This is a genomic window from Streptomyces sp. NPDC102437, assembly GCF_044765565.1.
Lineage (GTDB): Bacteria > Actinomycetota > Actinomycetes > Streptomycetales > Streptomycetaceae > Streptomyces.
In genome coordinates, this window is the sequence record NZ_JBIWKI010000009.1 from 1 (window position 1) to 55610 (window position 55610).

The window sequence follows — 55610 nt, forward strand, 5'->3', positions numbered from 1 at the left end:
GCAAGTCCTTCGCGATCACCGAGGTCTTCTCACCCGCAGCGAACCGCTGCCCGGCCTGAAGCCGGATCTCCTCACGAAACGCCCGACGCTCAGCGGTCAGGCCCCCACCCTCCGGATACCTCATCCCACCGGCATACCGCAGGGATCATGAACCGTCACTCCCCGACGACAACACGAAAACCTCAGTAGCTGCGCGGCCGACCTGTCGGGGATGGCGCCGTCGACCCCCAAGTCATACAGGTCGAGCGCTTCCCGGATGGGGCGCACGAGTTCGGCGAGGCGGTCCTGCTGCAGTTCGGTCACGTAGGGCTGTCCCGTCAGCACGGTGACGTCGATCCGCAGGGCCTGGGCAACCGCCGCGACGAAGTCGAGGTTGGCGGGCTTGGCGCCGCACTCGACTTGGTTGAGGAGGCTGTACGAGTACGGGAGCCGGTCGGCCAGCTGTCGCTGAGTTAGCCTGGCGAGTTTCCGCTGCTCTTTGATCCGGGCGCCTGTGTGGTCGTCGTCCAGTCTGGGCATACTGGTCTCCGTTCCTGACTCGTCATCCGGAACGGTACCCGCGCGTCCGTGCGCTGGATCCCGCATCGCCCCCGATTCCACCCGGTTCGGGGGCGGTTGCATGTGTGGTCGGATGACGGCATGACGACTCTGTACCTGTTCGGCTCGGCCGCCCCGCCCGTCTTCGAGCTTGCCGAGGTCATTGAAGACGCCCAGGCTCGCGGGTGGGATGTCTGTCTCGGGCTTACGCCGACTGCGGCCCGGTGGCTGGGAGAGCAGCTCTCAGAGCTGGAGCGGCTGACCGGTCATCCTGTGCGCTCCGAGTACAAGCGGCCCAGGGAGCCGGATGTGTGGCCGCCGGCAGATGCGATTCTCTTCGCGCCGGCCACGTTCAACACAGTCAACGCCTGGGCCCTTGGTCTGACGTCGTCATTCGTCGTCGGCGTGGTTGCCGAGGGGATCGGGAAGCGGATCCCAACCGTGACGATGCCCTGTGTGAATGCCGCCTACGTCCAGCATCCGGCGTTCGACCGATCGGTGGAGACGCTCCGCGGCGCCGGGGTGACGGTGTTGTACGGGCCCGGCGGCTTCGTACCGAACCAGCCCGGCCAGCGCCGCCCCGAGGGCTTCCCGTGGCACCTGGCCCTGGACGCAGTCGGCGACAGCTGACGCACGTCCGCCCCACCCGGGCGCTGTTCCGGGCGGGGCGGTCTCGTAGCTGCGCCCAGCCATAGGCGCGAATGGGATGGGTCCACGGTACTGGGCCGGTATGACAGTCGGGGCGGCCCGCCGCGACGGGGGTGACACGGCGGGCCATGGCCAGTGTGGCAGGCCTGCTGTCCTGCGCACCGAAGCTTGAGCTTGTGCCGACGAACCTTCCCGGCACCACCCGACGGCTTCCCCTGAGAGTTGGACGTTGCAATGATCCCGTCATGACTGACACGCCTCCGCCGGTCTATCAGGCGCGCTACGGCTGGGATCGCCGGACCACCGGAATAGTGGCGCTCTCCTCCCTCTTCACTGCGGTCCTACTCCTTCCGGGCGTACCGCCGCTCGGGCGGATATTGGGCTTGCCGCTATTTGGTGCGGGCGGGCTGTTCATGGCGTACAGGGCAATGAGCCGCAAGGTCGCATTCAGGGTGGACGAGACGGGCGTGCTCCTCGGCGGTAGCCCTGCCAGATACCAGGCAACCACCATGCATGTGCCCTGGGAGGACGTCACCGGCTTGATTCTTTGGCGCCAGGCCGTAAGCGGTACGTCCTTGCCCTATGTCGGGGTCACGCGGCGGAAGGGCGCTCCTCCTCTACCCGGGGACGGTCCCATGGCTCGTGCTGTCCTGGGTGCTCTCGTTCCCGTTCCCGCCGACGTTGCAGTGTCCTCTCGGGCAGTGAACGGGTGGCGCCTCGACAAGGGCCAGCTGGCCGCCGCCCTCGCCCACTTCGCACCCGGCATCTCGGTAAGCGACCACTCCTCATAGGCACAAGACGCCTGCCGCCGAATACCCCGCAGACCGACCCCAGACCTTCCGCCTGACCTGCCACGCCTCCGCACCCTGCGGACCTGGTACGCCATGTGACTGGGTCGGATCGATGAGGCCATCGCCGCTGGTCGAGCAGCGAGAGGTCAAACGGCGGAAGGGCGAGGAGCGGCGGCCACCCACCCCGGGCTGGGGCGTCGAGCTCAGCATCGGAGTGGGCCGCGCTACGGGCACTCGCCGACGGGGTATGGGCCTGCGGGCACTGTCGGCCGGACACTGAGCTGGGGGTGCTGTGAGCAGCAGTGCGATGCACCCTGGAGCCATGGTCAGTGCACCTATCGTCGTCCACCGCCCGTCTCCGTCAGGCGGCCGGCGCGTCACCGCGTATGGCCACATCCTCGGCTTGGCCCACGACGATCACGACCTGATCGAGTTCCTGCGCCGTGCGGGGCTCCCGGATGCGGACACGGTGATCGACGACCCGCAGATGGCCGAGTGGCGCGGCGGCCGGGCACACCACTACGAGGCGGCGTAGCAGGGACGGGTTCTCAGCGCTGGAACTCGTCGGCGGCCTCGTGACCCGTTTGCGCAATGGTCAGTAGCTGGGCACGTTGCTCTTCGCTGATCACGTCAAATGCCTGCGCACCGTCGAGGAGCAGCTCAACCACCTGCATGGCGACGCGTAGGGAGGCGGCGGTCTTGACGTCGGTGAGCGTCTGGTCGTGCTGCAGATACATGGCTTCCCACGTCTCGATCATCTGCTGCCGCTTCTCGGCCTGAGCGTCCTTGGAGAAGAGCGGGATCACGTTGTCAGGAAGGTCGTCAGAGTTCATGCGGCAGTCTCTCCCGTAGCGGCCCCAGGGCGGAACCGGTCGGTCACGCCTTCGAAGAGGCGAGACCGCCGCATCAGCCATAACCCCTGCGAGGGCGTCAAACTCCCCAGGGCTCAGGCGAAGCACCCCGATGATCTGATGCCGCCGACCTACGATCAGTTGGCGCAGATCCGGGCTCACATGCCGGACCACTTCCACGCAATGCTGGTCTTCGCTGAGGAGACTGGGCTCCGGTGGGGTGAACTGGTCGGCTTGCGCCGGTGCTTCGTGGACTTCGAGGCGGCCAGCATTCAGATCCGCGAGACGATTATCCAGGTTCACGGCAAGCCGAAGCGGAAGGCCTACCCGAAGTCGACGGCCGGCAGCCGGACGGTTCCGATGTCAGCCCGCGCGGCTCACGCCCTGAAGGGGCACCTGGAGAGTCATCCCGCCGAGCCTTCCCGCACGGCCCCGTCCAGTGGCATGCATGCCCAGGAGCTGGTTTTCCGCGGGCGTCGCGGAGGCGTGCTAGGCAGAAGCAACTTCTGGCGACTGTGGGCGTCTGCGAGCGAAGCCGCGGGCGTCGCCAGGCAGGTGGAGAACCCGGTGACGGGTCGCATCGAGAGGTGGCCGCATGTGCACGACGTGCGGCACGCTTTCGCATCGCGCCTGCATGCGGCGGGTGTACCGGAGGCTGACGCTCAGAAGATCTTGGGCCACGAGCGCGGCGCGAAGATCACTTGGCTGTACACGCACGCCAGTGCGGGATCGGTCGACGCAGTGCGTGCCGCCCTGGATGGGGGTGGACTGAGGGTCGTCTCGTAGCGGAGTCCCCTCAAAGTCCACAACGCGTCCACGCGTCCACATCCGGCGAGATCACCCCACATCCGAACCCTGAGAGGGTCGGATGTGGGGTGACCTGCGGTTTTACGGGACGCGAGCCTTTCACCTGTGTGGATATCGCTTCCACATCAGGCATCCTTTTCCCTGTTCAGGTAGTTGTAGACGGTGAAGCGGCTGACCCCCAGCGCGCCTGCCACCGTCTCCACGCCATGCCGCACCGAGAAGGCACCACGTGCCTCCAGGGTCCGCACCACCGACTGTTTGGTCCTGCGGTCCAGGTCGGCGAGCGGCATGCCGTGCCGGCGCTCCATGGCGGCCAGGATGTGATCGAGAGAATCCGAGAGCTGGGGCAGCCGGACGGCTATGACGTCCTCGCCCTCCCAGGCCAGTACGACATCGTCGGGCTGGGCCTGGCCGGGTCCGAGCAGCTCGGCACCCATGGCGTCGACGAGCGGCTTGACGGCGGCGACGAGCGGGTGATCGGCCGGTTCCGTCACTTGGACTCCTCTGCGACCACGTTCACCTGGAGGGACACCCGGGTGGCACCCGATGCCAGGGCGCGGCGCAGCAGCGAGTCCACCGCGGTGAGCACTTCGTCCGCCCCGCCCTCCGCCGTATTGCCGAAGGGGCCGACGTCCACGGCGTCCAGGTCGGCCGACTGGATGACCTCGCGGGCCACGACCGCGTGGGCGGGCGCCTCGTCGAGATCGAAGGGCTCGGTGGTGAACTCCACTCTCAAGCGCACTGTGCCTCCCTCATGCGTTCGCCGCGTCGCTGTGAAGCCCGCGGCTCGGGCCCGACCCTAACGGACCCGCGTCGAGCCGTGGGAGATCGGACGGGCCTCAGCGCCCGGCCGGGCGCGGGTCCGGGCAGGCAGTACGCAGACGGCGACCGGGGCGGTGAACGCCTCACCCGTGCGGGTCAGGGCGCCGTCGCGGGCGTCGACCCGGAAGACCGTCACCGTGTTGGACCTCTGGTTGGCCGCGAAGAGCAGCTTCCCGTCGGGCGAGAAGGCGGTGTGCCGGGGGAAGTCGCCGTCGACGGGCACGGTGCCGAGCAGCCGGAGCGCGGCCCCGCCGCTCGACGGCGTAGCGCGCGATGCTGTTGTGCCCCCGGTTGGCGAGGTAGGCGAACCGGCCGTCGGCGGTGACCAGGAACTGCGCCGGGCAGCTGGTGCCGGCGTCACCCCGGTCCGTGGCCGGCGTGGGCCGGGGGCGTGGGTGGTTGCCGTCCGCGGAGGGTTTCCACAGAGCGCCCGCACCGGTCCCGGTGGACTGCGGGGTGCCCGGGGAGAGGGTGCCGGTCGCGGGGTCGTAGCCGCAGACGACGGCGGTGTTGTCGACCTCGCAGGCCAGGTAGGCGTGGCGGCCGCCGGGGTGGAACGTGAGGTGCCGCGGTCCGGCGCCGGGGCGCAGCGTCGCGCGGGAGACCTCGTCGAGCGTGCCGCGCCGTTCGTCCAGCCGGTACGTGTACACGGTGTCGTTGCCGAGGTCCACGGCGAGGACGTGGCCACCGTCGGGGCTGGTGACGACCTGATGGGCGTGCGGTCCGTCCTGGCCGGGTCCGGGCGGCGGGCCGGTGTGAGCGGCCAGGTCGGTACGCTCCTCCAGCGATCCGTCACCCCCGATGGGGTGCACCGCGACGCTGCCCGAGGTGTAGTTCGCGGTGAGCAGCCACCTTCCGGTGGGGTGGACGGACAGATGGGTGGGACCGGCCCCGCCCGAACCGCGCGTCCCGAGCACCCGGTGGCCGCCGTCGGGCGACAGGGCGATGGCGCTCACGCCTCCCCGGTCCTGTTCGTCGACCGCGTAGACGGTGGCGCCCGAGGGATGGATGGCCAGGTACGAGGGGTTGGCCACGCCCGTGATCACGGGACCGGCGGTGATGACCCCGGTGACGGCGTCGTAGCCGGCCGTCCCGATTCCGCTGCCGCCGCCCTCGGCCGAGGTGTACGTGCCGATGAGCAGCCGCGGGGTGGCGCCCGGGCGCGGGCCGACGGCTGCCGCGGGATCCGGCGCGGCCCCCGGGGAGCGGGGCGGCGCGGGAGCCACCGACAGGGCCGCGCCCGCGACGAGCACTCCGAGGACGGTGCGCCGACTGGTGGCGTGGTTCATGCGAGGCACCTCGGGTGGGGTCGGGCTGCATGGGTGGCACCAGCAACCCTGGCGCGCCCCGGACCTCATCGGCAACCGGCGCAATTGAGGTCCCACCTTGCGCAACCGGCGCGAAAGACCCGGGACCGAATTCCGGGCACCCCCTTGACAGCTTCCACAGCTCCGGGCAATCTTCCGTTACGTAGAAACTAACTTCCGCAATACGGAAGGAGCGCCGAACCCTCATGGGCTACCCGGACCAGCGCTTCGATGTGAACCTTTCGATCCTCTTCACGGAACTCCCGCTCCTGGAGCGCCCCGCGGCCGCCGCCGCGGCCGGCTTCACGGCGGTCGAGCTGTGGTGGCCCTGGATCGAGACCCCCACCCCTCCGCAGGCCGAGCTCGACGCCCTCAAGAAGGCGCTCGACGACGCGGGCACGCAGTTGGTGGGACTGAACTTCTACGCCGGACAGCTGCCCGGCCCCGACCGTGGCGCGCTCTCCGTGCCGGGCACGGAGTCGGACCGCTTCCGCGCCAATGTCGACGTGGCGGCCGACTTCGCCGCCTCGGTCGGCTGCAAGGCGCTCAACGCGCTCTACGGCAACCGCGTCGACGGCGTGGACCCGGCCGTGCAGGACGAACTCGCCCTGGAGAACCTGGTGGTCGCCGCCCGTGCGGCCGACCGGATCGGGGCGGTACTCCTGATCGAGACCCTCAACAAGCCGGAGTCGCCGCGCTACCCCCTGGTGAGCGCACCGGCCGGGATCGAGATCGTCGACAAGGTCAACGCGGCGACCGGTCTCCAGAACGCCAAGTTCCTGCTGGACCTGTATCACCTGTCGATGAACGGCGAGGACCTCAGCCAGGTCATCGCGGACCACGCCGCGAAGACCGGCCACGTCCAGATCGCCGACAACCCGGGGCGCGGCGCGCCCGGCACCGGCTCGCTTCCGCTGGAGCAGTTCCTCGACGAGCTGACGAAGGCCGGTTACGACGGCTGGGTCGGACTGGAGTACAAGCCGGGCGACCGGCCGAGCGCCGAGGCCTTCGAGTGGCTCCCGGCCACCGCGCGGGCAGCCCGCTGAGGGCAGCGAACTCCCCCTCGTACAAACGCTTATCGGAAGGCACCATCATGAGCAACAACCTCCCCAAGGTTGCGTGGATCGGACTCGGCATCATGGGCTCCCCCATGTCCGAGAACCTGATCAAGGCCGGGTACCACGTCACCGGTTACACCCTGGAGCAGGACAAGATCGACCGGCTGGTCGCGGCCGGCGGCTCCGGCGCGGGCTCGATCGCCGAGGCGGTCCGGGACGCCGATGTCGTCATCACGATGGTGCCCGCCTCCCCGCAGGTCGAGGCCATCGCCTACGGCGCCGACGGCATCCTGGAGAACGCGAAGTCCGGCGCGCTGCTGATCGACATGTCCTCGATCACCCCGCAGACCTCCGTGGACCTCGCGAAGAACGCGAAGGACAAGGGCATCCGGGTGATCGACGCCCCGGTCTCCGGCGGCGAGGCCGGTGCCATCGAGGCGGTGCTGTCGATCATGGTCGGCGGCGAGCAGGCCGACTTCGACGCGGCCCAGCCCATCCTCCAGGCGCTCGGCAAGACCATCGTGCTGTGCGGTCCGCACGGCTCCGGCCAGACGGTGAAGGCCGCCAACCAGCTGATCGTCGCCGTCAACATCCAGGCGTGCGCCGAGGCCGTCGTCTTCCTGGAGAAGTCCGGCGTCGACCTCTCCGCCGCGCTGGACGTGCTCAACGGCGGCCTGGCCGGCTCGACCGTCCTGACCCGCAAGAAGGACAACTTCCTCAAGCGGGACTTCGCGCCGGGCTTCCGGATCGACCTGCACCACAAGGACATGGGCATCGTCACGGACGCCGCCCGCAATGTCGGTGCCGCGCTGCCCGTCGGCGCCGTGGTCGCCCAGCTCGTCGCCTCGCTGCGCGCGCAGGGCGACGGCGGCCTGGACCACTCGGCACTGCTGCGCTCGGTCGAGCGCCTGTCGGGGCAGCCCGTCTAGGGCCTGTCCGGCGGATCAGGGTCGGACCCCGGCCGTGATCCGCCGGTGAGGCCCTGGGCCTGACCGGCCCGGCACACCCCAGAGACTTCCGGACGGCGTCGGCGCTGACACCTGTCCTGTCGCGCCCAGGCGTCGGCGCCGTCCGGAACACCACTCGTCAAATTCAACAAACTGTTGACGCCGGGTTCGGGGCGTACTTACGCTCCTGGAGCCCCCGAGACCGTCGCAGTTCAGCAGCTCCCGTACGGAAGGTCGCCCCGACACCATGACGCAGCGTGTGCTTACGACCGAGTCAGGCGCCCCGGTCGCCGACAACCAGAACTCCGCCACCGCCGGTGTCGGTGGCCCGATCCTCCTCCAGGACCAGCATCTGCTGGAGAAGCTGGCCCGCTTCAACCGGGAGCGCATCCCGGAGCGCGTGGTCCACGCCCGTGGCTCCGGCGCGTACGGCTACTTCGAGGTGACCGACGACGTCACCGGCTTCACCCGCGCCGACTTCCTCTCCGCCGTCGGCAAGCGCACCGAGACGTTCATCCGCTTCTCCACCGTCGCCGACTCGCTGGGCGGCGCGGACGCGGTGCGCGACCCGCGCGGCTTCGCCCTCAAGTTCTACACGGGCGAGGGCAATTACGACCTGGTCGGCAACAACACCCCGGTGTTCTTCATCAAGGACCCGATCAAGTTCCCCGACTTCATCCACTCGCAGAAGCGCGACCCGTTCACGGGCCGTCAGGAGCCGGACAACGTCTGGGACTTCTGGGCCCACGCGCCCGAGGCCACGCACCAGGTCACCTGGCTGATGGGCGACCGCGGCATCCCCGCCTCGTACCGTCACATGAACGGCTACGGCTCGCACACGTACCAGTGGACGAACGCCGCGGGCGAGGCCTTCTTCGTCAAGTACCACTTCAAGACGAACCAGGGTGTGCGGTCCCTCTCCAGCGAGCAGGCCGCCGAGCTCGCGGGCAAGGACAACAGCTCGCACCAGACGGACCTGCTCCAGGCCATCGAGCGCGGCACCAACCCGTCCTGGACGCTGTACGTGCAGGTCATGCCGGCGGCCGAGGCAGCGGACTACCGTTTCAACCCGTTCGACCTGACCAAGGTGTGGCCGCACAGCGACTACCCGCTCCAGCGGGTGGGCCGGCTGGTGCTGGACCGCAATCCGGACAACGTCTTCGCCGAGGTCGAGCAGGCCGCGTTCTCGCCGAACAACTTCGTGCCCGGCATCGGTCCCTCGCCGGACAAGATGCTCCAGGGCCGGCTGTTCGCCTACGCGGACGCGCACCGCTACCGGCTGGGCGTCAACCACACCCAGCTGCCGGTGAACGCGCCGCGCACCGCGGTCGTCGACAACTACGGCCGCGACGGGCTGCACGCCACCCGCAACGGCGCCCGCCACGACAAGAACTACGAGCCCAACTCGTACGCGGGCCCGGCCCAGACCGACGCGGCGCTCTCCGCCCCGCTCGCCATCCACGGCTGGACCGGCACCCACGCGGCGCCCGCCCACACCAAGGACGACGACTTCTTCCAGGCGGGTGAGCTGTACAGGCTCATGTCCGAGGACGAGAAGGGCCGTCTGGTCGCGAACATCGCCGGGGGCCTTTCCCAGGTGACCCGCGACGACGTGATCGAGAAGAACCTCGCCCACTTCCACGCCGCCGACGCCGACTACGGCAAGCGCGTGGAGGAGGCGGTCCGCGCCCTGCGCGAGGACTGACTCCCACCGAGCCCTGCTCGCGCCGCGTACCCGGATGAGGGGTGTCACGCGGCGCGGGCAGGACGAGGCCGCGGCGGTCGTGCGATGCCAGTGCGGTGGTGAGGGCCCGGATGCCTCCTCGTTCTCTGACCTGAAGAGGACGAACCCTCCCGGCCCGATCGCCGCCGCCGCGGCCCCTGTTGTGTTGTGTTTCCCGTGCCAGGGCGCGGAGTACGGATACGGTCCCGTACTCCGCGCCCCTCTTCGTGCGCACGCGGGCAGTGTGCCGGTCCCCTGCTCCGCTCCCGCGCCGGTCCCAGGCCCCGCCCCCGAACCCCTGCCCCGCGGCCCCCGGCCGCAGGTCCCCACCACGGCCCCGGCTCCCGGTCCCCGCACGCCCCGCGTTCCGGGGAACGTGCCGTGGCCCCCGCCACCGGAGTCGGGGACGGGGGCCACGGGCCGTCGGCGGGTCGTCAGGACGCCGCGAGCGGGCGGACCGCGGTCGGTGCGTGGGACGGGTCCGTCGCGATGTCCTCGAACTCGTTGACGGAGGCGATGTCCGTACCGCTCATCGCGATGTTCGTGACGCGCTCCAGGATCGCCTCGACGACCACCGGCACCCGGAACTCAGCGGCCAGCTTCTTGGCCTCCTCGAAGGCCGGCAGCAGCTGGTCCGGCTCGGTGACCCGGATGGCCTTGCAGCCCAGGCCCTCGACGACCTTGACGTGGTCGACGCCGTACACCCCGAGCTCCGGCGAGTTGAGGTTCTCGAACTCCAGGTTGACCTGGAAGTCGATGTCGAAGTTGCGCTGCGCCTGGCGGATCAGCCCCAGGTAGGAGTTGTTCACCAGGACGTGGACGTACGGGATGCGGTGCTGCGCTCCGACGGCCAGCTCCTCCAGCATGAACTGGAAGTCGTAGTCGCCGGAGAGCGCCACGACGGAGCCGTCCGGGTCGGCCGTGGCGACGCCCAGCGCGGCCGGGATGGTCCAGCCGAGCGGGCCCGCCTGGCCGCAGTTGATCCAGTGGCGCGGCCGGTAGACGTGCAGCATCTGCGCGCCGGCGATCTGGGAGAGGCCGATCGTCGTGACGTACCGGGTCTCGGGGCCGAACGCCCGGTTCATCTCCTCGTACACCCGCTGCGGCTTCAGCGGCACGTTGTCGAAGTGCGTGCGGCGCTGGAGGGTCGCCTTGCGCTCCTGGGTGGAGGCGGCCCACTGCGAGCGGTCCTTGAGCTTTCCGGCCGCCTTCAGTTCGCGCGCCACCTCGACGAACAGCTCCAGCGCCGCCTTGGCGTCGGAGGCGATGCCGAGGTCGGGGGCGAAGATCTTGCCGAGCTGGGTGGGCTCGATGTCGACGTGGACGAACTTCCGGCCCTTGGTGTAGACGTCCAGCTTGCCGGTGTGGCGGTTGGCCCAGCGGTTGCCGATGCCGAGGACGAAGTCGGACTCCAGGAAGTTCGCGTTGCCGTAGCGGTGCGAGGTCTGCAGGCCGACCATGCCCGCGTTCAGCTCGTGGTCGTCGGCGATGATGCCCCAGCCCATCAGGGTCGGGACGACCGGGACGCCGGTCAGCTCGACGAATTCGACGAGGAGCTCGCAGGCGTCGGCGTTGATGATGCCGCCGCCCGCGACGAGCAGCGGACGCTCGGAGGCGTTCAGCAGCGCCAGGGCGCGCTCGATCTGCTTGCGGGTCGCGGCGGGCTTGTGCACCGGCAGCGGCTCGTACAGATCGGGGTCGAACTCGATCTCGGTGAGCTGGACGTCGATGGGCAGGTCGATGAGGACCGGACCGGGACGGCCGCTGCGCATCAGGTGAAAGGCCCGCTGGAAGACGCCGGGGACCTGCGCGGCCTCCAGGACGGTCGTCGCGGCCTTGGTGACGGGCGCCGCGATCGAGGCGATGTCGACCGCCTGGAAGTCCTCCTTGTGGAGCACGGCGGTCGGGGCCTGGCCGGTGATGCAGAGGATCGGGATCGAGTCGGCGATGGCGGAGTAGAGGCCGGTGATCATGTCGGTGCCGGCCGGCCCCGACGTGCCGATGCACACGCCGATGTTGCCTTGACGCGCCCGGGTGTAACCCTCCGCCATGTGGGAGGCGCCCTCGACGTGACGGGCCAGCGTGTGATGAACCCCGCCGGAGGCCTTGAGGGCCGCGTAGAAGGGGTTGATCGCCGCGCCCGGCACACCGAACGCGTTGCTGACGCCTTCGCGCTTGAGGATCTCAACTGCCGCTCGGGCAGCGGTCATTCGAGGCATTGAGTGCTCCTGCTCGGACCTGGTGGAGTCGGGCTCCGTCGCGCCACCTGAGAGCACCAATTCCGCATTACGGAAAACTGATTCTGTGATACGGAAGTAAATCTAGGGCGCGCCCCGTCGACCGTCAAGAGACGCTGCACACGGCAGGAGAGGGCACACACGGCGAGGGAGGGCGCGCACGGCCGCCGATGCTCCCGCCTGTCCGCGAAGTACGCCAAGTCCCTGCCCAGGGCGTCGCTCTTGGTGGACGATGGGGTCCGGAGCGGAGACGGCCGTCACGGCCGGCGCGGGCGCGTTCCGGTGCGCCGGGGAGGCGCCCGTCGGCCGAGGAGGCCGGGAAGCGCCCGGGGCCGGTGGGAGAACGCCGGAGGGAGTTCATGGTGGAGTCGGTGCCGGTACGCTGTCCGGCCTGCCGCCGCGACCATGCGTACAGTCCGCCCGCCTACCCCTGCCCGTGCGGCACACCGACCGCCCCGCCCTTACTGCCCGGGGCCCAGGTCGTGCCGATCACCCACCGCACCTGGAACGACGACTGGGTGACGGTGCGCTGTCCCGCCTGCGGGCGCCGGGACCAGTGGCCGCAGCCCGAGCTGTGCTGCCCGTGCGGGACGGTGCTGCGCGTCCCGGTCCGGCCGGTGGCGGCATCCGGCGACGAACCCGGGGACGGCCCCCGGCCGGCCGGCCCCTCGCACATCCCGCTGCCGCGCACGGCCCCGGCGCCCCGGCCCGCGTTCCGCGCCGTCGCCATCCACAGCGAGGGCGACGCGCTGGCGACCGCGGCCCGGTATCTGAGGTGGCTGGGCTACCGAGAAGTGGTGCGGCCCCCGAAGCCCTCCCCCGCACGGATCGATCTGCGGGCCACCGGGCTGATGGCCCAGGTCGACACGGCCGGCCGGCCGACCACCCTGCGCGATGTCGAGTGCCTCTGGCTGCACGCGCTCGGCGCGTCGGTCACCGGGGTCTTCTTCTCGCTCGCGGGGTACGCGCCGGACGCCGCGGCGCGCGCGGAGGGCCTTGGCATGCCGCTCTTCGTGATGGACCCGGCGGGAACACCGCAGCCGGTCAACAGCCCCGCCGACGAACTGCTCAGCACCGGGGCCTGAGCGGATCACCGGGCGATATGTCACTCGGCATGCCGGGCGACATACTGGCGGCATGCGCATCCGTACCGCCCGCCGCACAGACCTCCCGCTGATCCAGGACATCGAACGTGCCGCCGGCGAACCGTTCCGCACACTCGGCATGTCCGCCGTCGCGGACGACGACCCTCCGGCGCTCGGGCTGCTGGACGACTACCGCAGGGCCGGCCGGGCCTGGGTCGCCACGGACCCGGACGACCGCCCGGTCGGCTATCTGATCGCAGACCCGGTCGACGGAGCCGCCCACATCGAGCAGGTCTCCGTGCACCCGTCCGCCGCGCGGCGCGGCCTGGGCAGCGCGCTCATCGACCATCTCGCCGGCTGGGCCGGCGAGCACGGCCTGGGCGCGCTCACGCTCACGACCTTCTCCCACGTCCCCTGGAACGCGCCGTATTACGCCCGCCTCGGCTTTCGCACCCTTGACGGAGCCGAACTCACCGACGGGCTGCGGAAGATCAGGGCGCAGGAGGCCGAACACGGCCTGGATCACTGGCCGAGGGTCTGCATGCGGCGCGAGATCCCGCACTCCGGTCACCCCCGGCAGCTCACCGGAGCCGACCGGCAACAGTGAGTGCGATCGGTCACGTTCAGGCCAGGGGGCCACAAATGTTCGGCTCGCTGTCAGTGTGGGGCCTTAAGGTGGTGCACATGGCTTTAACTCCACGGAACACACCTGACGACCGGCCGCGCACGACCCGGCCGACGCCCCCGTCCGCCGCGCGGGCGAACGAGGCGATACGGGCGTTCGTGGACGCTCGCGCCGGCCAGGACTGGTCCTCGGTGGAGTCCGCCGCCTACGAGGTGCTGCTGATCGAATGGGCGGCCGCGACCCGGGGCGGCACCGGCGACATCATCGAGGCCGCCTGACCGCGCCCGGGGCGATCCGGTCCTACTGCCCGTAGCCCTCCCGCAGTTCGATCTTCCGGACCTTCCCGCTGACCGTCATCGGGAAGGTCTCCAGGATCCGCAGCAGCCGCGGGATCTTGTAGTGCGCCAACTGCTCGCGGCAGTAGTCGGTCATCTCGACCAGGGTCGGCGGGTCCCCCGGGTCCCTCGGGATCACACAGGCCAGGATCTCCTCGCCGTAGGTCTCGTCGGGTACGCCCACCACCTGCACATCCGCGATCTTCGGGTGGCCGTAGAGGAATTCCTCGATCTCCCGCGGATACACGTTCTCGCCACCGCGGATGATCATGTCCTTGATCCGGCCGACGATCTGTACGTAGCCGTCCTCCCGCATCACCGCGAGGTCACCGGTGTGCATCCACCGGCCCGCGTCGATGACTTCAGCGGTCCGGTCGGGCTGCTCCCAGTACCCCAGCATCACGCTGTAGCCGCGGGTGCACAGTTCGCCCGCCGTGCCGCGCTCCAGCGTCACCCCGCTCATCGGGTCGACGACCTTGATCTCGATGTGCGGCATCACGCGGCCGACGGTTCCGGTGCGGCGCTCCAGGTCGTCGTCGCGGCGGGTCTGGGTGGAGACCGGCGAGGTCTCCGTCATGCCGTAGCAGATGGACACCTCGTCCATGTGCATCTCGGCGACGACCCGCTTCATCACCTCGACCGGGCAGGGCGATCCGGCCATGATGCCGGTGCGCAGCGAGGAGAGGTCGTACGAGGCGAAGTCCGGCAGGTTCAGCTCCGCGATGAACATGGTGGGGACGCCGTAGAGCGAGGTGCAGCGCTCCTGCTGCACGGCGGCGAGCACGGCGGCGGCCTCGAAGGCGGGGGCCGGGATCACGATGCAGGCGCCGTGCGAGGTGATGCCGAGGTTCCCCATGACCATGCCGAAGCAGTGGTAGAAGGGGACCGGCAGGCAGACCCGGTCCGCTTCCGTGTAGGCGACCAGCTCACCCACGAAGTAGCCGTTGTTGAGGATGTTGTGGTGGGAGAGGGTGGCGCCCTTGGGAAAACCGGTGGTGCCGGAGGTGTACTGGATGTTGATCGGGTCGTCGCAGGACAGCTCCGCCTCGCGGTCGGCGAGTTGTTCCGGCGTCACGGAATCCGCGGCGGCCAGCAGTTCGTCCCAGGACGGGTCGCCTATGAAGTGCACGGCGCGCAGCGCGGGGCAGTCGGCGCGGACCTGGCCGACCAGGGCGCGGTAGTCGCTGGTGCGGTGCGAGAGCGAGGAGACCAGGAGCGAGATCCCGGCCTGTTTCAGCACGTACGCCAGCTCGTGCGCGCGGTACGCCGGGTTGATGTTGACCATGATGGCGCCGATGCGGGCGGTGGCGTACTGCACCAGCACCCACTCCGGGCAGTTGATCGCCCAGATCCCGACCCGGTCCCCCTTGGCCACCTCCGACGCCATCAGGGCACGGGCCAGTTCGTCGACCGCAGCACCGAATTCGGTGTAGGTCCAGCGCCGCCCGGAGGCGACGTCCACGAGTGCCTCGCGGTCGCCGAACGCCTCCATGGCGCGGTCGAGATTGCGTCCTATGGTGTCGCCGAGCAGCGCCGTGGTGCCGGTGCCGTGCGCGTAGGAGAGCTCGCTCACCTCAGTTCCCCCTCGTTGTACTCGGTGCCGGTGCCCTGGGCCGTGCGCTCGCGGAGTTCGATGCGGCGGATCTTGCCGGAGACGGTCTTGGGCAGCTCCGCGAACTCCAGTTTGCGGACCCGCTTGTACGGGGCGAGGACCGCCCGGGAGTGCTCGAACAGCACCTTCGCGGTCTCTTCGCCGGGCTCCCAGCCCTCCGCGAGCACGACGTACGCCTTGGGGACGGAGAGCCGGACCGGGTCGGGAGCGGGGACGACCGCCGCCTCGGCGACCGCCTCGTGTTCCAGCAGGGCGCTCTCCAGCTCGAACGGCGAGATCTTGTAGTCGGAGGCCTTGAACACGTCGTCGGCGCGGCCGACATAGGTTATGTAGCCGTCCGCGTCCCGCGAGCCGATGTCGCCGGTGCGGTAGTAGCCGCCCGCCATGGCCTCGGCCGTGCGGTCCGGGTCGCCGTGGTAGCCGGTCATCAGGCCCACCGGGCGGCCGGACATGTCGAGGGAGATCTCTCCCTCGGCCGCGCCGGGCTCACCGGTGACCGGGTCCAGGAGCTCGACCTTGAAGCCGGGGCTGGGCCGCCCCATCGAACCGGCCTTCAGCAGCTGGCCCGGGGTGTTGGCGACCTGGACGGCGGTCTCGGTCTGGCCGAAGCCGTCGCGGATGGTGACGCCCCAGGTGCGCCGCACCGTCTCGATGACTTCCGGGTTCAGCGGCTCACCGGCCGCGACGACCTCGCGCGGCGGGGTCTTCAGCTGGGAGAGGTCGGCCTGGATCAGCATCCGCCAGACGGTGGGCGGGGCGCAGAAGCTGGTGACGCCCGAGCGGTCCATCTCGGCCATCAGCCGGCCCGCGTCGAAGCGGGTGTAGTTGAAGATGAAGACGGTCGCCTCGGCGCTCCACGGCGCGAAGAGGTTCGACCAGGCGTGCTTGGCCCAGCCGGGCGAGGAGATGTTGAGGTGGACGTCCCCGGGCTTGAGGCCGATCCAGTACATCGTCGACAAGTGGCCCACGGGGTAGGACACATGGGTGTGCTCGACGAGCTTGGGGCTCGCGGTGGTGCCGGAGGTGAAGTAGAGCATCAGCGGTTCATCGGCGTCGGTCTCCCGGTCCGGTTCGTAGGTGTCCGGCTGCTCGTCGGCCCCGGTGTACGACAGCCAGCCGGGGACCTCGGCGCCGACCGCGATCCGGGTGTAGTCGCCGGGCACCTCGTCGAACTTCGCGGCGTCGGTGTCCCGGGCCAGGACGTGACGGACCCGGCCGCGCTCCACCCGGTCGCGCAGGTCGACCGGGCCGAGGAGCGGGGTGGCGGGGATGACCACGGCGCGCAGCTTCATCGCGGCGAGGGCGGTCTCCCACAGCTCGACCTGGTTGCCGAGCATGACGAGGATCCGGTCCCCGGCGCGCACGCCCTGGGCGCGCAGCCAGTTCGCGGCCCGGTTGGAGCGGGCGGACATCCGGGCGAAGGACACCTCGGTGCGGCTGCCGTCCTCCTCCACGATGTGCAGGGCGGTGCGGTCGTTGTTCTCAGCGATGGCGTCGAACCAGTCGAGTGCCCAGTTGAAATGGTCGGTCCTGGGCCAGCTGAAGCCCTCGTACGCCGCTTGGTAGTCCTCGCGGTGCTTCAGCAGAAAGTCCCGGGCGGCCCGGAACGTCTCCGTCGCACTGGTTGCCGACATGTGCCCTCCTCATTGCGGACCGGACCGGTCACTTAACATCATGTAAACAGTGACCCAGGTCTCACCACCCCCGAACGGGGGTGCAGCGAGGGGGTGGCCGAACCCCCGGAGCCGGGCAGGAAGGCGTCAGCGTGCCGGAATCCGTCGATGCGGTCGAGATGCAGGCGGCGTTGCTGCGGCTGCGCCGGACCAGTGGGCTGCCGGTGGCCTTCGGCGGGCTGCTCGCCGATGCCCGTCATGCCCGGATCGCCGAGCTGAACGGGGCACAGACCAGCGTGCTGCGCGGGCTCGTCATCTCGGCGGGCAGCGGGCTCGGCGGCAAGGCGATCGCGCTGTCCCGCCCGTGCGCGGTGACCGACTACCACTCCTCGCGCCACATCAGCCACGAGTACGACCTGGCGGTCGCGGAGGAGGGTCTGCGCTCGGTGGTCGCGGTCCCGGTCGTGGTGCGGCGCAGGGTGCGCGGGGTGCTGTACGGGGCGCTGCGTGAGCCGATCACGCTCGGGGACCGTACGTTCGACGCGGCGGTCGCCGCCGCCCGCGACGTGGAGCAGGCCCTGGTTGTACGGGACGAGGTGCAGCAGCTGCTGGCCGTGACCCGGGAGCAGGTCACGGACCCGAGGGCGGCCCCGGAGGCGTGGGAGGACGTCCGCGAGGCCCATCGCGAGCTCCGGGCCCTTGTCCCCAAGGTCGTCGACCCGGCACTGCGCGACGAGCTGCTCGCGGTGTGCGGGCTACTGGCCTCGGCGGCCGGGGCCCGGACGCCGAAGCCCTCCTCCGGGGTGCAGCTGGCGCCGCGCGAGCTGGACGTGCTGGCCTGCGTGGCCGCGGGGGCGACCAACGCGGTGGCGGCGGAGCGGCTGGGGCTGCGGCCGGAGACGGTGAAGGGCTATCTGCGTTCGGCGATGCGCAAGCTGGGGGCGCACACCCGGCTGCAGGCGGTGGTGGCGGCCCGGCGCGCGGGACTGCTGCCGTAGTACTCGTTGCTCACTCCCCGAAGTCGATGAACGTCGCGAACCGGATGTCGTACCCGTCGGTGCCGTCCGCCGACGGCGCCATGGCGGACAGCATCCGTACGGCCTCCTCCGTGACCGCGTCACGATCCGCCCGGCTCAACGTGCCGAAGGGCTGCACGGTGAGCGTCCCCGCCCCGGAGCCCGGCCGTCCACCGTCGCCCAGCCGCCAGACCGCCGCGAGGAACCCGTCGACGAGCACCGTGCCGTACGCCTGGTTGCCGTTGCCGTTGCGCCCGTGGAACCGCGGCGGGATCACGCGGGCACGGTCCGCGTGGCCGAGCAGCACATTGTCGAATTCGGGCAGGAAGCGCGGCGGGGCCGGGGCGTCCTCGTCCGGGCGCGGGGCGTCCGGCAGGTCGAAGAGCTCGCCCCCGTTCTCGTCCCGGAAGGTCATGAGCTGCGGTCGCAGCCGCTCGAACACCTCCCGCAGCCGGGTCAGCCCGGCCCATGACTGCATGTCCTTCACCGAGGCCGGCCCGAAGCCACCGAGGTAGCGCAGCACCGCGGCATCGGGTGCGGGGGCCGGCTGCGACGCGGCGCCGAGCCAGTGCTCGACGGTGGTCAGCGCGACCTGGCCGCTCCTCCCCCAGACCCCGCGCGGGGTGACCTGGACCAGCGGCAGCAGGCAGCGTGCGGCCACGCCCAGGGACTGCGGGTCCGCGTCGGGCCACTCGGCGTGCAACGCCTCGCGGATCTCCCTGGGCGTACGGGGCCGCTCCTCGACGAACTTCCTGGCGACCGACCGGAGCCGGTCCCGGTCCACCCCGGCGAGCCCCTTGCGGAAGATGTTGAGTTCCCGGTCGCGGGCCGGCTGGACCAGCGGGCGCAGGGTGAGCGCGTCGGCGGCGGTGTGCAGGTGGATGGTGGAGCGCAGGGTGACGATGCGGACCACCTCGCGGGACTCCATCAGCCCGGCGAGCTCGCCCGGGTCGAAGCCGTCGAGGCGGGCGTGGAGCTGGTAGTAGGGCGGTTTGGTGTTCTGTGCCTGAAGTCCGACCAGGTGCTCCACGGCGTCCTTCGCGGACATCGCGGTGCGGCGCAGCAGCAACTGGCGCTCCAGCGTGGCGCGGTTCAGCGCGCGGGGGGAGAGCACGGCGGGTGCGGCGGGGTTCTTCCTGACGGCCATGGGGTGCACGCTACGCGGGCTTGCGGACAGCTTCGGTCCTCTTCGGGAAACGCGTCCCGCATCCGTACGCCCCGCCATGCCACCTGGTCGCAGGACCGGGGATCGGGAGACGGCCGCCCGCATCATGGGTCGGTGATCAGTGTCCTGTTCGCCGTTCTCACCGCGCTCAGCAATGGCACCGCCTCCGTGCTCCAGCGCCGTGCGGCCCGTACCGTCCCCGACAGCGAGGCGATGCGCCTGTCGCTGATCGGGCATCTGGTGCGCCAGCGGCTGTGGCTCGCGGGGATCGGCCTGGTGATCGTCGCGGCCGTCTGCCAGGCGGTGGCGCTGGCCACCGGGCCGATCGCCGTGGTCCAGCCGATCTTCGTGATCGAGCTGCCCGCCACGCTGCTGATGGCCGCGTTCGTCATGCGCGTCCGGCTGCCACGGCGGGTCTGGTACGGGGTGGCTGCCGTGACGTCCGGGCTGGCCCTGGGCATGGCGTCCGCGGCCCCCGGCGGCGGCAGTACGAGCGTGCACGGGGTGGCCTGGATCCCCGCACTGATCCTGACCGGGCTCTTCGAGGCAGCGCTGATCGGCGCGGCCCTGGGCAGCCGCGGCAACACCCGGGGCGCGCTGCTCGGCCTCGCCGCCGCGTGCGGGTACGCCCTGACAGCCGCCCTGATGAAGGACGCCATGGCACGGCTCGGAGGGGGCGGCGGGGCGGCGGCGCTCTTGACGTCCTGGCAGCTGTACGCCACCGCGGCGGCCGGGGTGGGCGCGCTGTTCCTCCTCCAGAACGCCCTTCAGGCGGGCACGCTGGTCGCCGTCCAGCCGATGCTGACCCTCGGGGACGCGCTGATCAGCGTGGCGTACGGGGTGACGCTGTTCGGCGAGGAGCTGCGCACCGGATGGTGGGTGTTGCCCGAACTGGTCGCGCTCGCCCTGATCACGGCGGGCTGTGTCGAGTTGGCCCGCTCCCCGCTGGCCTCCGGCAGGCCGGCCCCGCCCTCGGGGAGGGTGAGATGAGCCGGCGCGGGGGTGTCCTCCCCGGCCCGGGGTGATTGCTCCCGATCGGGTCGCGCGGTCGACCGCTCAGGGCTATTCTCCGGTCTAGCCAGGTGTGGCGTACGGGCAAGGGGCCCGTTTCTTTTCTGGGGGTCGGTGTGGTTTCTGGTCGCGTTGTGCGGTTCGACGGAGCTCGGGGATACGGCTTCATCTCGCCCGATCACGGGGGCGAGGATGTCTTCCTCCATGTGAACGACATGCTGATCCCCGAGTCCTACGTACACACGGGCACGGCGGTCGAGTTCGAGATCGAGGACGGTGACCGCGGCCTGAAGGCGTCGTCCGTCCGGCTCGCCGAGGGACCCGACGGGAAGCCGCTTACTCCGCCGAGGACGGTGGGCGTGGCCGCTTCCGGAGGGCCCGACGACGACACCCTGTGCGATGTGCTCAGCGCGGCCGAGTACACCAGGGACGTGACCGACGTACTGCTGGAGTCCGCACCGTCGCTGACGGGTGCCCAGATCCTGCAGATCCGGCGCGGGCTGCTGCAGTTCGCCAAGAACCACGGCTGGACCGAGGGCTGACACCCCGGGGCGTACCCGGCCGTTCAGCCGCTCGGCTCCCGCACCACCAGCGGGGTGCCGAACACCTGGTGTCCACCGCTGGCCAGCATGCGCACCTCGCCCCGGTCGCTGATCTCCGCGCGCACGATCCCGGTCTCGTCCTCGTAGATCGGGAAGCCGCCCGCCCCCGACTGTTCCGTGCGCCGGACCGTCACCGTGTCGTCCTCGACCGCGGACGCCTGAAATACCAGCTGGTAGCTCTCCGGGTAATCCATGACCGTTCTCCGATAGCGAATGGGGCAGAGGGCATGTTCCGCCCGCATCTTCCATGGTCCCCCCGACCGGTCCGCGGCGCCCGGGCAGCAGCCCACGGCTGGGGCCTTTCGTTCGGATCGAGCCCCTGCGTGATCCAAACGAAAGAACCTGGGGCCGCTTTCCTCGCCGCCCACGGCCGGGCGGGCGGGAGACCGTTATCCTGAAGCCATACGGGCGGTTCGACAGCACTCGGGTTCATATCGCATGAATGACCCCCTTTCTCCCGAGTCGTGTGCACGGCATGCACGCCCGGGATCCCGAAACCGGGAAGGGACAACGCCATGAACGATGCCGACAGGGGAGACGACGTCTACCAGCCCCAGCAGCAGCCGGAGGCCTCGGACCTCACCGAGCAGCTCGACGTCGCGGACACCCTGGACAACCGGGGGCTGACCGACGCGCTCGACGAGGGCTACTCCCCGCCCGAGCGGCCGTGGGCGGTGGAGGACCGGGGCACCACCGCCGCCGAACAGCACGACGGCGAGACGCTGGACGGCCGCCTGGCCCGCGAGCTCCCCGAGTCCTCCGACCTGGTCGGCGACGGTCTGGGGGACCTGCCCGACGGCGACGGCGAGCTCTGGGACGCGGAGGTCGGCACGGTGCGCGCCGGCCGGCTCACCCGGCAGCTGGACATCGACGAGCCGGACACCATGGCGGGCGAGGACGTCGGGATCGACGGGGCCGGCGCGTCCGCCGAGGAGGCCGCCATGCATGTGGTCTCGGACGGCCGGATCTGAGACGGCGCCTCCCCCTCCCCCTCGCCGTGGAACGGGCCGCGCGGACATTACCCCGGAGGTAATCGACGCCCTCCCCGGCATCGGACATCGTGTTCCTCACCAGCACACGAGAGCCCGGCCGGTAGCCGGGACACGAGGAGAGGGCATCGCGATGACCGCATACGACGAGTCCGTTCAGCGCTACTTCGCCGCCTGGAACGCGGCTACCGACGAGGAACTGGCAAAGGCCGTGGCGGCCGCCTTCACCGAGAGCGCCACCTACACCGACCCGCTGGCCGATGTGCGCGGCCACGAAGAGCTCGCGGCCACGATCGACGGCGCTCATCAGCAGTTCCCCGGCTTCGAGTTCCGGCTCACCGGCACGCCGGACGGCCATCACGACATCGCGCGGTTCGGCTGGGAGCTGGTCTCCACCGCCGACGGCTCGGCGCCCGTCGCCGGCTTCGACGTGATCACCCTCGCCGACGACGGACGCATCACCTCGGTCAGCGGCTTCCTCGACCGGGTGCCCGGCGCCTGAACGTCCGCCGGAGGCATGAGGCGGGCCCCACACCGCACCACCCGCCTCAGGCCGGCTCGTCGAGGAACTTCCCGCCCTCCAGAAGGGTCTTGAGCGTCGAGAGGATCGCGACCCAGCCGTCGCTGACACCCTCCAGCATCCTGCTGTCCGGGCTGTCGAACCCGTCATGGGTGAGCGTCAGCTTGATCCCCAGCTCGGGTTCCCCGGCCGGTTCGATGTCGAAGGCGACCTTCGACCGCTCCCGGACGGCCCGCTCCCACTCCTCGTCCGAGGCGAAGTCGAACATCTGGCGGTGCATGGGCTGGAGGGTGTGCCAGGTGTACGAGAGCCGCCTGCCGGGCTCCGCCTCCAGAACCCGCTGGCCGACCTCCTCGAACTCGCCGTCCGGATCCATCTTCCAGCGGACCGGAGCGCCGGGCTCCCAGGTCGAGTCGGGGCCGTAACCCCCCATGTAGATCTTGATGAGCTCGGGGTCGGTCAGCGCGTGATAGAGCTTCTCGGCGCTGGTCTGGATATAGATGGCGTAGACGAACTCGGGCTTGTCCATGACGGTTCCTTCCCTCACTGGGTGTCGGCGAAGTCCCGTCCCGCCGGGGCGGGCGAGGTCAGTGACTGCCCCGGGAGTGCGGCCGGGTGTGTTGTCCGGACAGGCCCCAGTCCGGGGGCCGGCTCCAGCGGGCGGTCGGTGAAGAATCGGGCCGCGAGGTCCGCGACGTCGTCCGGACGCTCCAGGACGACCCAGTGGTCGGACTCCCCGATCGTGACGAACCGGCTGCCCTCGATCGTGGCCGCGAAGGCGCGCTGCCGCTCCGGCGAGGTCACCGTGTCGTGCTCGCCCGCGAAGACCAGGGCCGGTACGCCGGACAGCCCGCCGGAGAAGTCCGGCCGGTGCCCCAGTGCCCGGTGCAGCGACAGCGCGGCGTGCGGGGAGCCGGTGAGGGCGTACAGGAACGAACGCCTCACATAGCGACGCGCCAACTCGCCGCGATGGACCTCGCGTTCGGGGTCCTGGCACATCAGCACCCCGGCGGCCAGTGCGGCCAGTCCCTCCAGGTCGCCGGTCTCCAGCCGGTCGACGGCGCGGCCCCACCGGTCGCGCTGCTCGTCGGTGATGTGGGCGGGCACTCCGCCGAGCATCAGCCGGGCGATCCGGCCGGGATGCTGCTGTGCGCAGCCGAAGGCGATGGAGGTGCCGTAGGAGAACCCGAAGAGGTTGGCCCTCTCCACGTTCAGATCGTCGATGATCCCGGTGACGGCGGCGTGCAGGACGTCGTCGCCCGCACCGGGCGGGAGCAGGTCTGCGTCGCCCATGCCGGGCAGGTCGGCGGTGACCACGGAGGCGAGCGGCCCCAGGTGGTCGTCCATCTGTGGCCAGCCGTACATCCCCTGGAGCGCGCCGCCGAGGATGATGACCGGCTCGGTGCGCGACAAGGGCTGTCTCAGTACCCGGTAGCCGTAGCGCAGCCCGTCCACCGACAGGGTCCGGATGATCTCGTCGGCCATGGTGGTTCCGCCTGCCTCTTGGTTTCCGGGTCAGGCCCTGGTGAGAACGAGTGCGGCGTTGTGTCCGCCGAAACCGAGCGAGGTCTTGACGGCCGCGTCGAACGTTCCCCGCCTGGCCTCCTTGCTCACCACTTCGATGGGGATCGCGGGGTCGGGGGCGTCGAGGTTCACGGTGGGCGGTACGAGTTGGTTCTCCAGCGCCAGCACGGTCAGTGCGGTCTCGATGCCGCCGGCGGCGCCCAGGGTGTGTCCGGTCATCGCCTTCGTCGAGGTCACCAGGGGGTGCTCGCCCAGGACCCGGCGCAGCATCGTCGCCTCGATGAGGTCGTTGGAGACGGTCGAGGTGCCGTGGGCGTTGACATGGCCGATGTCCCGGGGCGCGATCGCGGCGTCCGCGAGCGCCGAACGCAGCGCCCGCTCGATGCCCAGCCCCTCGGGGTCGGGGGCCACGGCGGAGTGGGCGTCGCTGGAGGCGCCGTAGCCGGCGATGTGCGCGCGGACGGTGGCGCCGCGGGCCAGGGCGTGTTCCGGCCGTTCCAGCACGAGGAGTCCGGCGCCCTCTCCAACAACGAAGCCGTCCCGGTGGGTTTCGAAGGGGCGGCAGGCCGCCTCGGGGTCGTCGCGCCGGGTGGAGACGGCCTTGAGCTGGCAGGCGCTGGCGATCAGCAGCCGGGAGCAGACCGATTCGGCGCCGCCCGCGATGACGATGTCGCAGGCTCCGGTGCGGAGCATCTGGTGGGCGGTGCCGATGGCGACGGTGCCGGAGGAGCAGGCGGTGGAGACGGCCTGGCTCGGGCCGAGGGCGCCGAGGTCGGTGGCGACGCTGCTGGCCGCGCCGTTGACGACGGTGAGCGGGGCGAGTTTCGGGGAGACCCGGCGTGCGCCGCGTTCGGTGAGGGTGGTGTGCTGCTCGTCGTAGAACGGCAGTCCGCCGTGGGCGGAGCCGATCACGACGGCGACCCGTCCGCCGTCCCAGACCGCGGGGTCGAGACCGGCGTCGGCGACGGCCTCGCGGGCCGCGATGACGGCGAGTTGGGAGAAGCGGTCCATCAGCCGCGCGGTCGCCACCCCGAGCAGTGCCCGCGGGTCGAGGCCGGTGATGGTGTACATGAAGTCGCAGGGCAGGCCGTCGAGTTCGGGCCGGTGCGGCACCGACGGGGCGCTGGACGCCTCATGGACGGTGCGCCAGGTCGCTTCGGCCCCGGTGCCCGCGGCGGTGGCCATGCCGATTCCGGTGACGCCGGCGGCGAACGGCTCGGGGCGGTACGGGCGGCCCGTCACGCGGCTGCCTTGCGGTGCACCAGGTCGACGAGCTGCCCGACGGTGTCCCGCGAGGACAGCTGGACATCGTCCAGATCGACGCCCATCCGGTCCTCGATGATCAGCCGCAGTTCCTCCAACGCCAGTGAGTCGAGACTCAGATGGCGGAGCGACACCTCCGGGGCGATCGCGAGGGGGTCGGTGCCGAAATTCGCCACCAGCAAGGTGCTGATCTCTTCTGTCGTGCTCATTGTGGCGCTCCTGCGCTCTCGTACGCGGTGACGCCCTGCCGCGTGAGGTGTGAGTGTCATCGGGGGACGCCGACTGGCCCGGAGGAACCATTTATACGCCTTCGCGAAGGTCGAGCCGGTCGGCGTTCCCTCGTGCGGTGGGGGGGCCGTCCAGGTGTACGAATTCAGCGGTTCACGGCGCTCGACGGGCCTCCCGCCGCCGGTGCCCGGCCCGTGAACTCCGCGATCACGACGATCGACGCGACTCATGCGGACGGGCCCGCGCTCTTCCCGACCATGTCCACCATGCGCGCGATGCGCCGCCTGAAGCCGGAACCGGTGCCGGACGAGACGCTGGAGCAGCTCATACAGGCGGCCGTCTGGGGTCCCAGCGGCGGCAACATGCCGTGTTACGAGTACGTCGTGATGACCGACTGCGGGGTGATGGCCCGTCTGGCGCCGCTGTGGAAGCGGTGCGTGGACGCCTATCTGGCGACGACCGGGAAGGTACGCCCCGAAGGGCATGGACTACGCGGCGTACGGCCGGATGGTCGCCGCGATCGAGTACCAGCACGACCACTTCGCCGACGCGCCGGCGCTGATCGTGCCGTGCTACCGGTTCCCGGAGCCGCGCCTGGACGAGGAGGGGCTGCTGGCCTCCGCGCAGGCCCTCGGCCCGGCCGCGTCCGAGCACATGGTGAACACCCGGCCGCGCTTCCAGGCGCTCGCCGAGGGCTCCTGCGTCTATCCGGGCGTGCAGAACGCCCTTCTCGCCGCGCGGGCCCTGGGGCTCGCGGCGAACATCCCGTCTGGCATCTGATGCTGGAGCAGGAGTGGAAGGAAGCCCTCGGCATCCCCGAGGACATGCACACCTATGCCGCCATTCCGGTCGGATGGCCGCAGGGCAACTTCGGCCCGGTGCGGCGGCGCCCGGTGGCGGACGTCATCCACCGCGACCGCTGGTAGGACGACCCCCCTGTCGGTCCCGCCCTGTGACGGCCCGTCCACCGGCCGGGCGGGCCGCCTGATTGGGCATCAACTCCATTGGAGTGAGCGCCAGTTCGACACACCTGCCAATGATTGTCATGCACTTGGCGGATAGATACGCTGAGCGGGCTTCACGGCCCTCGGCCCACCCCACTCGGGCCCGGGGGCCGTCCCCTTTCCTCTCTTCCCCCCACCGAGCAGGAGCAGGTATGCCCAGCCGCGCCGCCGCCCACACAAAGGGCCGCGCATCCGTCCTGGCGGCCCTCACCGCCACCGTCCTGACCGTGACCGGCACGCCGGCCTTCGCCGCTTGGGACGACAGCCAACCCATGGACCGGGCGTTCACCCGGGCCGCCGCGGAGTTCGACGTGCCGCGCGATCTGCTCGCCGCCGTCGGCTACGGCGAGACCCGGCTCGACGGCCACTCCGGGCGCCCCAGTCAGGCAGGCGGCTACGGCGTGATGCACCTGGTGAGCAACCCCACGAACCGGACGCTGGAGCGGGCGGCGGCCCTCACCGGCAAGCCGCTCGCCGAACTGCGCACCGACACCGGGGCCAACATCCTGGGCGGCGCGGCGGTGCTGCGCGCCTACGCGGACAAGCTCGGCCTCGACGCCCGGGACCGCGACGACATCGACGCCTGGTACCCGGCCGTCGCCCGGTACGGCGGTGCGCAGGGGGCCGCCGCCACCCTCTACGCCGACACCGTCTACACCTTCCTGGCCTCCGGGCTGCACACGGTCGTCCCCGGCGGTGAGCGGATCTCGGTGACGAGCCGTCCGGTCGCCCCGCACAAGGGTGCGCTCGCCGATACCGATGTACGTACGCAGAGCCCCGACTACCCCTCCGCGAAGTGGGTCCCCGCCGCCCCGAACAACTTCGCCCCCGGTCGCTCGGCCAAGATCGGCAAGGTGGTCGTCCATGTCACGCAGGGCTCGTACGCGGGCTCGATCAGCTGGTTCCAGAACCCGACCGCGCAGGTGAGCGCCCACTACGTGGTGCGCTCCTCGGACGGCGAGATCACCCAGATGGTGCGCGACAAGGACACCGCGTACCACGCGAAGAGCGCCAACGCCTCGGCGCTCGGCATCGAGCACGAGGGGTTCATCGACGACCCGTCCTGGTTCACCGACACGATGTACCGCTCCTCGGCGGCGCTGACCAAGTCGCTGTGCGACCGCTACGGGATCCCGAAGGACCGGGCGCACATCATCGGGCACAGCGAGGCACCGGGCAACAACCACACCGACCCGGGGCCCTACTGGGACTGGAACCGCTACATGGAGCTGGTCGGCGGGAGCTCCGGCGGCGGCAACAGCGGCGACGGGCTGAGCTTCACCTCGTACGCGACCCAGCAGAGCGGCTCGACGGGCGCTCAGGTCAAGGCGGTCCAGCAGCTGCTGAACGACCAGGGCTACCCCACGGGTTCGGTGGACGGCAGTTTCGGCCCGGCGACGAAGACCGCGGTGTCGGCGTACCAGGCGGCGCGCGGGCTGAGCGCCGACGGTGTGGTCGGGCCCAGGACGTGGACCGCGCTGCTGTCGGCCGGGACGACGCCGAGCCTCCAGCAGGGTGTCTCGGGCGACGGCGTGAAGCGGCTCCAGCGCTCGCTGACCGCGGCGCTCGGCACGACGGTCGGCATCGACGGCAGCTTCGGCCCGGCGACGGTGACGGCGGTGCGCAACTACCAGACGAGCCGGGGACTGACGGCCGACGGCATCGTGGGGCCGGGCACCTGGGCGGCGCTGTAGACGGGCCGCTGACGGGCTTTCCGCGCGGGCGGGCGGGGCGGGTGCGGACCGTCCCGCCCGCTCGCGGGATCCATGTCACGTTCAAGTAACCTGCCGGAAACCCTTGACGTTTCTCCTGGCGCGTTCTTAACCTCACTGCGTAGTTCGCATTCCTTGCAGTTCACGTGCTGCGGCGCTTTCCGCAGTGTTTTGACAGGCACAGACATAGACCACCTGTCGGTGGTTTCGTCATGCCTGTTTTTTTGTGCTCCCCGTGCCGCCGATGGGTCTTCCTCGAAGGCGGATTCATGGCACAACGTCCGAGCGTCAAAGGCGTCGGCGACGTCGTTGCGCTCATCGATGGGCTGGGAAAGATCACCGGCCGGGCGCAGGTCATCTGGTTTCTCGTGTTCGGCGGGCTGTTTCTCGACGCCTATTCGAATGCCGCGCTGAGCGCCGGTCTGGGGCCGATGACGACCCAGATGGAGCTCACCAGCACGCAGGTCTCGATCCTCACGGCCACCGCTCCGGCCCTGGCGATCATCTTCAACCCGGTCGGCGGCTGGCTCGCCACCCGGATCGGCCGCGTTCCCCCGCTGCTCATCGCCAAGGTGTTCGCCATCGCGGGCGCCCTGCTGGCCGCATTCGCCGGCGACTTCACCGTCGTCTGGCTCGGCCGGGTCCTGGTGGGTGTCGCGTACGGCATCGACTTCGCCGTCGCCATGGCGCTGCTGGCCGAGTACACCCCCGCGAAGCTGGGCGGCCGGCTGAACCTGTGGCAGGCCGTCTGGTACGTCGCCACCACCAGCAATCTCGTGCTCGCCCTGGTCTTCTTCAACCTGGACGTCGGCGCGGACATCTGGCGCTGGTCGGTCGGCTCGGCAGCGGTCGTCGCCGTCGTGCTGCTGCTGGGGCAGTGGCTGATGCTGCGGGAGAGCCCCACCTGGCTGGCGAGCAAGGGCCGGCTGGACGAGGCCGTGGTCAACCTGGACCGGATCTACGGCATCCAGGCCGTCGCCGGGAAGCCGGACGAGGCGACCCGCGCCGCCACCGAGGCCCCCGCCATCGGCTTCCGGCAGGCCGGGCTGCTCTTCAAGGGCGAGTACCTGCCGCGCACGGTGCTGTCCTCGGTCATCTCGCTCGGGCAGTCGATGCAGTACTTCGCGGTCGGCTGGTACCTCCCGCTGATCAGCCTGACGATCTTCGGCGAGAGCTTCGAGAAGGCGACGATCGGCTCGATGGTCTTCAACGCCTTCGGGATCGCGGGCGGGCTCCTCTCCGCGTACTTCGGCCGCCGGCTCGGGCTGCGGCTCAGCTCCGCCGCCGGCTTCGCCGGGGTGTTCGTGGCGCTGCTCGCGATGGGGCTGACCTTCGAGAAGGTGCCCACGGCCGTGGCGTTCCTGCTGCCGGTGCTGTTCATCCTCTGCCACTCCGCGGGGCCGGGTGCCAACGGAAAGTCCATCGCCGCGCTCTCGTACAGCAGTGACGTCCGTGCGCTCGGCACCGGTGTCACCGGGATGGTCGGCAGCTTCGGCAGTGTCGTCGGGCTGTACGTGTTCCCGCAGATCAAGGACTCGCTCGGGCTCGCCGACACCTTCCTGGTGCTCTCCGTCGTACCGCTGCTCGGCCTGATCACCTGCCTGGCGATCAAGTGGGACCCGACGAAGGCCGCCTCCCCCGACGAGGCCGCCGGACAGGACCGGGCCGCCATTGCCGCCCGGTCGGGTGCGCCGGAATCAGCGGAGTCCGTGACCGCGCGCTGACCGGCCGCCGGGCCCGTCGCACCACACGATGGTCACCTCCCCTCCCCCTCCCTCCGCACAGCTCGCTCGCGATGCTCGTAATGAAAGGGCTGCAATGACGCAGACGCTCCCCGGCGCCGCCCCACGGCGCGGTGTGCTGTCCATCGACGAGGGCACCACGGGCACCCGGGCCGGAGTCGTCCTCGACTCCGGCGCCGCCCACGAGGTGTTCTACCGGTCGATCGAGGTCAGCCATCCGGACGACCTCTCGGTCGAGCAGGACCCGATGGAGATCTGGACCGCCACCGTCGAGGTGGCGCGCCGGGCCGTCGGCCGGGCCCGCGAAGAGGGCATCGAGATCACCGCGGTGGCGCTGTCCACGCAGCGGGCGACCGCGATGCTGTGGGACCGGGTGACCGGACGGCCGCTGCTGCCCGCGGTGGTGTGGCAGGACCGGCGGCACGCGGCCGAGCTGACCGCGTACGAGGCGGAGTGGGACGCCGCCCTGCTGGCCCGGCAGGGCCGGCCGGTCGGCGCCCGCGCACCGTTCCTCTGGGCCGCCAGGCAGATCGCCGCGCACCCGGAGGTGGCCGCCGCGCACCGCGAGGGCCGGCTGCTCTTCGGCACCGTCGACACCTGGCTGATCTGGCGGCTCACCGGCGGCGCCGTGCACGCCACGACGCCGACGAACGCCGCCTCCACCGGTGGCTATCTGCTGGAGCGGCACGCCTGGGACGAGGAGTGGATCGGCCACCTCGGCTTCCCCCTCGACCTGCTCCCCGAGCTCCGCTCCGACGACGCCGGATTCGGCACCACCGATCCGGCCGCCCTCGGGATCGCCGTCCCGCTGGCCGCCTCCATGGGCGACCAGCACGCCGCACTCGTCGCGCTCGGCGGCCTCGCCGCCGGGCAGGGCATGTGCGTCTACGGAACCGGCGCCTTCGTCGACGCGGCGACCGGCACCACGCCCGCCCTGCCTCGGCCGGACATCTCCGGGGTGCTCGCCCAGCCCGGCCGACGGCAGGGCGACATCAGCCACTACAGCCTGGAGGCGTACACCTCCACGGCGGGTTCGGCGCTGCGCTGGCTCTGCGACGACCTGGGGCTGTTCGCATCGCCGAAGGAGCTCGGTGAGGAGGCCGGCCGGGTCCCCACCCGGCCGGGCCGCACCCCGCGTTTCGTCCCGGCGCTCGCCGGGGTCCGTACGCCGGTCTGGCACCCGGAGGCCACCGCCTCCCTCACCGGGCTCACCCTCGCCACCACCCGCGCCGACCTGGCCCGCGCCGTGCTCGACGGGATCGCGCACTCGGTGTGTGACCTGATCGACGGGGTCGCCGGCACCATGGGCACCCCGTTCACCCGGCTCCGGGTCGGCGGCGGCGTCTCCGGCAGCGACCCGCTGATGCGGATCCAGGCCGATCTGACGGGCCTGCCGCTGGAGCGGGTCTCCGACTCCGCCACCGCCAGCCTGCGGGGCACCGCGTATCTCGCCGGTGTCGCGCAGGGCCTGTGGTCGTCGCTCGAAGAGGTCGTCGAGGCACAGCCGCCCGGCCGGATCTTCGAGCCCTCGATCACGGCGGCCGAACGCACCGCGCAGCGCTCCGCCTGGCGCGACGTGCTCATCGCCCACCTGAACGACCCCGCCCTGCTCCCCCTGCGGGACCCCGAACCTCACACCCCCCACTGACGGCCCCCCGACCGTCTCCCGGCGGCCGGTACCGACCACGCGGCCGCCGCACCGAAACACCAGGAGTTGATGTTGTGATCACCATGCCCGCCCGGAAGCCGCGGCGCAGCGCCGCGGCGACCCGCCGAACGCCCCTGCTGCTCGACCGGGCGGCCCTCAAGCGCCGGCTGGCCGACGACACGTACGACGTCCTCGTCATCGGCGGCGGCATCACCGGGGCCTACGCCGTGCTCGACGCGGCCTCGCGCGGGCTGCGCGCGGCGCTGGTCGAGAAGGACGACTTCGCCTCCGGTACGTCGTCGAAGTCCTCGAAGATGGTGCACGGCGGCCTGCGCTACATCGAGCAGGGCAACGTCAACCTGGTCCGCCACTCGCTCCTGGAGCGGCACCGCTTCCGCAAGAACGCCCCGCACCTGGTGCACCGGCTGCCGTTCCTCTTCCCGATCCTGGAGAAGGAGGGCATCTTCGACGCCCGCCTCGCCAAGGGCTTCGAGGGCCTGCTGTGGACGTACGACCTGGTGGGCGGCTGGCGGATCGGCAAGCTGCACCAGCGGCTCACCGTTCCCGAGGTCCTCGCGCAGGCGCCGACGCTGCGCGCGGAGAACCTCAAGGGCGGGCTGATGTACTTCGACGCCCGTACCGACGACGCCCGCCTCGTCCTCACCATCGTGCGGACCGCCGCCGCGCTCGGTGCGACGATCCTCAACGGGGCCAGGGCCGAGGGCCTGCTGATGCAGACGGGCAAGGTGTCCGGCGCCCGGGTCTCGTCGGACGGCGACACCTTCGACATCCGCGCGCGGGCCGTCGTCAACGCCACCGGCGTCTGGACCGACGAGCTCGACGCGAAGGCGGACGACAGCCACAAGCCGCAGGTCAGGCCCGCCAAGGGCGTCCACATCGTGGTGCCGTGGGACAAGGTGCGGATCAACTGCACGGTCACCGTGCCGATCCCCGGCCGGGCCCGCCGCGCGACCTGCACCCGCTGGGGCAACAGCGTCGTCCTCGGCACCACCGACGAGGACTACCAGGGCTCCCCCGACGACGTGCACTGCACCCGCGAGGAGATGGACTTCCTGCTGGAGGGTGCCAACACCGCGTTCGAGGGGAAGCTCACCCCGGACGACGTGGTCGGCTCCATCGGCGGTCTGCGCCCGCTGGTCGGCGGCAAGGAGGGCGCGACCCTCGACATGCGCCGCGACCACCACATCACCGTCGGCCGCACCGGCATGGTGACGGTGACCGGTGGCAAGCTCACCACCAGCCGGCACATGGGCGAACTCGTCATCGACAAGGTGATGACCGTCCTCGGCCGCAAGGGCAGGAGCCGCACCACCGACCTCCCGCTGCTCGGCGGCGCCGGTTACGACGCCGAGGCCGTCGCGGCCTCCGGCGGCATCGCCGCGCACCTCGGCGAGCGCTTCGGCACCGAGGCCCGCTTCGTAGGCGACCTGATCCAGGACGACCCGTCGCTGGCCGAGCCGATCGTCGCGGGACTCCCGTACACCAGGGCCGAGGTCGTCTACGCGGCCCGCGCCGAACTGGCCCGCTCGGTCGACGACGTGCTCTCCCGCCGGATGCGCGCCCGGCTGTTCGCCCGGGACGCGTCCGCCGAGGCCGCCGGGGCCGTGGGCGCGATCCTCGGCCGGGAACTGAACCTCTCGGAGGCCGAGGTGGAGCGTTCGGTCTCCGAGTACCTCGCAGCCGTCCGTCACGAAAAGTCCGTACTCCTCGAAGGGGCAGCAGCATGATCAGCCGTCAGACCATCACCCACCCGTTCAACCGGGGCAACTACACGATCGGCGCCCCCAGCTTCGCCAAGTGGGCGCAGAACACCCCGATCGGAGACGGCGAGGCCGCCCTCCAGGTGGACCCGGTCGAGGTCCCCGAGACCGTGATCGAGGCGCTGCGCGAGGCCGCGCACGCGGTGCACACCGCCCGCGAGGAGGTCGTCTCCCGGACCCGCGACTGGTGGGCCGGCTCGATGATCGGCGAGACCGAGGGCCGTCCCGCGACGCCGGACGCCGTGATCGTCGAGGCGGCCGACGCCGACCAGGTCGCGGCCGTGCTGCGGATCTGCCACGAGGCGGGCATCCCGGTCACCCCGTCCGCCGGGCGCTCCAATGTCACCGGCGCGGCGCTGCCGGTCTTCGGCGGCGTCGTCCTGGACGTCTGCGGGCTGAACGCGATCACCGGCTTCGACGCCGAGTCCAACATCGTGGACGTCCAGGCCGGCATGTTCGGTGACCTCTTCGAGAAGCAGCTCCAGGAGGAGTACGGCGTCACCACCGGCCACTGGCCGTCCGCGTTCGCCGTCTCCACGGTCGGCGGCTGGATCGCCTGCCGCGGCGCCGGCCAGCTCTCCACCCGCTACGGCAAGATCGAGGACATGGTCGTCGGCGTGGACGTCGTGCACGCCGACGGTACGCGGGCCACGTACGGCGACTACGCGCGCGCCGCGGTCGGCCCCGACCTGCGCCAGCTGTTCGTCGGCTCCGAGGGCACCCTCGGCGTCATCGTCTCGGCCCGGCTGCGGGTCCACCCGCTGCCGGAGTACGCGAACGCTGTCGCGTACGGCTTCAAGACCTTCGCCGAGGGCCTGGACGCCTGCCGCAAGATCATGCAGCGCGGGGCGACCCCGGCCGTCCTGCGGCTGTACGACAACCTGGAGTCCGGCACCCACTTCGGCCACCCGGAGACCAACCTCCTGCTCGTCGCCGACGAGGGCGACCCGGTCATCGTCGACGCCTCGATCGAGGTGGCGAAGGAGGTCTGCGAGGCGTACGGCCCCGAGCTGGACAGCAAGGCGGTCTTCGAGCGCTGGCTGGACGAGCGGATGCTGGTCGGCAAGTCCGCCGACGGCTTCAAGCCCGGCCCGGGCTTCGTCGCCGACACCCTGGAGATGGCCGCGTCCTGGACCGACCTCCCGGTGATCTATGACGAGGTGGTCGCCGCGATCCAGTCGGTGCCCGGCACCCTGGCCGCCTCGGCCCACCAGTCCCACGCGTACACCGACGGCGCCTGCGTGTACTTCTCGCTGCGCGGCGACGTGGCTCCCGAGTCGCGCCGCGACTGGTACCGCTCGGTGTGGGACGCCGCCAACGCCGTACTGATCGAGCACGCCGCCGCGCTCAGCCACCACCACGGCTGCGGTCTGCTGCGCGGCCCCTACGTGGAGGAATCCCTCGGGGCGGGCTTCGCGACCTTCGTCGCGGTGAAGAAGGCCCTGGACCCGGCCGGCATTCTCAACCCTGGCAAACTGGGCCTTCCCAGCCGATTCGGTACGTCTCCGCTGAACTGACCCCAGGGCCGCTCGTCCGGATCCGGCCGATCCGGCGTGATCCGGACGAGAGGCCTCAGGCCGGCAGCAGCCACGAACCCCTCCCTCTCAGGCAGGCCCTTGCCATGACCCCTTCCCCCTCCAGGTCCGGTGCCGCACTCGACCCCCGGCTCACCGCGGCGTTCGCCGAGGTGCCGGTCGTCGCGTCGGTGGTCGGCACCCAGCCGCTGCGCGAGTTCCTGACCGCACCGGCGAAGGTGTGCATCCTCGCGTCGTTCGCGGTGGGGCAGCTGCCCCAGGTCGTGCCGGCGCTGGGCCGGGCGGGGAAGACCGTGTTCGTGAACGTGGACAGCAGCCCCGGTCTGGCTCAGGACCGGGGCGCGCTGGAGTTCATCAAGAACATGGGCGCGCACGGCGTGGTCAGCACCCGGCTCTCCCTCATAGAGAAGGGCCGCCCGCTCGGCCTGCTGACGATGATGAAGGTGTTCGTCACCGACCGGTCCAATCTGCGCCGCTCCACGGACGCGATCTCGCGCGGGGCGCCGGACCTGGTCGAGATCATGCCCGCCCCGATCATCGCCCGGATGAGCGCGCAGGCACAGCGCGCGATGACCCCGTCGGTGGCCGCGGGCTTCGTGGAGACCCCCGCGGACGTGGCACTCGCGCTGGCCCTCGGCTCGGCCGCGGCCGCCACGTCCGACCCCCGCCTCTGGCACCTGCGCCGGGACCAGCTGCCGCCGGTCCCGCCCGGCGCCCTCAAGAGGCCCGCCCCACCCCAGGAGTGACCCCCATGACATACGTCGTCGTAGCCCGCTACCGCACCAGGGCCGGCGAGGAGGACACCGTCCTCCCCCTGCTCGACGCGATGGCCGCCGCCTCCCGGGAGGAGCCCGGCAACCTCGCCTACCGGATCCACCAGGGCACCGAGGACCCGCGGGCGATCGTGCTGTACGAGGAGTACGCCTCCGAGGCCGACTTCACCGAGCACTGCGCCACCCCGCACTTCCAGGAGCTCGTGCTCGGCAAGGTCGTCCCGCTGCTGGAGAGCCGCGACGTGCTGCGCTGCGCCCCGCGTCCGGAGGTGGCGGCGTGAAGACCCGTGCGGTGGTGCTGCGCGGGACGTCGACGGCCCGCCCGTACTCCGGTACGCGCCCGGTCGAGGTGGAGGAGCTGGAGCTCGGCGCCCCGCGCGAGGGCGAGGTGCTGGTACGGATCGCCGCCGCCTCGCTCTGCCACTCGGACCTCTCGGTGGTCAACGGCGACCGGGTCCGCCCGCTGCCGATGGCGCTGGGCCACGAGGCGGTGGGCGTCGTCCAGGAGACCGGACCCGGCGTCGGCCGGGTCTCCCCCGGCGACCATGTGGCGCTGGTCTTCGTGCCGAGCTGCGGCTTCTGCGGCGACTGCGCGGCGGGCCGCCCGGCCCTGTGCGCACAGGCCGCGGCGGCCAACGGTTCGGGTGCGCTGCTGCACGGCCCGTCGCTGCTGACCGACGCCGCCGGCAACCGGGTCCACCACCAGCTGGGCGTCTCGGCGTTCTCCGAACACGCGGTACTGGCCCAGGAGTCGGTGGTCCCGATCCCCAAGGACATCCCGTTCACCGTCGCGTCGATGTTCGGCTGCGCGGTCCTGACGGGGGCGGGCGCGGTCATCAATACGGCGGCCCTGCGTCCGGGGCAGTCGACCGTGGTCTACGGCCTGGGCGGGGTGGGCCTCTCCGCGGTGCTCGGAGCCAGGGCGGCGGGGGCGTACCCGATCATCGCGGTCGACCCGGTCCAGGAGAAGCGCGAACTGGCGCTCCGGCTGGGTGCCACGCATGCGTACGCCCCCGATGAAGCGCTGCGGCAGATCCGCGAACTGACCTCCGGCGGAGCCGAGTCGGCGGTGGAGGCGGTGGGCAGCCCCAAGGTCATGGCCGAGTGCCTGAGCGCCGTGGCCCGGGGCGGCAAGGTCGTCTCGGTGGGCCTGCCCGCACCGGACCGGGTGCTGGAGGTCCCGGCGCTGGCGTTCGCGGGCGAGGGCAAGTCGTTGCTGGGCTCGTACATGGGCGACGCGGTGCCGCGCCGAGACATCCCGAGGTTCCTGGACCTGTGGCGGGCGGGCCTGATGCCGGTGGAGCTGATGCACACGGGCACACTGCCGCTGACCGACATCAACGCGGCGCTGGAGGAACTGGCTTCCGGCCGGGCCATCCGCCAGGTCATCGACACCTCGGGGATGCTGGACGCCTGACACCCGGCGTGATCCGTGTCCCCGCCTGCGGCGCCCCCGGCTGTCCGGGGGCGCCGTCGGCCCTCACCTGTCGGCCTCCTCGGTCTCCGGCGCGGCCGTGGGCGTGAAGTGCAGGAAGATCTTGCGCCGGCTGATGCGCCATCCTCGCTCTCCGCGCACGATCACATCCTCATAGGTCACGCTTCCGCACTCGCCGTCCGGTCCGGCACCGATTCCCTTGGACCGGGCATGGACCCGGCCGTCCCCGGCCTCGGTGAGGACGATGTTGGTGACGTGGTGGCCGACGGGCGCGCCCGGCTTGCCCGACCGCGCCCGCGCCATGTCCCGGAAGGCGGCCAGGCCGTGCACCTCCCCGTGCCCGAGGTTCGAGGTCTCGTAGACGATGTCCTCGGTGAACAGCTCGTCCAGCCGGTCCAGTTCGTCGTTGTCGACCAAGTGCCCGTGCAGGGCGAGCAGTTCGGAGATGTCCAGACGGTCCTCGACACTGAGCGTCATCGCCGGTCCTTTCGTGAGAGCTCTCGCGACGGTGCGGCAGTTATACGGGGGTGCTCCCCCGGCGACCCGGCACAGCACCGCTCACACACCGCCGTGGCCCGGCGAGTTCATTCCGGTGGAGCAACCGCGCGGCGACCGTAACGAAGCAGGACCACCCCGTTGCCGAATTCCCGGGTCTCGGCCAACCGGAGGCCGGTCCGGCCCGCCGAGGCGGGGAAGAGGGGCTTGCCCCGGCCGATGACTACCGGATGGACGTAGACGCGGTACTCGTCGACCAGGTCGAGCCGCATGAAGGTCGCGGCGAGATCGGCGCCCCCGAGACACAGGTCCCCGCCGGGCTGCGCCTTCAGCGCCGTGATCTCCTCCGCGTCGACCTCCCTCCTGATCGTGGCGTTCCGGCCGGCGTGTTCCAGGGTCCGGGAGAACACGATCTTGGGCGTCCCCCGCCAGATACCGGCGAACTCCGCCTCGATCTCGGTGGCGGAGGGGTCAGAGTCGGCGGTCGGCCAGTAGTCCTCCATGAGCTGATAGGTCACCCGGCCTTCGAGGAAGGCGCCCATGCCGCTGAGCAGCTCGTTGAAGTGACGGTGCAGTTCGTCGTCGACCAGGTGCCAGTCGATGTCGCGGTCCGGCCCCTCGATGAAGCCGTCGAGGGACACCGAGGCCATCAGGACGATCTTCCTCATCGCAATCCTCTTCCGCCGCAGACGTCGCGCCGCGCGGTTGCCCGGCGCCAGAACAGTTGACGCCCCGGCCGCGCGCCTGGCAACGAGTGACACGCATCGCGGACGGGGGCGGGCAGGGTCAGTAGTGGCCCGTCCTGCCGTCCAGGAGCTCCCTGATCGCGTCCAGATGTCCCGCGTGCCGGGCGGTCTCCTCGATCATGTGGAACATGATCCAGCGCAGGCTGGCGTCCGACGCATCGAAGTCCGGATGCCGTCCCACATCGTCGAGCGACTGTGCCGCGAAGGTCTTGTTCGACACCGCGACCTGCCGGTCGTAGTCGTCCAGGAGCTCCGCGAGCGGGACGCCTTCGACCCTCATTTCGGCGTCCTCGGGTTCGTCGAACATCGGCCCCACGGCCGGGCGTCCCAGCAGAACGACCTCGAACCAGAGGTGCTCGGCCCAGCGGAGGTGTGACATGACACCCGCAATCGTCATGAGCGGCGAGGACGGCAGGACGGGGCTATGCGCGTCCGCCTCCGAGAGTTCCTCGCACTTCCAGCGGGCGGTCGCGCGTTGCGTGTCGAGCCAGCCGACGAGCTGGGTCCGCTCGTCCGCTCCGTGGGCGGGGCGCTTGCGGGAGGGATACGAGGAGAGGTACGGAGAGGGCGACATGGGCGTCGAAGCCACCCGAGGCGATGTCACATATCACAGCGCATATCAGCGATGTCACGCCTCACGACGCACACCGGCCGGCGCGATGCCCAACTCCCCCTCCACCCGGGCCTGTCGCCCTGATACCTTGGCCGACATGTTCCTCTCCCGTGCGTAGGACCCCGTACCGACCGCACCCCTCGTTTCCGCCGGGTGCGGCACTCCGGTGTCCCCGCATGCCCGCAGCGCCCTCTGCCGCGCTGCCCTCACGAGGAACGTATCGATGCTTTCGCCATCACCCGTGCCTTCGCGCACGCCTTCGTACGCCACCGTCCTGCGTACCCCTCACGCCGCCCGCACCTTCGGTGCCGCTCTGCTGGGGCGGCTCTCGTACGGGATGGTCTCGCTCTCTCTGATGCTGGCGGTGAACGCGAGCGTCGGCTCGTACTCCGTCGCCGGTGCCGTCATGGCGCTCTTCGGGGCGACCAGTGTCTTCCTCTCCCCCGCCCGTGCCGCGCTGATCGACCGGCACGGGCCGCGCCGGGTCCTGCCGCCGCTGGCCGGGGTCTACGCGGTGCTGCTCGCCGCCCTCGCGTACGCCACCTGGCGGCCGGGGGCCCCGGCGCTCCTGCTGGCGGCGCTCGCCGCCGCCGCTGGGGCCTTCTCACCACCGCTGGGGCCGGTGATGCGGACCCTGTGGAGCGGTCTCGTCACCGACCGGGAGCTGTTGCGGCGCGCCTACAGCCTGGACGGTGTCGCCGAGGAACTCCTCTTCGTCAGCGGCCCGTTGCTGGTGGGGGTGGTGGTGAAGTCCGCCTCGCCCGCGGCCGGGATCGCGGTCAGCGCCGCGCTGATCCTCGTGGGCACGCTGGCGCTGGTGTCCTCACCGGCGGTACGCGCTGCGGGCGTGGCGCCGTCGGACGACAAGGCCGCCCGACCGGACGACCCGCCGGCCGGGCGGCGGCTGCTCGGCGTCATCGGGCTGCGGCACGCGATGCTGGTGACGGCGGCCGTGGGGTTGTGCCTGGGGGGTCTGGATCTGCTGGTGGTGGCATTCGCCGAGCAGCGCCACCAGGGCACGGAGGCCGTGTCGTGGGTGCTGGCCGCGCTCTCGGCCGGAAGCGCGGTCGGGGGACTCGCCTACGGCGCCGTCTCCTGGCGGGCCTCGAACCGGGCGAGGCTGCCGCTGCTGGCCGCCGGACTGGGAGCCGCCGTGGCCGGGGCCGGACTGTCGCCCGGTGTGTACGTGCTGGCCGCGCTCGCCGCGGTGGCCGGGCTGTTCGTCGCGCCCGCGCTGACCACCGCGTACCTCATCGCGGACGAGTCCGTGGGCGCGGGCAGTCGTACACAGGCGGGTGCCTGGGTGAACACCGCGGTCAACGCCGGGTCGTCGGTGGGTACCGCGGCGGTGGGTCTGCTGGTGGACCGGCTGCCGCCGGCCGTCTGTTTCGCGGTCGCGGCGGTGCCCGCGCTGTTGTGTGCGGCCGTGGTGGCGCGCGGATCGGTGGCCCGGGGAGCGGTGGCGCGCGGCGCGGTCAGCCGCTCGTGACCGTGGAGGTGCGCACACCGGATCCGTCCGGTGTGCGCCACTCCTCCCAGACCGCGGCCAGGTCCGCCTCGATCGCCGGCGCCACCGCGTCCAGCAGCCGTACCTGAGCCCCCGGCCCCGGCAGGTCCATGCGGTACGGGTGGGGCCGGCCGGCCGGGGCGGCGCCGAGGGCGGTGACCGAGCCGATGACGCGGTTGTGGCCCAGGATGCCGGGGAGTTCACGCAGGTCCGGGTCCATGAGGTCCAGGTCCTCGACCAGCAGCTCGCAGCCGTCGTACGTGGCGTGCGTCATCGCCCGGACACCGCCGCCCCGCTCTCCGGAGCGCCCCAGGACCAGGGTGTCGCGCCACAGCATTCGCGCCCCGGCCGCCAGTGTGACCGCCATCGAGCGCTCGACCGCGGCACCCGTGGAGATCACGAACGGCCGGGCGTCCCAGCACAGTTCACCGCCCTGCGCGATGTCCACCCGGGCCCGCCAGCTCGACGTGCCGCCTCGATGGTCGTACGCGACCAGGCCGGACGGCTCGACCAGCTCAGCCGGGCGCCGGGGCCGACCGAGAGGTCCAGCAGCAGATCGTCGCCCGCCAGCAGGCCCGCCCGGGTGCCGACCAGGGCGATCCGCAGCCGGTCGGGGGGCGGCAGCAGGGGGCGGGGGCGAGGAAGGCGCCCGGACGCAGTTCGCGGGCGATGTGGCGGTTCGAGCCGTCGCGCTCCACGGCGCCGACGGTGGGCTCGGCGGACTCCGCGGTCACGAGCCGTCGTGGCTGTGACTGTGGGGGGCCATCGGGCCCGGGGCGGTGGGGATGTTGGTTCCTGATCGTTCGGCGGGCAGCACGCCGGCCGAGCGGAGGAAGCGGGCGTCCTCGTCGGTGTAGATGTCGTTGGTGACGACGGCCATGTCGAGTTCGCCGGCCAGCTCGCGGCAGAGGGTGGCGAGGATCGAGCTCTTGCCGGTGCCGACCGGGCCGGCGACGCCGAGGCGCAGGGCGCGCGGCCGGTGGGTGTGCTCGTGTGTGTGCTCGTGGGTGTGCCCGTCGGGCGCGGCGTCGAGGTGCTGGTCAGGCAAGGAAGAGTCTCCGTTCTCGTTGTGCGTGTTCGAGCGCCCACTGTTCGGTGAGCGGGGGCGTACGGGCGGGCAGTCCGGCCGGGGTCCGTACCGCGAGGGCCTCGGCCACCGCGGCCGCCGCGTGCGGTTCGGCGGCGAGAATCCAGGCGACCGAGTCCAGCGGATCGCCGGGCAGCAGCTTGAGCGCCGCCGAGGTGATGGTCTGGAGTTCGTCGTAGACGACGCCCCGCGCCAGCCCCTCCGGTGACACCTCCATGACGGCCCCGAGTGCGCCGAGGGCCACCGGCCGCAGCGGGCGGGGGCGGACCCCGGTCAGGGCGGTGACCGCCGGCTGGCCGGGGGCCAGCCTGCGCACCAGGCGCTGCACGCCGCCGCCGAGCGTCGCCGATGCCTCGCGCAGGGGTGCGGCCGGGGTCCGGGCGGCGAGCGCCTGCTGTACGGGCCCGTAGTCCACCGGGTCCTGCCCGGCGGCCGGCAGGGCGAGTACGGCGGCGGCTGCCTCGGCCAGGTTCCAGGCGCCCGGGGTGACCGTGGTGGCCTTGGAACCCTCGGTGGCGCCGGTGCCGCCACCGATGACGGTGGTGGTGCCGGTGGCGAGGGCCTCGTGCAGGGTCTCCGGCATGAGGAAGTGGACGTGCGTGTCGATGGCCGTAGAGCGACGCATAGGCGGCGCGGGTCATTCGTGCCATGTCACATGCCATCCGTTCGCGCTGCCCACAGGTCGTCCGCTCGGGCGGCCCGGGTGCCCGGGACGACGATGCCGGGCACCTTCCGGCGGCCTCCCAGTTCGACGAGGGTGACCTCGGCGCCGACTCCGGGCTCGAAGCGCAGAGAAGTACCGGAAGGAATATCGAGCCGGAATCCTTCGGTCAGGCGCCGGTCGAACGAAAGCGCCGGATTCTCGTCGGGAAAATGCAGATGGGATCCGATTTGAATGGGACGGTCGCCATCGTTCACCACGGTCACATGCAATTGCGTACGGGTGTCATTGATTTTCAGTTCGCCGGCTCCGGTCCGGATCTCGCCCGGGATCACGGGATCGGCGAGGTGATCGTGACGAGCTTGCGCCCGTCCGGGAAGGTCGCCTCGACCTGGACGTCATGCAGCATCTCGGGAACACCTTCCAGCACGTCAGCGCGGGTGAGGACGCTCCGCCCGGCGGCCATCAGGTCGCTGACGCGGGCACCCTCGCGGGCGCGTTCCATGGCCCAGCAGGAGAGCAGCGCGACGGCCTCGGGGCAGTTGAGGCGGACGCCGCGGTCCCGCCTGTCACGAGCGAACATTCCGGCGACGCTCAGCAGCAATTTCTCCGTGTCGGACGGAGTGAGAAACATGGGGAAATCTCCGTGGCGACAGTCCACGGAATTTCCGGAATCACCTTTGCCACGTTCCTCTTATAAGCCTCCCGACCACGCCATGGCAACTTGCAGCGCTCCGCGATAAGTCCCTTTCTACCCTTATCGCCCACCATATACGGGCAAAGTAGATAAATTTTGTCCATCAAGAAACAGTGGAGAGAGGCGGCCGTACCCCCCGGCGGGGGCGTACGGCCGCCTCAAGGGCAAAGCTCAGCAGCTCACTTCAGACCGAAGGCCCGGATGATCTCCTGGTCGATGCCCAGTCCGTCGGCCGCCTCGGCGTGCGCCTTGAGCGAGACGAACGAGCCGGCCTTCTTCGGGGTCTTGAACCGGGCGGTCCAGGAGCCGGCCGCGTCCTTGCGGAGCCGCACCGCCTCCCAGCTCTCCCCGTCGTCGTAGCTGACCGACAGCGAGGCCCCGGTTGCCTTGACCGCCCCGTCCAGCCACTCCTGCGTACCGGAGGAGAGCCCGACCTCGGTCAACTGGCCGGCCTTGACGTCACCGGCGAGGTCGGTGTTCACCCGGTAGTCCAGCTGGAGCATCGGGATGTCGGCCTGGAACGGGCCGTTCTCGTCCATGGCCCCCGAGACGAAGTTCCACTCGGTGTGAGTGCGGGTGGACGTCCGCCACCTGTCGGTGTCCCGGGCGGAGTCGAGCACGAAGCGGTACGGCAGCTTCTCGGCCGAGACGTCCCAGGCGAAGCCCGCCCGGCCCGCGACCTTCTTGACCAGCTTGTCGCCCTGGTAGAAGGCCGTGGTGGTGGTGTCGTACTCGTCGTCCGGCATGGCGCCCGAGTGGCCCGCGCCGGAGTCCGTCCACGGGGTGAAGTTGAACTGGATGTCGTTGTAGACGGACCGGAACGGACCCCAGTAGCCGGTGCCCAGACGCGGGCGGGTGACCGGCGCGAACCATTCGGCCGGGTAGGTGCGGCCCGCCGTGTAGTCAAGATCGCCGCTGCGCATCTCCTGCGCGGTACCGCTCCCGTCGGTGTTGAGGACCGAGTGGTTCTCATACCAGAAGGAGGCGCCCGGAAGCGGGGTGACCCACTCCTCGCGGGTACCGGGGAACTTCTCGTACTCCTCGAAGCCGAGCCCCGGACCGTAGTCCGGGATGTCGTAGCGGTAGCCACCGCCGAGCACGTCCTGGTGGCCGTAGAAGGTGTTGTTCACCTTCGCCAACTGGCGCTCCGACGGAGCGAACTCCAGCGAGCGGTCCGGAACGACGCCGTCGTGGCGGTCGACCAGGTCGTACACGTAGCGGGCGAACTTCCGCTGCGTGATCGTCACCTTCGAGCCCTGCCGGGCCGACCCGATCAGCTTCTCGCCCGCGAGGCGCTGGACCGAGGCGACCGGGATCGTGGTCTCGGAGCCGTAGAGGGCGTACCGATCCATGTCGACGCCGTCGCCGTCGTTGACGACGAAGAGCGCCTTGGCGCCCGCGGCCACCGCGTTGACGGCCCGGTCCTCGGGAGCGACCGCGTCGCTGCGGCGGATGACGACCGCCTTGCCCTTGACGTCCAGGCCCTTGTAGTCGGCCGCGGCACCGTTGCCCGCGAAGACGGCGGTGAGCTTCTGCGTGCCGCTCTCCGCGACCGGAGCACCGCGCTGCGCGGTCACCGGGACATCACGGCCGCCGACGGTCAGATCGATCAGCTTCTCGCCCTGCCGCCAGCGGGTCAGGAACGAGAAGCTGCCCTGGGCGACCTTCTTGGTGGGGCTCGCCCACAGCTGGTCGTACGTCAACGGGATCTGGTACGCGTCGCGCAGGACGGTGCCGTCCGGTGCGGTACGTGCCATGTCATATCGCAGCTGCCGGGTCTGGGTCTCCTTCGGTGTCCGCGCACTGACCTTGCGGGCCTTGGAGGCGTCGAGGGTGACCGTGGAGGCCTTGTCCAGGATGATCTCGGGCGCCGCGAGGAAGGCGACGGCCTTGGAGTCCGCGCGGTCACCGGCGACGTCGGCGGCCGCCCACGCGGTGTAGTTCCCCGGCGGGAGCCGGAGCGTGTTCTCGCCCGACACCTGGACGACGCCCAGGTTCGGGTCGCCGAGCGCACCGAGGACGACCAGGCCGTCCATCGGCTTGCCCGCGCGGTCACGGAGCTGGAGCGTCAGGTCGTACAGCTCCTGCTCCTTGTTCAGGGCGAAGCCGGTGTGGGCGACGGTGGTGCCCGCCGCGTCCTTGGCGACGACCTGGCCGGAGAACCGGGTGTTGTTCGCGACCTTGGACGGGTCGAGCGACAGCACGGCCTCGGCGGTGGAGCCGGCCGGGACGGTGAGCTGCTTCGCCGAGAGGGTGTAGGCGTCGGAGTCCGTGTCCGTGGCCAGGTCGAGCGTGACGTCCTTCGCGCCCGTGTTGCGGTAGGTGATGGTCCGCTCGGCGACAGGGTCGGACGGGGAGTGCGGCCAGTCGTACGAGGCGACCGTGACGGAGCCGGTGGCCTCGATCGTGGTGTCGACCGCCGCCTTCACATCGAGCCGGCCGGTGCCCTGCTCGTACGGGGTGTGATCCGGCAGCACCTTGGACGAGCTCATCAGTGCGTCCTTGATCCGCTGGCCCGACCAGTCGGGGTGACGCTGCCTCAGGATGGCCGCCGCGCCGGCGACATGAGGGGTCGCCATCGACGTACCCGACATCGACCGGTACATCCCGTCGACGCCGGGGACCGACTGCGAGGCGGCCGCGTTGATGTTCACGCCGGGCGCGGAGAGGTCGGGCTTGAGTCCGTACGAATTGACCAGCGGGCCCATCGAGGAGAAGTCGGCGCGCTTGTCCTGCTTGTCGACGGCGGCGATGGTGAGTGCCTTCTCCGCCGAACCGGGCGAGCCGATGGTGCCCGCGCCGTACGCGTTGCCCGCGGCGATCACGAACAGCGGACCGCCGTCGGCGGAAAGGGCGTCGACCGCCTGGGACATGGGGTCGGAGCCGTCGTCCGGGATGCTGGAGCCGAGACTCATGGAGACGACGTCGGCCCCTTCGGCCTTCGCCCACTCCATGGCTTCGATGATGCCGGAGTCGGCGCCGGAGCCCTCGTCGCTGAGCACCTTGCCGATGATCAGGCCTGCGCCCGGCGCGACACCCTTGTTGACACCCTCGGAGGCGGCGCCGGAGCCCGCGATCGTGGAGGCGACGTGGGTGCCGTGACCGTGCCGGTCGACGACCTCCTCGCCCGGCACGAAGCTCTTGGTCTCCAGGATGCGGTCCTTGACGTCCGGGTGCGTCGCGTCGATGCCGGTGTCCAGGACGGCGACCTTGGAGCCCTTGCCGTCGTACCCCTCGGCCCATGCCTGCGGGGCGTTGACCTGGGGTACGGAGTCCTTGAGCGCGACCTCCGCCCGGCCGTCGAGCCACAGCTTCGCGACGCCGCCGTCCAGCGAACGGGCCGCCGGGGTGTTGGTGATGCCGTTCCAGAAGGTGCGGGTGGTGTCCTTGTCCGCCTTCAGCGCGGCGCCGTGAATGCTTTCGAGGGTACGGACCTTCTTGGCGCCTCGGGGGGCGGCGGGCAGCGAACGGGCCTTGCCCGCCGGGTAGGTGGCGATCACCGGGATGCCGCCCGACCGCTTGTCGTCGTAGCCCATCTTCGCGAGCGCGGTGACATTGAACAGCCTGCGGTCCAGCTTGCCGGCCGCGAGCAGTGCGGTGGCCTCGTCGGGCAGTACGTAGATGTCGTCGCCGGCCTGCTGGACGTGCACCCCGCCGACCGCGCCGTCGGGGCGGTCCACGGTGACGGTGTCCTGCTTGCCTGCACCGTCGGTGTAGTGCACGACGTCGCCCGTGAGCAGGGTGATGTCGTACTCCTGGGCAGAGGGGACCCGGCGGTCGGCGGGCCGGGGCCCGCCCGGGTCGGCGGCGAGAGCGGAGCCGGCCGCGGGGACCAGCGCACCGCTCACGAGGGCGACGGCGGTCGCCAACAGCAGCGCTCCGCGCCCCGGACGGGTAGCTCTCGCCCGGCCGGAGGCGGAGGGAGGTGTAGGAGTCATGCTGCTGATCTACCGTCAAAAGCACGGCTACGGCCGAGTTCGAACCTGGCGTGAAGCCGCCGTGGCGGCAATCCGCCCTCAGCGGTCGCGCTCCAGGACCGGTTCAGGGGCGGGTTCGAGGCCGGTTCAGGCCACGGAGTTGATCGCGCCGGTGGGCGGCCGGCCGGCCTCGTGGTGGATCGGCGTGTGCGCGCCCTTGAGCGGTACTCCGCTGCCGCCGCGCCTGTCGGCGACGATTTCCGCGGCGATCGACAGCGCGGTCTCCTCGGGGGTGCGCGCTCCGAGATCGAGGCCGATCGGCGAGTGGAGCCTGGCCAGTTCCAGCTCCGTCACACCGACCTCGCGCAGCCGGTCGTTGCGCTCCAGATGGGTACGGCGCGAGCCCATCGCCCCGACGTAGGCGACCGGCAGCTTCAACGCCCGTTCCAGCAGCGGGACATCGAACTTGGCGTCATGCGTGAGGACGCACACGACGGTGCGGGCGTCGACCTCGGTCGCCGCGAGATAGCGGTGCGGCCATTCGACGACCAGTTCGTCGGCCTCGGGAAAGCGGGCCTTCGTGGCGAAGACCGGGCGGGCGTCGCACAATGTCACGTGGTACCCGAGGAACTTGCCCGCCCGGACCAGTGCCGAGGCGAAGTCGATGGCCCCGAAGACGATCATCCGGGGCGGCGGGACGCTCGATTCGACGAGCAGGGTGAGCGGCTGCCCGCAGCGCGAGCCGTCGGCGCCGATGGTGACGGAGCCGGTGCGGCCCGCGTCCAGCATGGCGCGGGCATCGGCCGCGGCGGTGCGGTCCAGCTCCGGGTGTCCGCCGAGCCCGCCCTCGTACGAGCCGTCGGGGTGGACCAGCAGGGGGCGGCCGATGAGCTCAGCCGGCCCGTCGGTGATCCTGGCGAGCGCCGCCGCCGTCCCCCGTGCGGCGGCGGCGAGCGCGGCGGCGAACACCGCCCGTGCGGGGTCGTCCGCACGGACCGGTGTCACCAGGATCTCGATGACACCGCCACAGGTCAGTCCGACCGCGAAGGCGTCCTCGTCGCTGTAGCCGAACCGCTCGCGCACCGCGGCGCCGTCGTCCAGCGCCTGCTCGCACAGTTCGTAGACGGCGCCCTCCACACACCCGCCGGAGACCGATCCGATCGCCGTGCCGTCGCGGTCGACTGCGAGCGCGGCTCCGGGCTGCCGGGGCGCGCTGCCGCCGACCGCCACGACGGTGGCCACGGCGAATTCGCGTCCCTGCCCGACCCACCGGTTGAGCTCTTCGGCGATGTCCAGCATGGCGGTTCTCCTTCTACGGTGTGCGGAGGGGCGGACGGGGCGGCGGGACCGGCCCGGCGCCGGCCGTTTCGGTGCGGACCGGCCCCGTGCGGACCGGCCCGGGTTCTACTTGGCGCCGATCCAGCTCTCGATCGGGCTGAGCGCGAAGTACACGACGAATACTGCGGTCAGTGCCCACATGAAGGCACCCACCTCACGGAACTTGCCCTGCGCCGCCTTGATCGCGGCGAAGGAGATCACTCCCGCGCCGACACCCGCGGTGATCGAGTAGGTGAACGGCATCAGTGCCACGGTCAGGAAGACCGGCACGGCGACGGCGCGGTCGCTCCAGTCGACGTGGCGGGCGTTCTGCATCATCATCGCGCCGATGACGACGAGTGCGGCGGCGGCGATCGGCCCCGGCACGATCTGGGCGAGCGGGGTGAAGAACAGTCCGGCTGCGAAGAGCAGACCGGTGACCACCGAGGACAGGCCGGTGCGGGCACCCTCGCCGACGCCGGTCGCCGACTCGATGAAGACGGTCTGCCCCGACGCCCCGGAGACGCCGCCGATCGCGCCGCCCGCACCGTCGATGAACAGCGCCTTGGACAGGCCCGGCATCCGGCCCTTGCTGTCGGCGAGTCCGGCCTCGGTGCCGACGCCGATGATGGTCGCCATCGCGTCGAAGAAGCCGGCCAGCACCAGGGTGAAGACGATCATTCCCACGGTCATGGCGCCGACCTCGCCCCAGCCGCCGAACTCGACATGGCCGAAGAGCCCGAAGTCGGGCATCGAGACCGCGCTGCCCTGCAGTTCGGGTGCGCTGCCGCCCCATGCCTCGGGGCTGATGTCGGTGACCGCGTTGACGATGACGGCGAGGACCGTGCCGACGACGATGCCGATCAGGATCGCGCCGGGCACATTGCGGGCCTGGAGCATGAAGATGAGCAGCAGGGTGACGCAGAAGAGCAGTACGGGCCAGCCGGTGAGCTGTCCCTCGGTGCCGAGTGTGACGGGGGCGCCCTTGCCGACGAAGCCGGCGTTGACCAGGCCGATCAGCGCGATGAACATGCCGATGCCGATGGTGATGCCGTGTTTCAGGGCCAGCGGTATGGCGTTCATGATGATCTCGCGCAGCCCGGTGACGACCAGCAGCACGATCACGGCGCCATACATCACGCACATGCCCATGGCCTGCGACCAGGTCATATGGGGTGCCACCTGGGTGGCGAGCACGCCGGAGACGGAGAGTCCCGCGGCGAGGGCGAGGGGCACCTTGCCGATGAATCCCATCAGCAGGGTGGAGACGGCGGCGGCCAGGGCGGTCGCCGTGATCAGCGCCGCGTGGCTGAGCCGGTGGTTCGCTACGTCCGGCCCGGAAAGCAGGAGTGGGTTGAGTAGAAGGATGTAACACATCGACATGAACGTGGTGATGCCGCCGCGCACTTCGCGTGCGACGGTGGAGCCACGGTCGGAGATGTGGAAGTACCGGTCGAGCCAGGATCTTCCGGCGGGGACGCGCGAGCCTGAGCCCGCGTCCTCCGCACCGGTCCTGGGCTCCACTGACTGCTGGGTCATGATGCCTGACTCCCAAGGTTCACAGGGGCACCCGCGATGAAGAATCGAGATGCGGGATTTGGGATGACTGCGCGGGCGGCACGACCCGGGGGACGGCCCGAGACGAACTGTTCATGCAGAGTGGAATGTGACGTGGTACTGCGATCTGACGTGCTGCAGCGGTGCGTTGCGTAGCGCGGCGCTGCGGTGCTCCGGGCGGCGCGGGCGGCGGAAGTGTGACGTTCCTGGGAGGCACGCACCGCCCGGAGAGTTCTTTTGGAGCCGCGGCTCAGTTGCCGGTGAGGTGCTCGGGTCGTACCGGCGTCCGGTTGAGCTCCAGGCCCGTCGCGTTCCGGATCGCCGCGAGGACGGCCGGGGTGGACGACAGGGTCGGGGCCTCGCCGATGCCACGGAGCCCGTACGGGGCGTGGTCGTCGGCGAGTTCGAGCACGTCGACGGGGATGGTCGGCGTGTCGAGGATCGTGGGGAGCAGGTAGTCCGTGAAGGACGGGTTCCTGACCTTGGCGGTCTTGGGATCGACGACGATCTCCTCCATCACCGCGATGCCCAGGCCCTGGATCGTGCCGCCCTGGATCTGGCCGACGACGGAGAGCGGGTTCAGTGCCTTGCCGACGTCCTGGGCGCAGGCCAGTTCGACGACCTTGACCAGGCCGAGTTCGGTGTCGACCTCGACGACGGCACGGTGGGCGGCGAAGGAGTACTGGACGTGGCCGTTGCCCTGTCCGGTGCGCAGGTCGAACGCCTCGGTGGGCCGGTGGCGCCACTCCAGCTCGATGTCGACCGCCTCGTCCTCCAGTACGTCGACCAGGTCGGCCAGCACCTCGCCGCCGTCGGTGACGACCTTGCCGCCCTCCAGGAGCAGTTCGGCGGTGGCCCACGCGGGGTGGTACGTACCGAACTTGCGGCGGCCGATCTCCAGGACCTTCTCCCGGACGGCCTCGCAGGAGTGCTTCACGGCGCCGCCGGTGACGTAGGTCTGGCGGGACGCGGAGGTGGAGCCGGCCGAGCCGACCTGGGTGTCGGCCGGGTGGATGGTGACCTGGGAGACGCCGAGTTCGGTACGGGCGATCTGGGCGTGGACGGTGACACCCCCCTGCCCCACCTCCGCCATGGCGGTGTGCACGGTGGCGACGGGTTCGCCGGCGACGACCTCCATGCGCACCCGGGCGGTGGAGTAGTCGTCGAAGCCCTCGGAGAAGCCGACGTTCTTGAGGCCGACCGCGTAACCGATGCCGCGTACGACGCCTTCGCCGTGGGTGGTGTTGGAGAGCCCGCCGGGCAGGGCCCGTACGTCGGCCTGTTCACCGGCCACCTCCCACTGACGCTCGGGCGGCAGCGGCATGTCCTTGACCCGGCGCAGCAGTTCGGCGACCGGTGCGGGCGAGTCGACGACCTGTCCGGTCGGCAGGAGGGTGCCCTGCTCCATGGCGTTGAGCTGCCTGAACTCGACCGGGTCCATGCCGAGTTCGGCGGCGATCTTGTCCATCTGGGCCTCGTAGGCGAAGCATGCCTGTACCGCGCCGAAGCCGCGCATGGCGCCGCACGGCGGGTTGTTGGTGTAGAGCGCGATGGCCTCGATGTCGACGTCGTCGATGACGTACGGGCCGACGGAGAGCGAGGAGGCGTTGCCGACGACGGCCGGGGAGGCGGACGCGTACGCGCCGCCGTCCAGCACAATGCGACATTTCATATGTGTCAGCTTGCCGTCGCGGGTGGCGCCGTGCTCGTACCAGAGCTTCGCCGGGTGCCGGTGGACGTGGCCGAAGAAGGACTCGAACCGGTTGTAGACGATCTTGACCGGCTTGCCGGTGCGCAGGGCGAGCAGGCAGGCGTGGATCTGCATCGACAGGTCCTCGCGGCCGCCGAAGGCCCCGCCGACGCCGGAGAGCGTCATGCGGACCTTGTCCTCGGGCAGGCCCAGGACCGGTGCGATCTGGCGCAGGTCGGAGTGGAGCCACTGGGTGGCGACGTACAGGTCGACGCCGCCGTCCTCGGCGGGCACGGCCAGACCGGACTCGGGGCCGAGGAAGGCCTGGTCCTGCATGCCGAAGACGTACTCGCCGCTCACCACGACATCGGCGCGGGCCGCCGCCGCGTCCGCGTCGCCGCGGACGATGGGCTGGCGGTGGACGATGTTGGGGTGCGGTACGTGCCCGGCGTGGTGGTCGTCGCGGCCCTCGTGGACGAGGATCGCGTCGGGGGCGGTCGCGGACGCCTCGTCGGTGATGAGGGGCAGTTCGCGGTATTCGATCCTGATCTTCGCGGCGGCGCGGCGGGCCGTCTCCGGGTGGTCGGCGGCGACGAGCGCCACCGGTTCGCCGTGGTGGCGGACCTTGCCGTGGGCGAGGACGGGGGTGTCCTGGATCTCCAGGCCGTAGTTCTTCACCGTGCTCGGCAGGTCGTCGTAGGTCAGTACGGCGTAGACGCCGGACGTGGCGAGTGCCTCCGAGGTGTCGATGGAGACGATCTCGGCGTGCGCGACCGTGGAGCGCAAGGTGTGTCCCCAGAGCATGTCCTCGTGCCACATGTCGGAGGAGTACGCGAACTCTCCGGTGACCTTGAGAATGCCGTCGGGGCGGAGCGTGGACTCGCCGATGCCGCCCTTGGTGCGGGTGCCCTGGTTGATGCTGGTGGGGTTTCCGGTTACGCCCATCGTCAGACCGTTTCTTCCGCGCGGGCGGCCGCGAGGCGGACCGCGTCGAGGATCTTCTCGTAGCCGGTGCAGCGGCAGAGGTTGCCGGAGAGGGCCTCGCGGATGTCCGCGTCGGACGGTTCCGGGTTGCGCTCCAGCAGCTCGTCGGCGGCGACCAGCAGACCGGGGGTGCAGAAGCCGCACTGGACGGCTCCGGCGTCGATGAACGCCTGCTGGATCGGGGAGAGTTGACCAGTCTCCCGGCTCTCCTCGCCGGACGGCTCCGCCTTCCACCGCCGGGCCTTGTCGAGCGCCGTGCCGCATGCGCCGGGGGCGCACCCGCTGCCGGGGTGCTGCTCGGAGCGGTGGGCGGCGAAGTCCGCGAGGCCCTCCACCGTGACGACCTCGCGGCCCTCCACCTGCCCGGCCGCGACCAGGCAGGCGCAGACCGGGACACCGTCCAGGCGGACCGTGCAGGAGCCGCACTCCCCCTGTTCGCAGGCGTTCTTCGAGCCGGGCAGCCCCATCCGTTCGCGCAGCACGTAGAGGAGGGATTCGCCCTCCCAGACGTCGTCCGCCTCGTGCCTGCGTCCGTTGACCGTGAAATTGACGCGCATGATCAGGCAGCTCCTTCGGTGCTGCGGCCGTTGCCGCGGTACGACTCCCAGGTCCAGCCGAGGGTCCGGCGGGCCATGATCCCGACCGCGTGCCGGCGGTAGCTCGCGGTGCCGCGCACGTCGTCGATCGGGTTGCAGGCACCGGCGGCGAGCGCGGCGAACTGCTTGGCGACGGACGGCGTGATGATCCTGCGGCTGTCCCAGAACCCGCCCTCCTCCAACGCGGCGTTCAGGAATTCCTCGGCCTCTTTCGCCCGTACGGGCGTGGGGGCGGCGGATCCGATTCCGGTGCGCACCGTGCGGGTCTCGGGGTGCAGGGCCAGACCGAAGGCGCAGACGGCGATGACCATCGCGTTGCGGGTACCGACCTTGGAGTACTGCTGGGGCCCGTCGGCCTTCTTGATGTGCACGGCCCGGATCAGCTCGTCCGGTGCGAGGGCGTTGCGCTTGACGCCGGTGTAGAAGGCGTCGATCGGGATCATCCTGGCTCCGCGTACGGATTCGGCCTCGACCTCGGCGCCCGCGGCGAGCAGGGCCGGGTGGGCGTCACCGGCGGGCGAGGCGGTGCCCAGGTTGCCGCCGACGCCGCCGCGGTTGCGGATCTGCGGCGAGGCGACGGTGTGCGAGGCGAGCGCCAGTCCCGGCAGCTCGGCCCGCAGGTGCTCCATGATGTGGCTGTACGGTACGGAGGCGCCGAGCCGTACGTTCTCCTGGCCCACCTCCCACTCGGTCAGCTCTCCGATGCGGTTCAGGTCCAGGAGGTACTCGGGCCGCCGGTGGTCGAAGTTGATCTCGACCATCACATCGGTGCCACCCGCGATGGGCACAGCCGTCGGGTGCTCGGCCTTGGCGGCGAGCGCCTCCTCCCAGCTGGCGGGGCGAAGGAAGTCCATGAGTGGCTCTCTTCTTCTCAATCGGGTCGTTCACTGGGGGCGGGGTGCGGCCGGCCCTCGACTGGTCGTTCCGGTGTTCATGTGTTGTTAACGCTGTGTGGGGCCTAGTACACAAGCCGTGCTCCACTCGGTGCAGTCACCGAAAACATGAAGGAGTTGGCTGGTCGATCTCCTCGTCTTGTAGATTCGAACGAATGGCGGGGAGCAGTGACCTCACCGCAATACCCAGTTTTCACCCGCACCAACGAAAGAGATCGGCGGCGACGAGATGCGGCTGCGCGCACTGCTGGAGACCGACGCGCTGGGCCTGCGGCTGCTCGGCGGCGAGAACGAGCTGGACCGCACGGTCCGCGGCGTGATGACCACCGACCTGCGGGATCCCAGCCGCTACTTGTCGGGCGGCGAGCTGGTCCTCACGGGTCTGGCCTGGCGCCGGGACGCGGCGGACTCGGAGCCGTTCGTACGGATCCTGGCGGGGGCCGGCGTCGCCGGGCTCGCGGCGGGCGAGGCGGAGCTGGGCGACATCCCCGGCGATCTGGTGGAGGCCTGTGCGCGTCACCGGCTACCGCTCTTCGCCGTCAATGAGACCGTTGCGTTCGCGACGATCACCGAGCATGTGGTGCGCCAGGTGTCCGGTGAGCGGGCGGGCGATCTCGCGGCGGTGGTGGACCGGCACCGCAGGCTGATGACCTCGGGCCCGGCGGGCGGCGGTCCCGAGGTGGTCCTGGATCTTCTCGGATCCGACCTCGACCTGCATGCCTGGGTGCTCTCCCCCACCGGGCGGCAGATCGCGGGCGCCGGTGAAACGTCACTGCCCGGACCGGTCGGCGCCGCGCTCGCGGGCCGTCACCTGGCCGCCACCCGGACCGGCCGCCGCGCCCCGCACCGGGCCACGGTCGAAGGCACCACGTATTCGCTCTTCCCGATCCGGAACACCGGCCGCGGCGCCCTCCCGGCCTCCGGCGACGTCCGGGAGTCGGTGCTCTCGGACTGGGTCCTCGCGGTCGAGGCGGACGCGAGCGACTGGCCGCCGGCCCGCCTGGACCTGCTCCAGGGCGTCACCCAGCTGATCGCCGTCGAGCGTGACCGGCGCGACGCGGCCCGCACGGTACGCCGCAGGCTCGCCCAGGAGGTCCTGGAGCTGGTGCAGACGGGTGCCCCGCCGGCCGAGATAGCCGCCAGGCTGCGCGTCGCGGCCCCGGTGCTGCTGCCGGGCCTCGGGACGGCCCCGCACTGGCAGGTCGTGGTGGCGCGGGTCGAATGGGGCGACGTGGAGGACCGGTCCGCCACCGGCACCCCGGCGGGCCCTGGTCCCTCCGGCCCGTCCGGCTCCGACATCGCGGGCGGCCCGGTCTCCCAGGCGCTGCTGGAGGAGATCCTGGTCGACCCCGCGGTCACCGGCCCCGACACGGCGGACCGGATCGCGGTCGCCCATACGGGCGAGGAGGCCGTCGCCCTCGTACCGCTGCCCGCCCTGGGCGCGTCCGCGCCGGACCGGGACGCAGGAGCGGACACCGCCCACGAGGACCCCGCGCTCCATGCCGATGTGCTGCTCGCCGCCGTCCGCGAACCGCTCTCCGCGGGCCTCGCCGACGACGGACGGCTGACGCTGGGGGTGAGCGCGGCCGTCCATTCGCCCGAGGGGCTGCGCGGCGCGCTGGAGGAGGCCCGGCACGCCCGCCGGGTGGCGGCGGCCCGCCCCGGCCGGGTCTGCGCCGCCGGCCACCACGAGCTGGCCTCGCACGTGCTGCTGCTGCCGTTCGTACCGGACGACGTGCGCCGCGCGTTCACCGCACGTCTGCTCGACCCGCTGCGCGACTACGACCGGCGCCACCGCGCGGAGCTGATCCCGACGCTGGAGACGTTCCTGGACTGCGACGGTTCGTGGACCCGTTGCGCGGCCCGGCTCCACCTGCACGTCAACACGCTGCGCTACCGGGTCG

Annotated in this window: 47 protein-coding genes and 7 pseudogenes (1 of these 54 running past the window's edge); 26 read left to right on the forward strand and 28 right to left on the reverse strand. The window is 71.0% G+C overall.

From position 1 onward, the window contains the following. Nucleotides 1–183: 183 nt before the first annotated feature. Nucleotides 184–519, reverse strand: a pseudogene (locus ACIRJP_RS13530) (helix-turn-helix domain-containing protein); the annotation flags it as partial. A 120-nt stretch (nt 520–639) separates the two neighbouring features. On the opposite strand from ACIRJP_RS13530, the gene ACIRJP_RS13535 reads away from it, so the two are divergent. The 3 genes and pseudogenes from ACIRJP_RS13535 (at nt 640) to ACIRJP_RS13545 (ending at nt 2511) form a co-directional block, all read left to right on the forward strand. Next, entirely contained in the window at nt 640–1167 is a 528-nt protein-coding gene (locus ACIRJP_RS13535) for a flavoprotein (RefSeq protein ID WP_404172312.1), read from the forward strand. A gap of 1048 nt (nt 1168–2215) precedes the next feature. Then, nucleotides 2216–2272: pseudogene (locus ACIRJP_RS13540) on the forward strand (hypothetical protein); the annotation flags it as partial. 26 nt (nt 2273–2298) lie between these two features. Next, entirely contained in the window at nt 2299–2511 is a 213-nt protein-coding gene (locus ACIRJP_RS13545) for a hypothetical protein (RefSeq protein ID WP_404172315.1), read from the forward strand. Between the two features lie 13 nt (nt 2512–2524). Here the strand turns inward: ACIRJP_RS13545 and ACIRJP_RS13550 are convergent, their stop codons facing one another. Then, nucleotides 2525–2809 carry a hypothetical protein gene (locus tag ACIRJP_RS13550; protein WP_404172318.1) on the reverse strand — a complete coding sequence of 95 codons (285 nt, stop codon included), beginning with the start codon at nt 2807–2809 and terminating at the stop codon, nt 2525–2527. Between the two features lie 138 nt (nt 2810–2947). Between ACIRJP_RS13550 and ACIRJP_RS13555 the strand changes: the two genes are divergently transcribed. After that, nucleotides 2948–3613 carry a tyrosine-type recombinase/integrase gene (locus ACIRJP_RS13555; protein WP_404172320.1) on the forward strand — a complete coding sequence of 222 codons (666 nt, stop codon included), beginning with the start codon at nt 2948–2950 and terminating at the stop codon, nt 3611–3613. Nucleotides 3614–3759: 146 nt separating this feature from the next. On the opposite strand, the gene ACIRJP_RS13560 is transcribed toward ACIRJP_RS13555, so the two are convergent. The 3 genes and pseudogenes from ACIRJP_RS13560 to ACIRJP_RS13570 form a co-directional block, all read right to left on the reverse strand. Continuing rightward, the gene (locus ACIRJP_RS13560; protein WP_404172838.1) at nt 3760–4071 is read right to left on the reverse strand and encodes a helix-turn-helix domain-containing protein; all 312 of its coding nucleotides are present in this window, start codon (nt 4069–4071) and stop codon (nt 3760–3762) included. 53 nt (nt 4072–4124) lie between these two features. After that, nucleotides 4125–4376 carry a hypothetical protein gene (locus ACIRJP_RS13565; protein ID WP_351252770.1) on the reverse strand — a complete coding sequence of 84 codons (252 nt, stop codon included), beginning with the start codon at nt 4374–4376 and terminating at the stop codon, nt 4125–4127. A 126-nt stretch (nt 4377–4502) separates the two neighbouring features. Then, a pseudogene (locus ACIRJP_RS13570) lies at nt 4503–5745 on the reverse strand (lactonase family protein); the annotation flags it as partial. 224 nt (nt 5746–5969) lie between these two features. Here ACIRJP_RS13570 and ACIRJP_RS13575 point away from each other — a divergent pair. The 3 genes from ACIRJP_RS13575 (at nt 5970) to ACIRJP_RS13585 (ending at nt 9473) form a co-directional block, all read left to right on the forward strand. Beyond that, nucleotides 5970–6809 (forward strand): TIM barrel protein, encoded by an 840-nt coding sequence (locus ACIRJP_RS13575; RefSeq protein ID WP_404172322.1) that lies wholly within the window; start codon nt 5970–5972, stop codon nt 6807–6809. A gap of 47 nt (nt 6810–6856) precedes the next feature. After that, entirely contained in the window at nt 6857–7750 is an 894-nt protein-coding gene (locus tag ACIRJP_RS13580) for a 2-hydroxy-3-oxopropionate reductase (protein WP_404172325.1), read from the forward strand. 265 nt (nt 7751–8015) lie between these two features. Continuing rightward, nucleotides 8016–9473 (forward strand): catalase, encoded by a 1458-nt coding sequence (locus tag ACIRJP_RS13585; protein WP_404172328.1) that lies wholly within the window; start codon nt 8016–8018, stop codon nt 9471–9473. Nucleotides 9474–9925: 452 nt separating this feature from the next. Here the strand turns inward: ACIRJP_RS13585 and gcl are convergent, their stop codons facing one another. Then, nucleotides 9926–11701 carry a glyoxylate carboligase gene (gene gcl, locus ACIRJP_RS13590; protein WP_404172331.1) on the reverse strand — a complete coding sequence of 592 codons (1776 nt, stop codon included), beginning with the start codon at nt 11699–11701 and terminating at the stop codon, nt 9926–9928. Between the two features lie 389 nt (nt 11702–12090). Between gcl and ACIRJP_RS13595 the strand changes: the two genes are divergently transcribed. From ACIRJP_RS13595 to ACIRJP_RS13605, 3 genes are all read left to right on the forward strand, one after another. Next, nucleotides 12091–12813, forward strand: coding sequence for a hypothetical protein (locus tag ACIRJP_RS13595; RefSeq protein ID WP_404172841.1), 723 nt, complete (start codon nt 12091–12093; stop codon nt 12811–12813). 52 nt (nt 12814–12865) lie between these two features. Further along, the gene (locus ACIRJP_RS13600) at nt 12866–13420 is read left to right on the forward strand and encodes a GNAT family N-acetyltransferase (RefSeq protein WP_404172334.1); all 555 of its coding nucleotides are present in this window, start codon (nt 12866–12868) and stop codon (nt 13418–13420) included. A 77-nt stretch (nt 13421–13497) separates the two neighbouring features. Further along, a complete protein-coding gene (locus ACIRJP_RS13605) occupies nt 13498–13716 on the forward strand; it encodes a hypothetical protein (protein ID WP_266728745.1) in 219 nt (72 codons plus the stop codon). Nucleotides 13717–13738: 22 nt separating this feature from the next. Here ACIRJP_RS13605 and ACIRJP_RS13610 read toward each other — a convergent pair whose 3' ends face one another. Then, complete coding sequence (locus ACIRJP_RS13610; RefSeq protein WP_404172337.1) at nt 13739–15346, reverse strand: AMP-binding protein; 1608 nt, start codon at nt 15344–15346, stop codon at nt 13739–13741. Then, nucleotides 15343–17019 carry an AMP-binding protein gene (locus tag ACIRJP_RS13615; protein WP_404172340.1) on the reverse strand — a complete coding sequence of 559 codons (1677 nt, stop codon included), beginning with the start codon at nt 17017–17019 and terminating at the stop codon, nt 15343–15345. Before ACIRJP_RS13615 ends, ACIRJP_RS13610 begins: the two co-directional genes overlap by 4 nt. A gap of 131 nt (nt 17020–17150) precedes the next feature. Between ACIRJP_RS13615 and ACIRJP_RS13620 the strand changes: the two genes are divergently transcribed. Continuing rightward, nucleotides 17151–17996, forward strand: a complete 846-nt coding sequence (locus ACIRJP_RS13620; RefSeq protein WP_404172343.1) for a response regulator transcription factor — start codon at nt 17151–17153, stop codon at nt 17994–17996. 10 nt (nt 17997–18006) lie between these two features. On the opposite strand, the gene ACIRJP_RS13625 is transcribed toward ACIRJP_RS13620, so the two are convergent. After that, complete coding sequence (locus ACIRJP_RS13625) at nt 18007–19161, reverse strand: winged helix DNA-binding domain-containing protein (RefSeq protein ID WP_404172346.1); 1155 nt, start codon at nt 19159–19161, stop codon at nt 18007–18009. Nucleotides 19162–19293: 132 nt separating this feature from the next. Here ACIRJP_RS13625 and ACIRJP_RS13630 point away from each other — a divergent pair, with 132 nt between their 5' ends. Then, nucleotides 19294–20169: a DMT family transporter gene (locus tag ACIRJP_RS13630; RefSeq protein ID WP_404172348.1), complete on the forward strand. Its 876-nt coding sequence runs from the start codon at nt 19294–19296 to the stop codon at nt 20167–20169. A gap of 137 nt (nt 20170–20306) precedes the next feature. Then, complete coding sequence (locus ACIRJP_RS13635) at nt 20307–20732, forward strand: cold shock domain-containing protein (protein ID WP_351252758.1); 426 nt, start codon at nt 20307–20309, stop codon at nt 20730–20732. A 23-nt stretch (nt 20733–20755) separates the two neighbouring features. On the opposite strand, the gene ACIRJP_RS13640 is transcribed toward ACIRJP_RS13635, so the two are convergent. Then, the gene (locus ACIRJP_RS13640) at nt 20756–20986 is read right to left on the reverse strand and encodes a DUF6296 family protein (protein WP_266728817.1); all 231 of its coding nucleotides are present in this window, start codon (nt 20984–20986) and stop codon (nt 20756–20758) included. A gap of 321 nt (nt 20987–21307) precedes the next feature. Between ACIRJP_RS13640 and ACIRJP_RS13645 the strand changes: the two genes are divergently transcribed. After that, complete coding sequence (locus tag ACIRJP_RS13645) at nt 21308–21763, forward strand: DUF5709 domain-containing protein (protein ID WP_404172353.1); 456 nt, start codon at nt 21308–21310, stop codon at nt 21761–21763. Nucleotides 21764–21914: 151 nt separating this feature from the next. Then, on the forward strand, nt 21915–22283 hold the full coding sequence (locus ACIRJP_RS13650; RefSeq protein ID WP_404172356.1) for a nuclear transport factor 2 family protein: 369 nt from the start codon (nt 21915–21917) through the stop codon (nt 22281–22283). Between the two features lie 46 nt (nt 22284–22329). Here ACIRJP_RS13650 and ACIRJP_RS13655 read toward each other — a convergent pair whose 3' ends face one another. From ACIRJP_RS13655 to ACIRJP_RS13670, 4 genes are read right to left on the reverse strand one after another with little or no spacing between them, the layout of a single operon-like run. Then, complete coding sequence (locus ACIRJP_RS13655; RefSeq protein ID WP_404172359.1) at nt 22330–22830, reverse strand: SRPBCC family protein; 501 nt, start codon at nt 22828–22830, stop codon at nt 22330–22332. A gap of 14 nt (nt 22831–22844) precedes the next feature. After that, nucleotides 22845–23786 (reverse strand): alpha/beta fold hydrolase, encoded by a 942-nt coding sequence (locus ACIRJP_RS13660; RefSeq protein WP_404172362.1) that lies wholly within the window; start codon nt 23784–23786, stop codon nt 22845–22847. 30 nt (nt 23787–23816) lie between these two features. Next, nucleotides 23817–25067: a beta-ketoacyl-[acyl-carrier-protein] synthase family protein gene (locus tag ACIRJP_RS13665; RefSeq protein WP_404172365.1), complete on the reverse strand. Its 1251-nt coding sequence runs from the start codon at nt 25065–25067 to the stop codon at nt 23817–23819. Continuing rightward, entirely contained in the window at nt 25064–25297 is a 234-nt protein-coding gene (locus ACIRJP_RS13670) for an acyl carrier protein (RefSeq protein ID WP_404172368.1), read from the reverse strand. The genes ACIRJP_RS13665 and ACIRJP_RS13670 overlap by 4 nt, the downstream gene beginning before the upstream one ends. A gap of 276 nt (nt 25298–25573) precedes the next feature. Between ACIRJP_RS13670 and ACIRJP_RS13675 the strand changes: the two are divergent. The 9 genes and pseudogenes from ACIRJP_RS13675 (at nt 25574) to ACIRJP_RS13715 (ending at nt 36928) form a co-directional block, all read left to right on the forward strand. Beyond that, nucleotides 25574–26242, forward strand: a pseudogene (locus ACIRJP_RS13675) (nitroreductase family protein). Nucleotides 26243–26472: 230 nt separating this feature from the next. Further along, complete coding sequence (locus tag ACIRJP_RS13680) at nt 26473–28014, forward strand: peptidoglycan-binding protein (RefSeq protein ID WP_404172371.1); 1542 nt, start codon at nt 26473–26475, stop codon at nt 28012–28014. Nucleotides 28015–28301: 287 nt separating this feature from the next. Next, nucleotides 28302–29756 (forward strand): MFS transporter, encoded by a 1455-nt coding sequence (locus ACIRJP_RS13685; RefSeq protein WP_404172374.1) that lies wholly within the window; start codon nt 28302–28304, stop codon nt 29754–29756. 94 nt (nt 29757–29850) lie between these two features. Then, nucleotides 29851–31422 (forward strand): FGGY family carbohydrate kinase, encoded by a 1572-nt coding sequence (locus ACIRJP_RS13690; RefSeq protein WP_404172377.1) that lies wholly within the window; start codon nt 29851–29853, stop codon nt 31420–31422. 74 nt (nt 31423–31496) lie between these two features. Continuing rightward, nucleotides 31497–33170 carry an FAD-dependent oxidoreductase gene (locus ACIRJP_RS13695; RefSeq protein ID WP_404172380.1) on the forward strand — a complete coding sequence of 558 codons (1674 nt, stop codon included), beginning with the start codon at nt 31497–31499 and terminating at the stop codon, nt 33168–33170. Further along, nucleotides 33167–34720 carry an FAD-binding oxidoreductase gene (locus ACIRJP_RS13700; protein ID WP_404172383.1) on the forward strand — a complete coding sequence of 518 codons (1554 nt, stop codon included), beginning with the start codon at nt 33167–33169 and terminating at the stop codon, nt 34718–34720. The genes ACIRJP_RS13695 and ACIRJP_RS13700 overlap by 4 nt, the downstream gene beginning before the upstream one ends. 104 nt (nt 34721–34824) lie before the next feature. Further along, a complete protein-coding gene (locus tag ACIRJP_RS13705; protein ID WP_404172386.1) occupies nt 34825–35484 on the forward strand; it encodes a glycerol-3-phosphate responsive antiterminator in 660 nt (219 codons plus the stop codon). Nucleotides 35485–35489: 5 nt separating this feature from the next. After that, nucleotides 35490–35792 carry a putative quinol monooxygenase gene (locus ACIRJP_RS13710; protein WP_404172389.1) on the forward strand — a complete coding sequence of 101 codons (303 nt, stop codon included), beginning with the start codon at nt 35490–35492 and terminating at the stop codon, nt 35790–35792. Then, nucleotides 35789–36928 carry a zinc-binding dehydrogenase gene (locus tag ACIRJP_RS13715; protein WP_404172392.1) on the forward strand — a complete coding sequence of 380 codons (1140 nt, stop codon included), beginning with the start codon at nt 35789–35791 and terminating at the stop codon, nt 36926–36928. Before ACIRJP_RS13710 ends, ACIRJP_RS13715 begins: the two co-directional genes overlap by 4 nt. 63 nt (nt 36929–36991) lie before the next feature. Here ACIRJP_RS13715 and ACIRJP_RS13720 read toward each other — a convergent pair whose 3' ends face one another. From ACIRJP_RS13720 to ACIRJP_RS13730, 3 genes are all read right to left on the reverse strand, one after another. After that, a complete protein-coding gene (locus ACIRJP_RS13720) occupies nt 36992–37423 on the reverse strand; it encodes a nuclear transport factor 2 family protein (RefSeq protein ID WP_404172395.1) in 432 nt (143 codons plus the stop codon). Nucleotides 37424–37530: 107 nt separating this feature from the next. Further along, nucleotides 37531–38109: a dihydrofolate reductase family protein gene (locus ACIRJP_RS13725; protein ID WP_404172398.1), complete on the reverse strand. Its 579-nt coding sequence runs from the start codon at nt 38107–38109 to the stop codon at nt 37531–37533. 118 nt (nt 38110–38227) lie between these two features. After that, nucleotides 38228–38761, reverse strand: a complete 534-nt coding sequence (locus ACIRJP_RS13730) for a DinB family protein (RefSeq protein ID WP_404172401.1) — start codon at nt 38759–38761, stop codon at nt 38228–38230. Nucleotides 38762–39023: 262 nt separating this feature from the next. On the opposite strand from ACIRJP_RS13730, the gene ACIRJP_RS13735 reads away from it, so the two are divergent. After that, entirely contained in the window at nt 39024–40289 is a 1266-nt protein-coding gene (locus ACIRJP_RS13735; RefSeq protein WP_404172404.1) for an MFS transporter, read from the forward strand. On the opposite strand, the pseudogene ACIRJP_RS13740 reads toward ACIRJP_RS13735, so the two are convergent. The 11 genes and pseudogenes from ACIRJP_RS13740 to ACIRJP_RS13790 form a co-directional block, all read right to left on the reverse strand. Further along, nucleotides 40276–41041: pseudogene (locus ACIRJP_RS13740) on the reverse strand (urease accessory protein UreD). The gene ACIRJP_RS13735 and the pseudogene ACIRJP_RS13740 sit on opposite strands and share 14 nt — an antisense overlap. A gap of 65 nt (nt 41042–41106) precedes the next feature. Further along, nucleotides 41107–41355, reverse strand: a pseudogene (locus tag ACIRJP_RS13745) (GTP-binding protein); the annotation flags it as partial. Then, nucleotides 41348–42004, reverse strand: a pseudogene (locus ACIRJP_RS13750) (urease accessory UreF family protein); the annotation flags it as partial. The pseudogenes ACIRJP_RS13745 and ACIRJP_RS13750, both read right to left, overlap by 8 nt. A 41-nt stretch (nt 42005–42045) precedes the next feature. Then, nucleotides 42046–42390 carry an urease subunit beta gene (ureB, locus tag ACIRJP_RS13755; RefSeq protein WP_404172407.1) on the reverse strand — a complete coding sequence of 115 codons (345 nt, stop codon included), beginning with the start codon at nt 42388–42390 and terminating at the stop codon, nt 42046–42048. Beyond that, nucleotides 42387–42689 (reverse strand): urease subunit gamma, encoded by a 303-nt coding sequence (locus ACIRJP_RS13760; RefSeq protein ID WP_404172410.1) that lies wholly within the window; start codon nt 42687–42689, stop codon nt 42387–42389. The genes ureB and ACIRJP_RS13760 overlap by 4 nt, the downstream gene beginning before the upstream one ends. 242 nt (nt 42690–42931) lie before the next feature. After that, on the reverse strand, nt 42932–46690 hold the full coding sequence (locus ACIRJP_RS13765) for a S8 family serine peptidase (protein WP_404172413.1): 3759 nt from the start codon (nt 46688–46690) through the stop codon (nt 42932–42934). 126 nt (nt 46691–46816) lie between these two features. Next, nucleotides 46817–47968, reverse strand: a complete 1152-nt coding sequence (locus tag ACIRJP_RS13770; protein ID WP_404172416.1) for an XdhC family protein — start codon at nt 47966–47968, stop codon at nt 46817–46819. Nucleotides 47969–48073: 105 nt separating this feature from the next. Beyond that, nucleotides 48074–49525 (reverse strand): NCS2 family permease, encoded by a 1452-nt coding sequence (locus ACIRJP_RS13775; RefSeq protein ID WP_404172419.1) that lies wholly within the window; start codon nt 49523–49525, stop codon nt 48074–48076. Between the two features lie 268 nt (nt 49526–49793). Continuing rightward, nucleotides 49794–52178 carry a xanthine dehydrogenase family protein molybdopterin-binding subunit gene (locus ACIRJP_RS13780; RefSeq protein ID WP_404172422.1) on the reverse strand — a complete coding sequence of 795 codons (2385 nt, stop codon included), beginning with the start codon at nt 52176–52178 and terminating at the stop codon, nt 49794–49796. 2 nt (nt 52179–52180) lie between these two features. Continuing rightward, nucleotides 52181–52774 (reverse strand): (2Fe-2S)-binding protein, encoded by a 594-nt coding sequence (locus tag ACIRJP_RS13785; protein ID WP_376630856.1) that lies wholly within the window; start codon nt 52772–52774, stop codon nt 52181–52183. Nucleotides 52775–52776: 2 nt separating this feature from the next. Beyond that, a complete protein-coding gene (locus ACIRJP_RS13790) occupies nt 52777–53667 on the reverse strand; it encodes an FAD binding domain-containing protein (protein ID WP_404172425.1) in 891 nt (296 codons plus the stop codon). A 268-nt stretch (nt 53668–53935) separates the two neighbouring features. Between ACIRJP_RS13790 and ACIRJP_RS13795 the strand changes: the two genes are divergently transcribed. Next, nucleotides 53936–55610, forward strand: the 5' portion of a protein-coding gene (locus ACIRJP_RS13795; protein WP_404172428.1) for a PucR family transcriptional regulator. The gene runs 83 nt beyond the window's last position; 1675 of the gene's 1758 nt are visible here — the first part of the coding sequence; its start codon is at nt 53936–53938; its stop codon lies off the right edge, out of view.

Excerpts from the sequence above, each read along its gene's own strand:
- ACIRJP_RS13615 (WP_404172340.1), bottom strand. The coding sequence starts at position 17,019 with ATGTCGGCAACCAGTGCGACGGAGACGTTCCGGGCCGCCCGGGACTTT.
- ACIRJP_RS13560 (WP_404172838.1), bottom strand. The coding sequence starts at position 4,071 with ATGGGTGCCGAGCTGCTCGGACCCGGCCAGGCCCAGCCCGACGATGTC.
- ACIRJP_RS13710 (WP_404172389.1), top strand. The coding sequence starts at position 35,490 with ATGACATACGTCGTCGTAGCCCGCTACCGCACCAGGGCCGGCGAGGAG.
- ACIRJP_RS13735 (WP_404172404.1), top strand. The coding sequence starts at position 39,024 with ATGCTTTCGCCATCACCCGTGCCTTCGCGCACGCCTTCGTACGCCACC.
- ACIRJP_RS13720 (WP_404172395.1), bottom strand. The coding sequence starts at position 37,423 with ATGACGCTCAGTGTCGAGGACCGTCTGGACATCTCCGAACTGCTCGCC.
- ACIRJP_RS13650 (WP_404172356.1), top strand. The coding sequence starts at position 21,915 with ATGACCGCATACGACGAGTCCGTTCAGCGCTACTTCGCCGCCTGGAAC.
- ACIRJP_RS13730 (WP_404172401.1), bottom strand. The coding sequence starts at position 38,761 with ATGTCGCCCTCTCCGTACCTCTCCTCGTATCCCTCCCGCAAGCGCCCC.
- ACIRJP_RS13605 (WP_266728745.1), top strand. The coding sequence starts at position 13,498 with ATGGCTTTAACTCCACGGAACACACCTGACGACCGGCCGCGCACGACC.
- ACIRJP_RS13690 (WP_404172377.1), top strand. The coding sequence starts at position 29,851 with ATGACGCAGACGCTCCCCGGCGCCGCCCCACGGCGCGGTGTGCTGTCC.
- ACIRJP_RS13775 (WP_404172419.1), bottom strand. The coding sequence starts at position 49,525 with ATGACCCAGCAGTCAGTGGAGCCCAGGACCGGTGCGGAGGACGCGGGC.
- ACIRJP_RS13550 (WP_404172318.1), bottom strand. The coding sequence starts at position 2,809 with ATGAACTCTGACGACCTTCCTGACAACGTGATCCCGCTCTTCTCCAAG.
- ACIRJP_RS13580 (WP_404172325.1), top strand. The coding sequence starts at position 6,857 with ATGAGCAACAACCTCCCCAAGGTTGCGTGGATCGGACTCGGCATCATG.
- ACIRJP_RS13685 (WP_404172374.1), top strand. The coding sequence starts at position 28,302 with ATGGCACAACGTCCGAGCGTCAAAGGCGTCGGCGACGTCGTTGCGCTC.
- ACIRJP_RS13555 (WP_404172320.1), top strand. The coding sequence starts at position 2,948 with ATGCCGCCGACCTACGATCAGTTGGCGCAGATCCGGGCTCACATGCCG.
- ACIRJP_RS13760 (WP_404172410.1), bottom strand. The coding sequence starts at position 42,689 with ATGTTTCTCACTCCGTCCGACACGGAGAAATTGCTGCTGAGCGTCGCC.
- ACIRJP_RS13790 (WP_404172425.1), bottom strand. The coding sequence starts at position 53,667 with ATGGACTTCCTTCGCCCCGCCAGCTGGGAGGAGGCGCTCGCCGCCAAG.
- ACIRJP_RS13785 (WP_376630856.1), bottom strand. The coding sequence starts at position 52,774 with ATGCGCGTCAATTTCACGGTCAACGGACGCAGGCACGAGGCGGACGAC.
- ACIRJP_RS13780 (WP_404172422.1), bottom strand. The coding sequence starts at position 52,178 with ATGGGCGTAACCGGAAACCCCACCAGCATCAACCAGGGCACCCGCACC.
- ACIRJP_RS13600 (WP_404172334.1), top strand. The coding sequence starts at position 12,866 with ATGCGCATCCGTACCGCCCGCCGCACAGACCTCCCGCTGATCCAGGAC.
- ACIRJP_RS13680 (WP_404172371.1), top strand. The coding sequence starts at position 26,473 with ATGCCCAGCCGCGCCGCCGCCCACACAAAGGGCCGCGCATCCGTCCTG.
- ACIRJP_RS13585 (WP_404172328.1), top strand. The coding sequence starts at position 8,016 with ATGACGCAGCGTGTGCTTACGACCGAGTCAGGCGCCCCGGTCGCCGAC.
- ACIRJP_RS13725 (WP_404172398.1), bottom strand. The coding sequence starts at position 38,109 with ATGAGGAAGATCGTCCTGATGGCCTCGGTGTCCCTCGACGGCTTCATC.
- ACIRJP_RS13705 (WP_404172386.1), top strand. The coding sequence starts at position 34,825 with ATGACCCCTTCCCCCTCCAGGTCCGGTGCCGCACTCGACCCCCGGCTC.
- ACIRJP_RS13660 (WP_404172362.1), bottom strand. The coding sequence starts at position 23,786 with ATGGCCGACGAGATCATCCGGACCCTGTCGGTGGACGGGCTGCGCTAC.
- ACIRJP_RS13640 (WP_266728817.1), bottom strand. The coding sequence starts at position 20,986 with ATGGATTACCCGGAGAGCTACCAGCTGGTATTTCAGGCGTCCGCGGTC.
- ACIRJP_RS13645 (WP_404172353.1), top strand. The coding sequence starts at position 21,308 with ATGAACGATGCCGACAGGGGAGACGACGTCTACCAGCCCCAGCAGCAG.
- ACIRJP_RS13770 (WP_404172416.1), bottom strand. The coding sequence starts at position 47,968 with ATGCTGGACATCGCCGAAGAGCTCAACCGGTGGGTCGGGCAGGGACGC.
- ACIRJP_RS13655 (WP_404172359.1), bottom strand. The coding sequence starts at position 22,830 with ATGGACAAGCCCGAGTTCGTCTACGCCATCTATATCCAGACCAGCGCC.
- ACIRJP_RS13535 (WP_404172312.1), top strand. The coding sequence starts at position 640 with ATGACGACTCTGTACCTGTTCGGCTCGGCCGCCCCGCCCGTCTTCGAG.
- gcl (WP_404172331.1), bottom strand. The coding sequence starts at position 11,701 with ATGACCGCTGCCCGAGCGGCAGTTGAGATCCTCAAGCGCGAAGGCGTC.
- ACIRJP_RS13625 (WP_404172346.1), bottom strand. The coding sequence starts at position 19,161 with ATGGCCGTCAGGAAGAACCCCGCCGCACCCGCCGTGCTCTCCCCCCGC.
- ACIRJP_RS13670 (WP_404172368.1), bottom strand. The coding sequence starts at position 25,297 with ATGAGCACGACAGAAGAGATCAGCACCTTGCTGGTGGCGAATTTCGGC.
- ACIRJP_RS13765 (WP_404172413.1), bottom strand. The coding sequence starts at position 46,690 with ATGACTCCTACACCTCCCTCCGCCTCCGGCCGGGCGAGAGCTACCCGT.
- ACIRJP_RS13575 (WP_404172322.1), top strand. The coding sequence starts at position 5,970 with ATGGGCTACCCGGACCAGCGCTTCGATGTGAACCTTTCGATCCTCTTC.
- ACIRJP_RS13700 (WP_404172383.1), top strand. The coding sequence starts at position 33,167 with ATGATCAGCCGTCAGACCATCACCCACCCGTTCAACCGGGGCAACTAC.
- ACIRJP_RS13545 (WP_404172315.1), top strand. The coding sequence starts at position 2,299 with ATGGTCAGTGCACCTATCGTCGTCCACCGCCCGTCTCCGTCAGGCGGC.